Annotated in this window: 53 protein-coding genes, 4 tRNA genes and 1 pseudogene (1 of these 58 running past the window's edge); 49 read left to right on the top strand and 9 right to left on the bottom strand. The window is 59.0% G+C overall.

Annotated elements, in window-relative coordinates; translation table 11 throughout:
- From IV109_RS13465 to IV109_RS19115, 5 genes are all read left to right on the top strand, one after another.
- On the top strand, positions 1-58 hold the end of the coding sequence (locus IV109_RS13465) for a DMT family transporter (RefSeq protein ID WP_296697264.1). 845 nt of this gene lie to the left of the window's left edge; the window shows 58 of its 903 coding nt (coding positions 846-903); the start codon falls outside the window, past its left edge; the stop codon is at positions 56-58.
- Positions 58-654, top strand: coding sequence for a chorismate lyase (locus IV109_RS13460; protein WP_296697261.1), 597 nt, complete (start codon positions 58-60; stop codon positions 652-654). The genes IV109_RS13465 and IV109_RS13460 overlap by 1 nt, the downstream gene beginning before the upstream one ends.
- Positions 651-1070 carry an acyl-CoA thioesterase gene (locus IV109_RS13455; protein WP_296697259.1) on the top strand — a complete coding sequence of 140 codons (420 nt, stop codon included), beginning with the start codon at positions 651-653 and terminating at the stop codon, positions 1068-1070. The genes IV109_RS13460 and IV109_RS13455 overlap by 4 nt, the downstream gene beginning before the upstream one ends.
- A 399-nt stretch (positions 1071-1469) precedes the next feature.
- On the top strand, positions 1470-2195 hold the full coding sequence (locus IV109_RS13450; protein WP_296697257.1) for a hypothetical protein: 726 nt from the start codon (positions 1470-1472) through the stop codon (positions 2193-2195).
- 129 nt (positions 2196-2324) lie between these two features.
- Positions 2325-2768 (top strand): lysozyme inhibitor LprI family protein, encoded by a 444-nt coding sequence (locus tag IV109_RS19115; RefSeq protein WP_366834242.1) that lies wholly within the window; start codon positions 2325-2327, stop codon positions 2766-2768.
- A gap of 209 nt (positions 2769-2977) precedes the next feature.
- On the opposite strand, the gene IV109_RS13445 is transcribed toward IV109_RS19115, so the two are convergent.
- Entirely contained in the window at positions 2978-3550 is a 573-nt protein-coding gene (locus IV109_RS13445; protein ID WP_296697255.1) for a peroxidase-related enzyme, read from the bottom strand.
- A gap of 75 nt (positions 3551-3625) precedes the next feature.
- Between IV109_RS13445 and IV109_RS13440 the strand changes: the two genes are divergently transcribed.
- Both IV109_RS13440 and IV109_RS13435 read left to right on the top strand, forming a co-directional pair.
- Positions 3626-3997, top strand: coding sequence for a carboxymuconolactone decarboxylase family protein (locus IV109_RS13440; protein ID WP_296697253.1), 372 nt, complete (start codon positions 3626-3628; stop codon positions 3995-3997).
- 415 nt (positions 3998-4412) lie between these two features.
- Positions 4413-5231, top strand: a complete 819-nt coding sequence (locus IV109_RS13435; protein ID WP_296697251.1) for a THxN family PEP-CTERM protein — start codon at positions 4413-4415, stop codon at positions 5229-5231.
- On the opposite strand, the gene IV109_RS13430 is transcribed toward IV109_RS13435, so the two are convergent.
- On the bottom strand, positions 5155-6252 hold the full coding sequence (locus IV109_RS13430) for an alcohol dehydrogenase (protein ID WP_296697249.1): 1098 nt from the start codon (positions 6250-6252) through the stop codon (positions 5155-5157). The genes IV109_RS13435 and IV109_RS13430 overlap by 77 nt on opposite strands.
- Positions 6253-6394: 142 nt before the next feature.
- On the opposite strand from IV109_RS13430, the gene IV109_RS13425 reads away from it, so the two are divergent.
- From IV109_RS13425 to IV109_RS13385, 9 genes are all read left to right on the top strand, one after another.
- A complete protein-coding gene (locus IV109_RS13425; RefSeq protein ID WP_296697247.1) occupies positions 6395-6715 on the top strand; it encodes a 2Fe-2S iron-sulfur cluster-binding protein in 321 nt (106 codons plus the stop codon).
- 45 nt (positions 6716-6760) lie between these two features.
- Positions 6761-8032, top strand: a complete 1272-nt coding sequence (locus tag IV109_RS13420) for a cytochrome P450 (protein WP_296697246.1) — start codon at positions 6761-6763, stop codon at positions 8030-8032.
- A gap of 23 nt (positions 8033-8055) precedes the next feature.
- Entirely contained in the window at positions 8056-9543 is a 1488-nt protein-coding gene (locus IV109_RS13415; protein WP_296697244.1) for a sigma 54-interacting transcriptional regulator, read from the top strand.
- 158 nt (positions 9544-9701) lie between these two features.
- Positions 9702-10910 carry a substrate-binding domain-containing protein gene (locus IV109_RS13410; RefSeq protein ID WP_296697242.1) on the top strand — a complete coding sequence of 403 codons (1209 nt, stop codon included), beginning with the start codon at positions 9702-9704 and terminating at the stop codon, positions 10908-10910.
- A 108-nt stretch (positions 10911-11018) separates the two neighbouring features.
- The gene (locus IV109_RS13405; protein ID WP_296697239.1) at positions 11019-11795 is read left to right on the top strand and encodes an ABC transporter ATP-binding protein; all 777 of its coding nucleotides are present in this window, start codon (positions 11019-11021) and stop codon (positions 11793-11795) included.
- The gene (locus tag IV109_RS13400; RefSeq protein WP_296697237.1) at positions 11792-12517 is read left to right on the top strand and encodes an ABC transporter ATP-binding protein; all 726 of its coding nucleotides are present in this window, start codon (positions 11792-11794) and stop codon (positions 12515-12517) included. Before IV109_RS13405 ends, IV109_RS13400 begins: the two co-directional genes overlap by 4 nt.
- On the top strand, positions 12514-13509 hold the full coding sequence (locus IV109_RS13395) for a branched-chain amino acid ABC transporter permease (protein ID WP_296697234.1): 996 nt from the start codon (positions 12514-12516) through the stop codon (positions 13507-13509). Before IV109_RS13400 ends, IV109_RS13395 begins: the two co-directional genes overlap by 4 nt.
- A 44-nt stretch (positions 13510-13553) precedes the next feature.
- The gene (locus IV109_RS13390) at positions 13554-14630 is read left to right on the top strand and encodes a branched-chain amino acid ABC transporter permease (RefSeq protein WP_296697231.1); all 1077 of its coding nucleotides are present in this window, start codon (positions 13554-13556) and stop codon (positions 14628-14630) included.
- Complete coding sequence (locus IV109_RS13385) at positions 14627-15508, top strand: alpha/beta hydrolase (protein ID WP_296697229.1); 882 nt, start codon at positions 14627-14629, stop codon at positions 15506-15508. Before IV109_RS13390 ends, IV109_RS13385 begins: the two co-directional genes overlap by 4 nt.
- 82 nt (positions 15509-15590) lie before the next feature.
- Here IV109_RS13385 and IV109_RS13380 read toward each other — a convergent pair whose 3' ends face one another.
- A complete protein-coding gene (locus tag IV109_RS13380; protein WP_296697227.1) occupies positions 15591-17276 on the bottom strand; it encodes an FAD-binding oxidoreductase in 1686 nt (561 codons plus the stop codon).
- A gap of 123 nt (positions 17277-17399) precedes the next feature.
- Between IV109_RS13380 and IV109_RS13375 the strand changes: the two genes are divergently transcribed.
- Together IV109_RS13375 and IV109_RS13370 are read left to right on the top strand one after the other, a co-directional pair.
- Entirely contained in the window at positions 17400-17972 is a 573-nt protein-coding gene (locus tag IV109_RS13375; protein WP_296697225.1) for a restriction endonuclease, read from the top strand.
- 40 nt (positions 17973-18012) lie between these two features.
- Positions 18013-18420 (top strand): hypothetical protein, encoded by a 408-nt coding sequence (locus IV109_RS13370; protein WP_296697223.1) that lies wholly within the window; start codon positions 18013-18015, stop codon positions 18418-18420.
- Between the two features lie 29 nt (positions 18421-18449).
- Here IV109_RS13370 and IV109_RS13365 read toward each other — a convergent pair whose 3' ends face one another.
- Positions 18450-19052: a class I SAM-dependent methyltransferase gene (locus tag IV109_RS13365; RefSeq protein ID WP_296697222.1), complete on the bottom strand. Its 603-nt coding sequence runs from the start codon at positions 19050-19052 to the stop codon at positions 18450-18452.
- 93 nt (positions 19053-19145) lie between these two features.
- On the opposite strand from IV109_RS13365, the gene IV109_RS13360 reads away from it, so the two are divergent.
- Complete coding sequence (locus tag IV109_RS13360) at positions 19146-19496, top strand: DUF3147 family protein (protein WP_296697221.1); 351 nt, start codon at positions 19146-19148, stop codon at positions 19494-19496.
- A 29-nt stretch (positions 19497-19525) separates the two neighbouring features.
- Here the strand turns inward: IV109_RS13360 and hemH are convergent, their stop codons facing one another.
- A complete protein-coding gene (hemH, locus tag IV109_RS13355; protein ID WP_296697220.1) occupies positions 19526-20635 on the bottom strand; it encodes a ferrochelatase in 1110 nt (369 codons plus the stop codon).
- On the opposite strand from hemH, the gene IV109_RS13350 reads away from it, so the two are divergent.
- Positions 20634-21365: an HAD family hydrolase gene (locus tag IV109_RS13350; RefSeq protein ID WP_296697219.1), complete on the top strand. Its 732-nt coding sequence runs from the start codon at positions 20634-20636 to the stop codon at positions 21363-21365. The two genes, hemH and IV109_RS13350, sit on opposite strands and share 2 nt — an antisense overlap.
- A gap of 17 nt (positions 21366-21382) precedes the next feature.
- Here IV109_RS13350 and IV109_RS13345 read toward each other — a convergent pair whose 3' ends face one another.
- The 4 genes from IV109_RS13345 to hpnC all read right to left on the bottom strand — a co-directional run bounded on the left by IV109_RS13345 (position 21383) and on the right by hpnC (position 26918).
- Entirely contained in the window at positions 21383-23791 is a 2409-nt protein-coding gene (locus tag IV109_RS13345; protein ID WP_296697217.1) for a penicillin acylase family protein, read from the bottom strand.
- Positions 23788-25128, bottom strand: coding sequence for a hydroxysqualene dehydroxylase HpnE (gene hpnE, locus IV109_RS13340; RefSeq protein WP_296697215.1), 1341 nt, complete (start codon positions 25126-25128; stop codon positions 23788-23790). The genes IV109_RS13345 and hpnE overlap by 4 nt, the downstream gene beginning before the upstream one ends.
- 17 nt (positions 25129-25145) lie before the next feature.
- Entirely contained in the window at positions 25146-25985 is an 840-nt protein-coding gene (gene hpnD / locus IV109_RS13335; protein ID WP_296697214.1) for a presqualene diphosphate synthase HpnD, read from the bottom strand.
- A gap of 63 nt (positions 25986-26048) precedes the next feature.
- Positions 26049-26918: a squalene synthase HpnC gene (gene hpnC, locus IV109_RS13330; RefSeq protein ID WP_296697213.1), complete on the bottom strand. Its 870-nt coding sequence runs from the start codon at positions 26916-26918 to the stop codon at positions 26049-26051.
- Positions 26919-27003: 85 nt separating this feature from the next.
- Here hpnC and IV109_RS13325 point away from each other — a divergent pair, with 85 nt between their 5' ends.
- The 29 genes and pseudogenes from IV109_RS13325 to IV109_RS13190 all read left to right on the top strand — a co-directional run bounded on the left by IV109_RS13325 (position 27004) and on the right by IV109_RS13190 (position 56711).
- A complete protein-coding gene (locus IV109_RS13325) occupies positions 27004-28197 on the top strand; it encodes an efflux RND transporter periplasmic adaptor subunit (protein WP_296697212.1) in 1194 nt (397 codons plus the stop codon).
- A gap of 7 nt (positions 28198-28204) precedes the next feature.
- Positions 28205-31360, top strand: a complete 3156-nt coding sequence (locus IV109_RS13320) for an efflux RND transporter permease subunit (RefSeq protein ID WP_296697211.1) — start codon at positions 28205-28207, stop codon at positions 31358-31360.
- A gap of 57 nt (positions 31361-31417) precedes the next feature.
- Positions 31418-31504 (top strand) — tRNA-Leu (locus tag IV109_RS13315).
- 81 nt (positions 31505-31585) lie between these two features.
- Positions 31586-32896, top strand: a complete 1311-nt coding sequence (gene tig / locus IV109_RS13310; protein WP_296697209.1) for a trigger factor — start codon at positions 31586-31588, stop codon at positions 32894-32896.
- A gap of 121 nt (positions 32897-33017) precedes the next feature.
- The gene (clpP, locus tag IV109_RS13305; RefSeq protein WP_296697207.1) at positions 33018-33638 is read left to right on the top strand and encodes an ATP-dependent Clp endopeptidase proteolytic subunit ClpP; all 621 of its coding nucleotides are present in this window, start codon (positions 33018-33020) and stop codon (positions 33636-33638) included.
- Positions 33639-33776: 138 nt separating this feature from the next.
- On the top strand, positions 33777-35042 hold the full coding sequence (gene clpX, locus IV109_RS13300; protein ID WP_296697205.1) for an ATP-dependent Clp protease ATP-binding subunit ClpX: 1266 nt from the start codon (positions 33777-33779) through the stop codon (positions 35040-35042).
- Positions 35043-35165: 123 nt separating this feature from the next.
- A complete protein-coding gene (lon, locus tag IV109_RS13295) occupies positions 35166-37607 on the top strand; it encodes an endopeptidase La (RefSeq protein ID WP_296697202.1) in 2442 nt (813 codons plus the stop codon).
- A gap of 76 nt (positions 37608-37683) precedes the next feature.
- Positions 37684-37759: transfer RNA gene (locus IV109_RS13290), tRNA-Gly, on the top strand.
- Between the two features lie 46 nt (positions 37760-37805).
- Positions 37806-37879 (top strand) — tRNA-Cys (locus tag IV109_RS13285).
- Positions 37880-37961: 82 nt separating this feature from the next.
- Positions 37962-38054, top strand: a tRNA-Leu gene (locus IV109_RS13280).
- Positions 38055-38069: 15 nt separating this feature from the next.
- Positions 38070-38702 carry a DUF6806 family protein gene (locus IV109_RS13275; protein WP_296697201.1) on the top strand — a complete coding sequence of 211 codons (633 nt, stop codon included), beginning with the start codon at positions 38070-38072 and terminating at the stop codon, positions 38700-38702.
- 116 nt (positions 38703-38818) lie between these two features.
- The gene (locus IV109_RS13270) at positions 38819-40570 is read left to right on the top strand and encodes a GspE/PulE family protein (protein WP_296697200.1); all 1752 of its coding nucleotides are present in this window, start codon (positions 38819-38821) and stop codon (positions 40568-40570) included.
- A 6-nt stretch (positions 40571-40576) separates the two neighbouring features.
- Complete coding sequence (locus tag IV109_RS13265; RefSeq protein ID WP_296697199.1) at positions 40577-41818, top strand: type II secretion system F family protein; 1242 nt, start codon at positions 40577-40579, stop codon at positions 41816-41818.
- A gap of 8 nt (positions 41819-41826) precedes the next feature.
- Positions 41827-42327 (top strand): hypothetical protein, encoded by a 501-nt coding sequence (locus tag IV109_RS13260; RefSeq protein ID WP_296697197.1) that lies wholly within the window; start codon positions 41827-41829, stop codon positions 42325-42327.
- A gap of 193 nt (positions 42328-42520) precedes the next feature.
- Positions 42521-42904 (top strand): prepilin-type N-terminal cleavage/methylation domain-containing protein, encoded by a 384-nt coding sequence (locus IV109_RS13255; protein ID WP_296697196.1) that lies wholly within the window; start codon positions 42521-42523, stop codon positions 42902-42904.
- Between the two features lie 181 nt (positions 42905-43085).
- Entirely contained in the window at positions 43086-43559 is a 474-nt protein-coding gene (locus IV109_RS13250; RefSeq protein WP_296697194.1) for a GspH/FimT family pseudopilin, read from the top strand.
- Positions 43552-43995, top strand: a complete 444-nt coding sequence (locus tag IV109_RS13245; RefSeq protein WP_296697193.1) for a prepilin-type N-terminal cleavage/methylation domain-containing protein — start codon at positions 43552-43554, stop codon at positions 43993-43995. The genes IV109_RS13250 and IV109_RS13245 overlap by 8 nt, the downstream gene beginning before the upstream one ends.
- A gap of 2 nt (positions 43996-43997) precedes the next feature.
- Positions 43998-44078, top strand: a pseudogene (locus IV109_RS19110) (type II secretion system protein); the annotation flags it as partial.
- Between the two features lie 3 nt (positions 44079-44081).
- Positions 44082-44813 carry a hypothetical protein gene (locus IV109_RS13240; RefSeq protein ID WP_296697190.1) on the top strand — a complete coding sequence of 244 codons (732 nt, stop codon included), beginning with the start codon at positions 44082-44084 and terminating at the stop codon, positions 44811-44813.
- On the top strand, positions 44810-45202 hold the full coding sequence (locus tag IV109_RS13235; protein ID WP_296697187.1) for a hypothetical protein: 393 nt from the start codon (positions 44810-44812) through the stop codon (positions 45200-45202). The genes IV109_RS13240 and IV109_RS13235 overlap by 4 nt, the downstream gene beginning before the upstream one ends.
- Before the next feature lie 11 nt (positions 45203-45213).
- Positions 45214-49005 carry a DUF6701 domain-containing protein gene (locus tag IV109_RS13230; RefSeq protein WP_296697185.1) on the top strand — a complete coding sequence of 1264 codons (3792 nt, stop codon included), beginning with the start codon at positions 45214-45216 and terminating at the stop codon, positions 49003-49005.
- Positions 49006-49132: 127 nt separating this feature from the next.
- Entirely contained in the window at positions 49133-50233 is a 1101-nt protein-coding gene (locus IV109_RS13225; RefSeq protein WP_296697183.1) for a hypothetical protein, read from the top strand.
- Positions 50234-50268: 35 nt separating this feature from the next.
- Positions 50269-50970 carry a PilN domain-containing protein gene (locus tag IV109_RS13220; protein WP_296697181.1) on the top strand — a complete coding sequence of 234 codons (702 nt, stop codon included), beginning with the start codon at positions 50269-50271 and terminating at the stop codon, positions 50968-50970.
- Positions 50967-51614, top strand: a complete 648-nt coding sequence (locus IV109_RS13215; RefSeq protein WP_296697179.1) for a hypothetical protein — start codon at positions 50967-50969, stop codon at positions 51612-51614. The genes IV109_RS13220 and IV109_RS13215 overlap by 4 nt, the downstream gene beginning before the upstream one ends.
- A 14-nt stretch (positions 51615-51628) precedes the next feature.
- Positions 51629-52066 carry a hypothetical protein gene (locus IV109_RS13210; protein WP_296697176.1) on the top strand — a complete coding sequence of 146 codons (438 nt, stop codon included), beginning with the start codon at positions 51629-51631 and terminating at the stop codon, positions 52064-52066.
- 17 nt (positions 52067-52083) lie between these two features.
- Positions 52084-53868, top strand: a complete 1785-nt coding sequence (locus IV109_RS13205) for a pilus (MSHA type) biogenesis protein MshL (RefSeq protein WP_296697174.1) — start codon at positions 52084-52086, stop codon at positions 53866-53868.
- Between the two features lie 98 nt (positions 53869-53966).
- Positions 53967-54794: an AAA family ATPase gene (locus IV109_RS13200; protein ID WP_296697172.1), complete on the top strand. Its 828-nt coding sequence runs from the start codon at positions 53967-53969 to the stop codon at positions 54792-54794.
- Complete coding sequence (locus IV109_RS13195) at positions 54791-55864, top strand: tetratricopeptide repeat protein (RefSeq protein WP_296697170.1); 1074 nt, start codon at positions 54791-54793, stop codon at positions 55862-55864. The genes IV109_RS13200 and IV109_RS13195 overlap by 4 nt, the downstream gene beginning before the upstream one ends.
- 31 nt (positions 55865-55895) lie before the next feature.
- Positions 55896-56711 (top strand): DUF3391 domain-containing protein, encoded by an 816-nt coding sequence (locus tag IV109_RS13190; protein WP_366834241.1) that lies wholly within the window; start codon positions 55896-55898, stop codon positions 56709-56711.
- The last annotated feature ends 42 nt before the right edge of the window (positions 56712-56753 follow it).

Below are 56753 nucleotides of genomic sequence, written 5' to 3'. Positions count from 1 at the left end.
GCTCGCAGCCGTGTTGTTCACGCTGGGTATCCTGGCTTCCATCAGGGCACACCGCTGATGCAGTGGACGACGAACAGGATTCAGCCGCGCCAAGTGCGGCGCTGGGTGGCGGCCACAGGTTCGCTCAGTACACGGCTGGCTGGTGTAAGCCGCGCCTTCACCGTGCAGGTGCTCAGTCAAGGGCGTCAGGGGCTGGGTCCGGATGAGGCGCGCGCATTGGGCCTGCCGGGGCGCTGCTCGGGCTATGTGCGCGAGGTCCTGCTGCGCGTGGACCATTTACCCGTGGTGTTTGCGCGCAGCGTGACGCCCCATGCTGCATCACAGGGACCATGGCGCTCGATCCGGGGCCTGGGCACACGACCTCTGGCGGATGTGCTGTTCAAGCGGCGCGGCATCGTGCGCGCGCCGCTGGAGTTTGCCCGGTTCAAACCTGCCGGCCCTGAGCATCGGAATGTGATGCGGGCCTGGCAGCTGGCGGCGCGCGAGACGATGGCGATGCGAGCCGTGCCTGCGCGTCGTTCGGTGTTCACCCGCTGTGGTGCGCCCTTGCTGGTGATGGAGGTATTTCCCTCTGCACAGGCTCCTTGGCACTGGTCGGCAGGCGTGCGGAAACAGCGCAACGAGCGAAAATATTTTTCAAGGAAGAGAACATGAAGATCGAAATTCCCGAGATCAAGAAGCTGGTCTACGAGATGGTTATTCCCATCCGTTGGGGTGACATGGACGCCATGAACCATGTCAACAACACCATTTATTTTCGTTACCTGGAGACCTGCCGGATTGACTGGATGCGTTCGGCCGGCTGCGAGCCAGACCCGCAGGGCGAAGGACCGGTGATCGTCAACGCGTTCTGCAACTTTTACAAGCAGCTCGAATACCCCGGTGATGTGCGGGTCAAGATGTATGTGAGCGACCCGGGGCGCACGACTTTTGAAAGCTGGGGCACGATGGAGCGCACCGACCAGCCCGGCGTGATTTACGCTGCGGGGGGTGCCACCACCATCTGGGTGGATTTTCCCAAGCAAAAAGCCACGACGCTGCCCGACTGGATGCGGACGCTGGTGAGCTGAGCCATCACTTGGTGTTTGGGGCATTGGCCCCCGCCTCATGCTGTCAAATGCCCAGAAATCGGCGGGGACCAATACCCCAAACCCTGCGAGCCGCCTGGCGTAGATGTCGATTGAGAATTGGGCGCGGCGGGTGTCGCGTGTGCGGCGCAAGCGGTCGTTCGATCCGGATCGCTGGCAACTGAAAAAGCTCACCTTCAGCGTGGCTTGAAGGTCTTGGCTTTTCCGTAAAATGAGTGAAAAAATTGCCGAGTTTCTCGGGTCATTCAGGGGGAATAAATATGTCAAGTTCAGAAGCACGCAGGCCCCATAAGGGCTACGACGAAAGTGCTCACTCAAGTTCCGCTGCGGTGTATTGGGATACACCTCAGGGCGTACGGTCTACATCACGTTAAATTCAACATGATCACTACCGCTCGCAGCTTGGCCTCGGTCACATTGGCAGCGCTATGCACATGCGTCGTCGCTCAACCAGCCAAGCAAGGTCTTCCGGCCTTCCCCGGCCTCCGAACGCACGTAATTCAGGACAGGGTGAGCCAGATTCCGCAGCAGATCTCCTTTGACCCTCTGCTAACGAAGTTGCTGAACGAGCCGCTTGACGCCAAGTACAACACACAAGGCATTGATGGCATTGATATGACCCGAGTCCTGGTAACTCGGTTGAACCGAATATCCCAGACTCGTCACTACGTTTACTTTGATCCGGGTGCAAGCAACGATCCGGCGTTCGTGCTTGCCGAAGAGGCAAGCACGAAGCCGATTGGGACTATTGATGCCGATCAGCTTGTGCTACCTGGGAACGGATTCATCTACGCCATCGGCAGAACAAACAAGCTACATCTGGAGCGGCGCAAGTTTGCCGTGCAGGATGGCAAGCTGGAAGAAGTCAAGCAGCCATTCCAGTTCGTTGGCCTTGAGTCAAGAGCGAACGTCGCCATCACGATTACGACATCAAAAGACGGTACGGAGAGCGTCGCGTTTATTCCGAAGGGTGAGCGTCTCTTTGTCGTTCTGAGCGATGACCAATACCTTCTTATTAGGACGAACTTTGGCTTGGTTGGATGGTTCAAGACGTCCGGTAATCGCGAGTCTCCAGAAATCGACGGCATCTACTTCGATGGCGACTGAATCTAACCCTTCGTTTAACCGGACATACTCCGGCGTTCCTTCGCCGGGCGTCATTTCATTTTGCCCGGCTACGTCACTCTGTCGTATTCCGGTTAACTCAAACTGTTAAACGGTATATCGTGTAGTCCCATGCAACATAGAAATCTGCTTTTGATTGCGCTAGTCTGCATTTGCAGTGGAGTGCTGGCTGCGGATGATCGGGGTGTAGGAGGCTGGTACCTTCCTGGTACAAAGTCGGAGGCGGATTTGGGAATCGGGCCCAACCTAACAAAGTGTTTGGCTACGCTCGAAGGTGGATCAGTAGCGGGTAGGAGGCAGTGTCTTGGAGCAGAGAATCAGCGACAAGATAAACGCATGAATATCGCGTACAAGAAGGCCTTGACGCGACTTGGCCCTGAGCGGCAGGAGTTACTGAGGCAGAGCCAACGAGCGTGGTTGAAATTTGTTAGCAGCCAGTGCGAACTGGTGGCTGGGCCACCTACTGGGGGCACCGACTGGACTGACGAGCTCGTTGTCTGCGATCTTCATTGGCGCGCCTATCGTGCCATGTTCCTTGAATCGCTCGATGAGTAGCGTGGCGCTTAACGAGTCGGCCCACGCGGATACACAACATCAGGTTGCCGCTTCGCGGGACGGGTTGCGTGCCCGTCAGCGCCAACGTAACGACTGTTTTGGAGCGCGACCGAAGTCCGCTATGGGCCTGTTGCGCTCGTACGTTTTTTACGTTGACACCGGATTGATGCTGCCTAAATTGAAATTGTTTGCCGCTTCAAGTGCGCGAATCACTTGGCTTTGGCAACACGTCCCATCAGGTAAAACTCCGGGTTGGGCAACATATTGCTGAACGAGGCCATGCGGTTGGAGAGACCGAAGAAAGCGGTGATGGCGGCAATGTCCCAGGCGTCTTCGTCAGTAAAGCCGTGCGCCTGCAGTGCGGTGAAGTCGTCGTCTCCAATCTCGTCGGACTTCAGGCACACCTTCATTGCGAAATCCAGCATGGCTTTTTGACGCGGTGTGATGTCGGCCTTGCGATAGTTCACCGAGACCTGGTCGGCGACCAGTGGCTTTTTCTCGTAAATGCGCAGAATCGCGCCGTGGGCCACGACGCAATACAGGCACTTGTTGGCGGCGCTGGTGGTGGTGACGATCATCTCGCGGTCGCCTTTGCTCAGACCGGAGTCCTCTTTAAGCATCAGCGCATCGTGGTAGGCAAAGAAGGCGCGCCATTCGGCCGGTCGGCGCGCCAGCGCCAGAAACACGGTGGGCACGAAGCCGGCTTTTTCCTGCACCTCCAGCACCTTGGCGCGGATGTCATCGGGCAAGTCTTTGAGTTCGGGAAGGGGGTAGCGGGCCATGGTGTTTCCTCGTGTTGGTTTCTGGCATTATCCTGTCCCATTTTCCGACCCGCAATTTTTCAGGAGCGACACAGCATGGATTCACAGTACGACAAAGGCCTGGCCACACGCAAGCAGGTGATGGGTGAAGCTTTTGTGGCCAAGGCCCTGGGCAATATGACCGACTTCACAAAACCGATTCAGGAGCACATCACCCGCAACGCCTGGGGCGATGTGTGGCAGCGCCCCGGGCTGGACCTGAAAACCCGCAGCTTGATCACCGTGGCCATGCTGACGGCCTTGGGGAAGCAGAACGAACTCAAGGGCCATGTGCGCGGTGCCCTGAACAACGGTGCGACAGTGGCCGAGATTCAGGAAGTGCTGCTGCACGCCACCGTGTACTGTGGCGTGCCCACGGCGGTGGAGGCGTTTCGCAGTGCTGCAGAAGTGGTGGAGGGCGCAGCTTGAAGTTGCGCTCGGCGCAGGGTGGCTGTCTCAGTTCTGTGACGGCCATTGAGCGTCAGCATTTTCCTGCTGGAGTATCAAAAATTGACGGACGTGTGGATCACGCAACAGCGAGCAGCGGCCCGTCAAAGCCAATATCCATGCGGGTTTGCCTGTTGTGAACCATGTTGAGGGGGCTAATCTGAGCAGTCAGAAAAGCGAAGACGATGAACTCCGTTTGACCTTCAAGGCGCCCATCTTTTGTCGGTGCTTCTGACACGATCGGTGTCCCGCCCTCGCTAAATAAGGGAGGTGATGGCGCAGGTGTTTGATTTACGTGGTGATTTGATGCTCTGGATATATGTGGCATGCCTTATGCATATCTGATTGCTCCTGGCTTGCGAACGGGCGGGCCTGAAACTGCAAAGGAGTAAAAATCATGAAGCTTGCAAAAAGAGCGTTTCTTGCCCTGGGGTTTGGTTTGGCCTTGCAGGTCACCGCCCACGCCGCCATCGTCAGCCAGTGGAACTACACGACGACCAGTATTTGGACCTCCGCCTCACCGGGTGTCACGGTTACGCCCACGGTGTTGAGTTGGGGGACTGACATTGGCAATGGACAGAGCACTCTGACCATTGCCAATCCGGCTCCCGGCGTGGTCACTACTCAGCAGGATGGTTTGCCCTTGAACCTGGCCTATGCGCAGCCGGGCAGCACCATCACCCATGACAACAATGCCATCACGGACAGTCCCATGACAGGCGCCACGCTCAACTCCCAACTGGTTCTGAACGCCTTGCCTGGGCCGGGGGCCAACACGGGCCCAACGCCGATCAATCTGAATATCCGGTTCCTGGAGACAGTGAATGCCTTGCCTTGTCCGGCCACAAGTCCCGCGGGAAATCCGTGCAATGATATTTTTGTGTTGACCACACCTTTGCAGAACCAGACCTTCCAGTGGGATACCGATGGTTTGGGTGGCGATGCGCCAGTCACGTATTTCGTCAACATCTTCCCGTTGGGTGGACTGGGTCCTTTGCAGGATGGGGCCTGCGACGCCGTATTTGGTGACATCCTCCATCGCGGCTGCATTGGCTTCACCACGCCGGAGAACGCCGCTACGCCTTTGCCATTTGCCTTTATCGTTTCTACGACACCTTTCAGCGTTCCTGAGCCCGATGCTATTGCGCTGACTGGTCTGGCACTGATGGCGCTGGCGTTGGTTCGCCGCCGGTATCCAGCACGATCCGCCCGATGACGCGACCGGCTTCCAGGTCTTGCAGGCTTTGCTCCGCTTGTGCCAGGGGGCGGGTCTGCACGGACGGGAGAGTGAGCACACCGCTGCGTACCAATTCAACCAGTTCCCGTATTTGCGCGGTGCAGCCCACGGCTGACCCCATCAATGAAATCTCACGCATGGCCAGGGCAACGAGAGGTACAGTGGCAGCACCACCAAACAGGCCAACAGATACAAAGCGCCCTCCTTTTTGCAGAGACGGCAGGGCCAGGGCCGAGGTGGCGGGTGAGCCGACAAAGTCAATCATGGCGTACAAGCCGACCTTCGAGATTTCCAACAGCTGAGCTGGACCCTGCTTCTTCAGGTTCAGGACATGCTGCACGCCAGCGGCTTGCGCCGCTTCAAGTTTGGTGTCATCGATATCGCAGGCAATGATGTGCTGATGTCCAAGTGCCTTGAGGATGGCAATAGCAATCAGACCCAGACCGCCGCAACCGAGCACTGCCACCCACTGGTCAGCTTGCGGAGGGCCTATTTTCTGGATGGCCGAATAGGCCGTGACACCCGCGCAGGCCAGCATGGCAGCTTGCGCTGGATCGATGCCTTCAATGTCTACCAGATACCGTGCGTGAGGCACCATCAAATGGGTGGCGAAGCCTCCCGGTCGCGCCATTCCCATGGCCGCCATGGCGGGGCAAAGATTGTCCTGACCTCTTAGACAAGCAGGGCATTTTCCGCAACCGATCCACGGATTGACAAGATAGGTTTTGCCAACATGCACACCAGCAACTTCGGAGCCGACCGCCTCGACGATTCCCACGGGTTCGTGCCCCAGCGTGACTGGCAACCTGACGCCGCGCTCCGCCAGCACGCTTTTGACACCGCCTCCCATGTCGAAGTAGCCTTGCCGAATGTGCACGTCGGAGTGACACACGCCGCAGTAAGTCAGCCGAAGCCGTATTTCAAACGGCCCTGGCTCAGGAGTCTCCCGCATGGCGAATTGCAGTGGCTTGCCCCATTCGACGACGTCATAGCTTTGCATAGATTGAACTCCGGGTCGTCAGGTTTGTAGTGGGGGCCGTGCAGTTGCAAATGAACCAGTTTCACAGCCGGGTTAATGCCGTTGCCATATTGGCCGAGCTGCGATAGATTGTCAAACTCATTACAACCAGGGAGCTCAGCGCATGCCGACTGTCACATTCATTGCGTTTGATGGGAAAGTCCATTCGGTAGAAGTGCCTGCCGGCACAACGCTGATGCGGGCGGCGACTGACAACGGGGTCACCGGCATTGATGGAGATTGTGGGGGCAATTGTGCTTGCGCAACCTGTCATGTGTTTGTCGGGTCGGCGTGGGCCGAGCGGGTTGGCACACGCACACCCGCCGAAGATGAGATGCTCAACTTCGCATCCGAATTGCGCGATAGCTCCAGGCTGGCGTGCCAAATTACGCTGACCGATGCCCTGGATGGCCTCGTGGTCAACCTTCCCGAAGGGCAGCACTGAGTCTGTCGTGTCTTACACATTTGCTAGTCAACCAGGAGATACGCCATGAGTGCCGTGGTCACCCCGGATTCCGTTGCCCAGGCGCGTGCGCGCATCGATGCCATGCCGCTGGATCAGATCGATCCTGCCGATACACAGGGCTTTGTTGACGATACCGTGGGCTACAAGTTTGAGCGTTTGCGCCGTGAAGACCCGGTGCACCGTTCGCACAGCCCTGTGCCCGGCATGGGTGACTATTGGTCGGTGACGCGCTACGAAGACATCATGGCCGTGGATACCAACCACGCCGTGTTCTCCTCCGATTGGTCCAGAGGCGGCATTACATTGATGGACTTTCCACCGGGTGAGCAGCAGTTGCAGATGTTCATTGCCATGGACCCGCCCAAGCATGATGAGCAGCGCAAGGCGATAGGCACCATCGTCGCACCGGCCAATTTGAACAACTGGCACGACCTGATTCGGGAGCGCACATGCAAAGTGCTTGACAGCCTGCCGCGCAATGAGACCTTCGACTGGGTCGACAAGGTCTCCATTGAACTGACCACCTACATGCTGGCGACCTTGTTCGATTTCCCACTTGAAGACCGTCGGCTACTGACGCACTGGTCTGACATGGCAACGTCCAACAAGCTCACCAATCCTGATGCGCCGGAACCAGAGGTGCGCATGGCAGAGCTGAAGAAAATGCTGGGCTATTTCACACGCCTGTGGAATGAGCGCGTCAACGAACCCCCGCGAACCGACCTGGTGTCGATGCTGGCGCATGGCGCGCAAACCCGCAACATGGGCCCCCTGGAGTTCATGGGAAATCTGGTCCTCCTGATTGTGGGGGGCAACGACACCACACGCAATTCGATGACCGGGGGATTACTGGCCTTGCATGACCATCCCCAGGAAATGGCCAAGCTGCGGGCCAACCCTGCGCTGATTGACAGCATGGTGCCCGAGATCATCCGCTGGCAAACACCGCTGGCCTATATGCGGCGCACTGCCACGGCCGATGCGGAGCTGGGCGGCAAGCAAATCAAGAAGGGCGACAAGCTGGCCATGTGGTACTTGTCGGGTAATCGAGATGAATCAGCGATTGCCGAGCCAACCCGCTTCATCATCGACCGTGCCAAGCCGCGCCAGCATCTGTCGTTTGGTTTTGGTATTCACCGTTGCGTTGGCAATCGTCTTGCTGAGCTGCAGCTCAAAATTTTGTGGGAAGAAATACTGCGACGCTTCCCCGTGATTGAAGTGGTTGGCCAGCCGGCCCGCGTTCGCTCCGCATTTGTCAGGGGCTTCACCAGTCTGCCGGTACGCATCCCGGGGTAGTTGTCGCGCGTTAACATCCGCGCATGGACAAGACTGACTCATTACCGCGCGATGCACAGAGCATTCTGGAGCTTGCGGCGCGCTCCATGTTTGACCTTTTTGCCAACGCCAGCGAAGGCATGATGCTGGTGGACCGGCAGGCCCGCGTGGTCTGGATCAATGAGCAGTACAAACGTTTTTTACCGGCCCTGGGCTTCCAGCGGGTGGAGGATTTTGTGGGACACCCGGTAGACAGCGTGGTGCAAAACACCCAGATGCACCATGTGCTGGAGACCGGCAAGCCGATACTGATTGATCTGCTGACCAACCAGGCCGGCACTTTTGTGGTGAGCCGTATTCCCTTGCGCGACAGCCAGGGGGAAGTGATTGGCGCTTTGGGTATCGTCTTGTTTGACCATCCCGAGACCAGCCTGCAGCCCCTGATTGGCAAGTTTTCTTTGCTGCAGCGTGATCTGGACGATGCCCGGCGCGAACTTGCCAGCCATCGCAGTGGGCAGTTGCAGGGCCAGCGTCAGTCCAAGTACACCTTTGCCAGTTTCGTGGGAGCCAGTGCCGCGGCGGTAGAGGTCAAGCGGCAAGCGCGCCGGGCCGCACAATCGTCCAGCCCGGTGCTCTTGCTGGGGGAAACCGGCACGGGCAAGGAGTTGCTGGCCCATGCCATCCATGCTTCATCCGCGCGGGACAGCAAACCCTTCATCAGCCTGAACATTGCGGCCGTGCCCGACACGCTGCTGGAGGCTGAATTTTTCGGGGTTGCACCGGGGGCTTATACCGGTGCCGACCGCAAGGGGCGTGATGGCAAGTTCCGCCTGGCCGATGGCGGCACGCTGTTTCTGGACGAGATCGGCGATATGCCGCTGGCCTTGCAGTCCAAGCTGCTGCGTGCGCTGCAGGAAGGCGAGATCGAGCCGCTGGGCTCCAACAAGCTGATTCCTTTTGATGCCCGGGTGATTGCCGCCACCTCGCGCGATCTGGCCCGTCTGGTGCGCGAAGGCAACTTTCGGGAAGACTTGTTTTACCGTCTCAATGTGTTGCCGATCAGGGTGCCGCCCCTGCGTGAGCGGCGCGAAGACATTCCCGCGCTGGTGGAGGTGCTGGGTGAGGACATGGCGCTGCGCAGCGGTGCACAGCCGCCCGAGCTCAGCGCCGGGGCACTGGCGCTGCTCTCGGCACAGGTGTGGCGCGGCAACATCCGCGAGCTGCGCAACGTGCTGGAGCAGGCCACCATGCGCAGTGATTCGCATCGCATCGGTGCCTCGCAGCTGGAAGCTGTGTTGCGCGATGCCGGCATTGCCAACCCGGCGCCGGCGCCCGCAGCAGCCACATCCAGCGGGGCCGGTATGGCCGCTGCGCCAAGCTTGCGTCCGCTGGCTGAGCAGGTGGCCGCGCTGGAGCGCCAGGCCATCGCTGCAGCCATGGAGGCCAGCCGTGGCAACAAGGTTGCCGCCGCCAAAATGTTGGGAATTTCCCGCGCCACGCTCTACGGACGGCTTGATGATAATGCCCAATAAAAATACATATTGTTCAATATTTAGTCATATTGAGTTGTCTGGTATTTAGACATTTTCAGTCAATGGTGTAGTTTTTCTCAATTAAATCAAGAGGTTACGGTTTGGCACGCTTGATGCAATATCAATCATTGATCTGATAACCACAACAGGAGATAGACATGCATCGTCGCACTTGGGTCGCACAGGCCACTTTGGCTGCTACCGCACTCGCTTGCACCTTGGCCGCCCCGCTGGCATTTGGTCAGTCCAAGGAAATCAAGATTGCCCACATTTACAGCAAGACCGGTCCGCTGGAGGCTTATGCCAAACAGACGCAGATCGGTTTCATGATGGGCCTGGACTACGCCACTGGCGGCACCATGATGGTCGCAGGCAAGAAGCTGGTGGTGATTGAGAAGGATGACCAGGGCAAGCCCGACATTGGCAAGAGCTTGCTGGCCGCTGCTTACGGCGATGACAAGGTGGATCTGGCCGTGGGCCCCACCGCTTCGCCAGTCGCGCTGGCGATGTTGCCCGTGGCCGAGGAATACAAAAAAATCCTGCTGGTAGAGCCCGCCGTGGCCGATTCGATCACCGGTGACAAGTGGAACAAGTACATCTTCCGCACCGGCCGCAATTCCAGCCAGGATGCAGCCGCCAATGCGGCTGCGTTTGACAAACCGGGCAACGTGGTTGCCGTGCTGGCCAACGACAATGCTTTCGGCCGCGACGGTGTCAAGGCCGCCAAGGAATTCATCAAGCACGCCAAGATCGTCCACGAAGAGTATTTGCCCGTGGGCACCACCGACTTCACCGCCGGTTTGCAGCGCATTGTGGACAAGCTCAAGGACCAGCCGGGCAAGAAGTACATCTCGGTGGGTTGGTCTGGCGCCCCCACACCTTTTAGTAAAATCGCTGACCTCGAGCTGAAAAAGCGCTATGGCATCGAGCTGGCCACCGGTGGCAACATCCTGCCCGCGATGGTGGCTTACAAGCAGTTCCCCGGCATGGAAGGCGCGCTGTACTACTACTTCGGCATTCCGAAGAACCCGATCAACGAAGCCATGGTGGCTCGCCACTACAGCCAGTACAAGGCGCCACCAGATTTCTTCACGGCTGGTGGTTTTTCGGCGGCCATGGCTGTGGTGACCGCGCTCAACAAAACCAAGGGCGACACCAACACCAACAAGCTGATCGAGACCATGGAAGGCATGAGCTTTGATACGCCCAAGGGCAAGATGACCTTCCGCAAGGAAGATCACCAGGCGATGCAAAGCATGTACCACTTCAAGATCAAGAACGACCCGGCCTTTGCCTGGGGCGTGCCTGAACTCGTGCGCGAGATCAAGCCTGAAGAGATGAATATTCCGATTCGCAACAAGCGCTAATTGATGAGGTAGCCCGGCGACTGCGCAGGCCGATAGCGGCTTTGCGCAGTGCGCCTTGATGGACGACTGTTCGCTACGCCGCTCCCACCACCAAGGGAGCTTTAAAACATGCTTGAAACCAAAGAACTCACGGTCCGCTTTGGCGGCCACGTGGCGGTGAATGCTGTCAGCTGCGCTTTCCAGCCCGGCACGCTGACCGCCATCGTCGGCCCCAATGGCGCGGGCAAGACCACGTACTTCAACCTGATTTCGGGCCAGATCAAGGCCACCGAGGGGGACGTGTTTCTCAACGGCCAGAGCCTGGCCGGCTTGAGCCCATCGGCCAGAACGCGCGCCGGGCTGGGGCGTGCGTTCCAGTTGACCAACCTGTTTCCCAACTTGTCGGTGCTGGAGAACGTGCGCCTGGCGGTGCAGGCCACGCGCGCTGGCTCGCACTTTCGCGGCCTCAACCTGTGGAGCATCTGGAGCGACCACAAGGCCTTGACCGGGCGCGCCGAAGAAGTCCTGGAGGCCGTGGCCATGAAGGACAAGCGACACATGGCGGTGGCCAGTCTGCCGCATGGCGATCAGCGCAAGCTTGAAGTGGCCCTGCTCATGGCACTGGAGTCAGAGGTGTTCATGTTCGATGAGCCCACCGCCGGCATGAGTGCCGATGAAGCGCCCGTGATCCTGAACCTGATTCGCCAACTCAAGGACGACAAGCGCAAGACCATTCTGTTGGTGGAGCACAAGATGGATGTTGTGCGTGAGTTGGCCGACCGCATCATCGTGCTGCACAACGGCGCTCTGGTGGCCGATGGCGACCCGGCCACGGTGATTGCCTCCCCCGTGGTGCAGGAGGCCTATCTGGGGCTCGCCCCAGTCAATGCCGGGGAGGGCGTATGAACGACCTGCTATTGAAACTTGAAGGGGTGCACACCCACATTGGCGCCTATCACATCCTGCATGGTGTGGACCTTGCCGTGCCGCGCGGTCAACTGACCATGCTGCTGGGGCGCAATGGCGCCGGCAAAACCACCACGCTGCGCACCATCATGGGCTTGTGGCATGCCAGCCAGGGTTCGGTGAGCTTCGGGCAGCGTGCCATCACCGCCTTGAGCACGCCCGAGATCGCTTCCCTCAACATTGCCTACGTGCCGGAGAACATGGGCATTTTTTCAGACCTCACGGTGAAGGAAAACATGCTGCTGGCCGCGCGCCAGGCCAAGCATGCAGGCCAGATGGACGAGGCCCGCCTGCAGTGGATTTTTTCCCTGTTTCCGGCGGTGGAAAAGTTCTGGAATTACCCGGCAGGCAAGCTCTCGGGCGGGCAAAAGCAAATGCTTGCGGTGGCCCGCGCCATTGTGGAGCCGCGTGAGTTGCTGATCGTGGATGAGCCCAGCAAGGGCCTGGCGCCCGCCATCATCAACAACATGATCGACGCCTTCGCCCAGCTCAAGGCCACCGGCACCACGATTTTGCTGGTGGAGCAAAACTTCAGTTTTGCCAAACGCCTGGGCGACCACGTGGCGGTCATGGACAACGGACGCGTGGTGCACGCGGGCAGCATGCAGGCGCTGGCCGCAGACGAACAACTACAACAGTCATTGCTGGGACTGGCCCTATGAAATCATCGCTTAAACAGATCGACTTTGACTGGAAGCCGCTGGCGCTGGTGCCCCTGCTGGCACTGCTGGTGTTTCCCTTCATCGGATCGCCCTCGACCTGGCTGACGCTCACCGTGGCCGGCTTGGCCATGGGCATGATCATCTTCATCATCGCCTCTGGTCTCACGCTGGTGTTTGGCCTGATGGACGTATTGAACTTTGGCCATGGCGTCTTCATTGCCCTGGGTGCGTTCGTGGCCACGACGGTGCTTGGCCTCATGGGCGACTGGACCGGATCGCCTGAGCTGTGGCGCAACCTGGTGGCCCTGTTCCCGGCCATGCTGGTGGCCATGCTGGTGGCGGGTGCGCTTGGGCTGGCGTTTGAGCGCTTCATTGTGCGCCCGGTCTACGGCCAGCACCTGAAGCAAATCCTGATCACCATGGGCGGCATGATCATTGGCGAGGAACTCATCAAGGTGATCTGGGGTCCTGCCCAGATTGCCTTGCCCTTGCCCGAGGCCCTGCGCGGTGCGGTGTTGCTGGGTGATGCCGCCATTGAAAAATACCGGCTGCTGGCGATGGTGGTGGGCGGCCTGGTGTTTGCGGCCCTGGCCTGGACCTTGAGCCGCACCAAGATCGGTTTGCTGATTCGCGCTGGCGTGCAGGACCGCGAGATGGTGGAGTCGCTGGGTTACCGCATCAAACGCCTGTTCGTGGGCGTGTTCGTGGTGGGCAGCGCGCTGGCTGGTCTGGGTGGCGTGATGTGGGGGCTGTACCAGCAAAGCGTGACCCCGCAAATCGGCGCACAGGTGAATGTGCTGATCTTCATCGTGATCATCATCGGCGGTCTGGGCTCCACGGGCGGCGCCCTGATTGGCGCACTGCTGGTGGGCCTGATGGCGAACTACACCGGCTTTCTCTTGCCCAAGCTGGCCTTGTTTTCCAACATCCTGTTGATGGTGATGATTCTGCTCTGGCGTCCGCAGGGCGTATATCCCGTGGCTAACCGATGAACAACCCCCGGCGGGTTAAAGAGTCGCTTTCTTGAGGTTTATGTATGTTGCAACGACTTCTTTCCAATGACTTTCCCCGCAGCCGTGTGCTGGCGGTCTTGCTGGTGTTGCTGCTGGTGGCACTGGCCGGCGCACCGTTTATCTTTCCCGGTGTCAAGGCGCTGAATGTGGCGGCCAAAGTGCTGGTGTTCATTGTGCTGGTGGCCAGCTTTGACTTGCTGCTGGGTTATACCGGCATCGTCAGCTTTGCGCACACCATGTTCTTTGGCATTGGCGCCTACGGCATTGCGGTGGCAACCACCCGCCTGGGCCCCACCTGGGAGGCCCTGGCGGTGGGGCTGCTGTCTTCCCTGGCGCTCTCGTTTGTGCTGGCCTTGCTGGTGGGGCTGTTCTCGCTGCGCGTGCGGGCCATCTTCTTTGCCATGATCACGCTGGCGGTCGCCTCTGCCTTCCTGACCCTGGCTTCGCAGCTTTCGGACATCACCGGTGGTGAAGACGGGTTGAGCTTCAAGGTGCCCGAGATTTTGTCGCCCAGCCATGAATTCGCTGCAGAACCTTTTCTGGGGGTTTCGCTGGACGGACGCCTGCTCTGCTACTACGTGTTGTTTGCCAGCGCCCTGGGCCTGCTGCTGGCCATGCTGCGCATCGTGAATTCGCCGTTCGGACGCGTCTTGCAGGCGATCCGCGAGAACGAGTTTCGTGCCGAGGCGATTGGCTACCGCGTGGTGGTGTACCGCACCACCTCCGCTATTTTGTCGGCATTGTTTGCCTGCCTGGCTGGTGCCATGCTGGCGCTCTGGCTGCGTTACAACGGGCCGGACACCTCGCTGTCCTTCGAGATCATGATGGATGTGTTGCTGATCGTGGTGATTGGCGGCATGGGCACCATCTATGGTGCGGCCATTGGGGCGGCGCTTTTCATGGTGGCACAAAGTTACCTGCAGGATCTGTTGCGTCTGGGCAGCGAAGCCGCTTCCTCCTTGCCCTGGCTGTCGGCCTTGCTCTCGCCTGACCGCTGGTTGCTTTGGCTGGGGGTGCTGTTTGTGTTGTCGGTGTATTACTTTCCCACCGGTGTTGTCGGGCGCTTGCGCGCCAGCAGTGCGGCAGGAGCCCAGTCATGAGCCTCCATCCAACTTGCTCTTCCCGCTACCTCACCTGCGCTGGCTACGAAATTCATGTCACCGAGTGGGGCGCGCAGCATGAGCGCACCGTGATCGCCTGGCACGGCCTGGCCCGCACCGGGCGTGACATGGATGAGCTGGCCGAGCACCTGAGTGCGCGCGGCTACCGGGTGATCTGTCCCGACACCATCGGGCGCGGCCTGAGCCAATGGAGCGCACGACCTGAACAGGAATACTGCCTGGCGTTTTATGCCCGGATTGCGGTTGATTTGTTTGACCAGCTGCAGATTGACACAGCGCATTGGGTGGGCACTTCGATGGGAGGCGCAATTGGCACCGTGTGCGCGGCCGGCCTGTTGTACCCCGGCATGAAGCAGCGCATCCAGAGCCTGACCCTGAACGACAACGCACCGCAACTGGCGCAAGCCGCCATTGAGCGCATCCGCGCCTATGCCGGCAACCCGCCAGCGTTTCATACGGTGCGGGAGCTGGAGGCCTTCTTTCGCCAGGTGTACAAACCCTACGGTGCCCTGACCGATGCGCAGTGGCGGCGTTTGACCGAGACTTCCACCCGCCGCCTGCCCGATGGCCGCGTCACCCCGCATTACGACCCGGCCATGGTGCAGCAGTTCATCAGTCAACCGGATGACTACCTGATCTGGGAACACTACGATGCAATCACGATTCCCGTGTTTTGCCTGCGCGGGGTCGATTCAGATCTGGTGCTGCGCGAGACCACGGACGAGATGATGCGCCGCGGCCCCGGCGCTGGCGGACTTGCCAGCGTGGTGGAGATCAAGGGCTGTGGCCATGCGCCTGCGCTGAATGTGCCCGAGCAGCTGGACCTGGTGAGCGGGTTCATTGAGGCCGCAAACTGAATCAGAATGCTATTTAATCTATAGCATTATTGATAGGTTATACGGTGGCATCGGGCTCTTTTCGTCCCTGTATGCCCAGCGCTCACGCGAGTACGCCGCTTTGCCCTTGTGGCGAGCTGTTCGTGTTGTACAGCACCCCGGGGTTCAGGATGCCGCGCGGATCAACCGCCGCCTTGGCCCCCGCCAGCATCTGGCGGAACAGCACGGGCACTTCGCGGTCGTAGCCGCTACGGTGGTCGCGCCCCACCGCGTGATGGTGCGTGACCGTGCCGCCATGCCCCACCACTGCCGCATTGGCCGCCAGCTTGATGTCGCGCCAGGCCGCCAGCGCACTGGCCACATCGCCAGTTGCCGAGCCCTTGGTGGCGATGGTGAAGTAGGGTGCTGCGCCATCCGGGTAGGCGTGTGTGATGCGACAGGAAATAACAGTCTTCTGTCCGGTGGCGCGTTGAATCACTGTCTCCACCTCCTGCTTGACCTGCCGGTAAAAACTCTCAAACCGGTCCCAGGTGATGGCCGTCTCGAAGGTGTCCATGATGATGCCCAGGCCTACTGCCGGGTCTCGCCAGTAGGGCATGCGAATGAAGGCATTGCGCCACACGCCTGCCGCACCGCGCCGATGCTCGTCGCTGCCTTCGGATGCCATGGAGCGCTCCACTGCCTTGGCGTCGTATTCACCGCCATGATCGTGCACCAGCTCAAGTGCGCGCGCCATCCAGGTTGGCAGCGCGTGGTCGGCCGACTCAAAGCCCAGCACCAACACCGCAAAGCGGCCATCACCCACGCCGGAGAAAATGGTTTCCATCGGGTCCAGCAAACGACAGTTGCTCGGATTCAGGCCCGACTGCGCCAGTGCCCGCACACAGCGTGCTGCAGCGAAGTAGTCGGTGAAGCGAATGGAGGCCGAGGCGCGAAAGCGCGGCTTGTCCTGCAAGCGCATCCAGGCCTCGGTGATGACACCCAGCGTGCCCTCGCTGCCGAGCACCAGCCGATCAGGCGCGGGGCCCGCCCCCGAACCGGGCAGGCGCTGCGTTTGCATCACGCCGTTGGGGGTCACCATGCGCGTGGACTCAACAAAGTCGTCAATGTGGGTGTGCTGCGTGGCGTAGTGGCCGCCGGCGCGGGTGGCAATCCAGCCGCCCAGGGTAGAGAACTCAAAGCTCTGCGGATAGTGGCGCAGCGTCAGATCGTGCGCACGCAGTTGCGATTCAATGTCCGGCCCGAACGCGCCCGCCTGAATGCGTGCGGCACGGCTCACCTTGTCAATCTCCAGCACCCGGCCCAGTCGCTCCATGTCCAGCGAAATCGTTCCGGCAAAGCCATCGCCAACCGCTGGCTCGACACCGCCGCAAACGCTGGTGCCTCCGCCAAACGGAATCACAGCGACATTGCTCCGTGCCGCCCAGTCCAGAACGTCAACGACGGCTTGTTCGTCATCGGGGTAAGCCACCCAGTCCGGCGGGTTGGGTACGCTGCGCAGCCACATGCGGGCGCAGTCGGCGTAGCTTTTGCCGTAGGCATGGTTGAGTCGATCGACCGGCGATTGCGAGAAGCTGGAGGCCAGCGCGGCCGGCGGCGCTACACGCGGTGCGCGCAGGGTGTATTCGGATGCATCCGGCGCTGCCAGGGCCACATAGTTGCCGCCCAGTTGCTCCACCGTGAATTTCACCGCAGCCTGTTCCTGGATATCCAGCGTGGCGTCTGCTGCACCCCAACCCCAGAAGCGTCGCGCCGGGCGACGGGAAAGACTGCTCGGTGTGGTGTTCATTGGCTTCTCCATCCTTCAATCAAAATGCTCGACATGGGCCGGGTGTTGGGTGCAGGGCATCTTAGCGTGCCGGCACTGCGTACACTTCGTCATCGCGCAAAGTCGCAGATCAACAGGCAAGCCATGAAATTCAAGATGTCCGAAAAATCGTTATTCGCAATCCTGCTGCGTTCACCGTGGTGGATCAGCTTTGCACTGATGGCTGCGTTCTCCCTGGCGTCAGTCGTTTTGCTGCCAAAGCAGTATGTGGCCGTCGGGATGATGGGCGGCTTTCCGTTTTTGGTGATCGGTGTCATCGCCGCCTGGCGTCAGCGCAATGCGCCCGATCCTGCCCGCGTCGCGGAGTTGCTTAGCCGCGTAGCGGGCATGTCCTGGTCCGATTTTTCAGGCAAGCTGGAGCGGGCCTTTCAGCGCCAGGGATTTGCCGTGACGCGCCTGAAGGGGGCCGGCGCTGACTTCCAGTTGGAAAAAAGCGGACGCGTCACGGTGGTGAGCTGCAAGCGCTGGAAAGCCGCGACCCATGGCGTGGATGCGCTGCGCGATCTTGTGGTGCAAAAGCAGGCGCTGGGTGCCGATCAGTTGATCTACATTGGCCTGGGCCAGGTCACCGATCAGGCACGCCGTTTCGCCAACAGCGAAGGCATGGTTTTGATGTCCGAGGGGGAGTTGGCGCAGCTTTTGTCGGAGACTGCCTAGGGCCGGACAGCATTCACGATAGATGCCGCAAGGAAGAGCTGTGCTGTTACTCAAATCGCTTTTGGCCTGGTTAGTCATCTTGGTCCTCGCTGTAGCCAACGGAGCTTTGCGCGAAGCCGTTCTGGTTCCTTCCTTTGGCAGAGCCAGCGGCCTCGTCCTGAGCGGTGTGCTGCTTTCTCTGCTTGTGGCACTTGTGGCCCACGCCTTTGTGCGTTTCACGAAGAACGTCACTGCATCGCAGGGCCTTCTTGTTGGCGTTTTCTGGTTGTGCCTGACGCTGGCTTTCGAGTTCAGCTTCGGGCGCTATGTCCAGCACAAGTCCTGGGCCGAGCTACTTGATGCGTATACCTTCAAAGACGGAAACCTCTGGCCTGTCGTCCTTCTTGTCACGCTTCTGGCACCCTGTTTCGCAGCCCTGGCCCAGGCAAAATCGAGGCATGAGCCATAGCTGCGGGCTATTGCTGTCGTTGGAGTCGATTAAATGCCTGGCCTGCGGGCGATGACGGTCGAGAAGCGCTTCAAGGTGGCTTGCGGCGCTTCGAAATCAGTGAACTCAGAATGCTCAATGTCCCATCCTTTGAACCGGCGCAGCATTTCAAACGGCTCGAAGAGACAGTGACTGGATGGATCGAACATGTCCATGTAAGTCGTTCCCTCGACGAGAACATTGATGATGACAAGGCCCCCGGGGCGAACGTGAGACTGCAGCTGCGACAGCACCTTGAATGCGCTTGTGCAGTCAAAGAACATGAGCAGTCCTATACAGACAATGCAGTCGTAATCACCTGTGATCGAATAATCGCGCAAGTCGGCAACGGATGCTGAAATTTGCAGGTTGTCAGCCGCAGCCCGCAGTTTGATGTGTTCGATGGCGGCAGGACTGGCATCTATCGCGCGAACCTGGCAGCCCCTCAGGGCCGCGGCGAATGCCAGATTTCCCAAGCCGCAGCCAAAGTCAAGTACTTCGCCGCGCAGGTAGGGCAGGGCAAGGTCCTCAAACGGATTCAACTTGTTGGCGTCGTCGCTCAACTGACGTTTGAACTGCTCGTCAAAGAAGGCAATGCTCTTGTTGCTGGTCATGATTGGAAAAGTTTACACCCCGCATTTGGGCAAAGCTCGACATTCTGCTTGGGATACGCTGCCGTTGCCGCTTGGCAGCGCTACCATTCGCCCATGACCTGGTTAATTACAAAGTACCTCGTGACCGCCGGTCTGGTGGTTGCCATCTCCGAATTTGCCAAGCGCAGCGACAAGCTGGGCGGTTTGATTGCCGCATTGCCCTTGGTGGCAATCCTGACACTGGTTTGGCTGTACGTGGATGGTCAGCCAGAGGCAAAAATTGCCAATTACGCCTGGTATACCTTTTGGTACGTTGTGCCGACGCTCCCCATGTTTTTGGTTTTCCCCCTGTTGCTTCCACGCTTGGGGTTCTGGTTGACTTTGGCCGCATGCGTGGTTCTGACCCTGGCTTGCTTCGCCGTCTTTGCCTACGTGGTCAGGCTGTTTGGCGTTGACCTGCTCTGACAATCAACTGTTTGCAGCCGACGTGCCGCCTATTGCTTCGCCCCCAACTGCAGCGCCGCCGTCCTGGACGCTGCCAAGGCCTGCAGGTCGGCATCGGCCTGGGTAGGCCAGCCGGCCAGATGCCGCTGGGTTAACTCGCACAGGGCCGTGATCCACCCGATGTCATCGTTCAGGCAGGGGATGTAGTGGTAGTCCTTGCCGCCCGCGGTCAGGAACGCTGCGCGGCCCTCCATGGCGATTTCTTCCAGCGTTTCCAGGCAGTCGCTGGTGAAGCCGGGGCATACCACATCGACGCGCTTCACGCCCGCTTTGCCCATGGCGATCAGTGTGGGTTCGGTGTAGGGCTCCAGCCATTTGGCGCGGCCCAGGCGGGATTGAAACGTCACCTTGAACTGCTCCTTGCCCAAGCCCAGTTCTTCGGCCAGCAGGCGGGCGGTCTTGTGGCATTCGCAGTGGTAGGGGTCGCCCAGATGCAAGGTGCGCTCGGGCACACCATGAAAGCTCATCACCAGCTGGTCGGGGCGGCCGTTGGCCTTCCAGTACAGGCTGATGCTTTGGGCCAGCGCCTTGATGTAGCCGGGGTCGTCGTGGTAGCGGTTCACAAAGCGCAGCTCGGGCAGGTTGCGTACCTTGCCGGCCCAGGCGTACACCGCGTCAAAAAGGCTGGCGGTGGTGGTGGCCGAATATTGCGGGTAGGCCGGCAGGATCAGTACGCGCGTCACGCCCTCTGCCTTCAGTGCATCGAGTTGGGAGGGGATGGAGGTGCTGCCGTAGCGCATGGCGTAGCGCACCTGCACCCTGTGTCCGCGCTGGCCCAGCCAGCCTTGCAGCAGCTTGGCCTGCTTCTCGGTCCAGACCTTGAGCGGCGAGCCCTCTTTTGTCCAGATGCTGGCGTACTTGGCGGCCGACTTGGCGGGCCGCACGCGCAGGATGATGCCGTGCAGAATCAGCAGCCACAGCAGGCGCGGGATTTCCACCACACGCGGGTCGCTCAGAAACTTGGCCAGGAAGCGCCGCACATCGGCTGGTGTGGGCGTGTCGGGCGTGCCCAGGTTGCAGTACAGCACGGCGGTGCGCGGTACCTGACCATGGGTGAAGGAGGGTTCTTTGGCGAACTTGCCGCTTGAAAATTGGGTCATGCGGTATTCTCCCGCACCTATGCTGGATATTTCAAAAATCAGGGCAATAACCCTCGATCTGGACGACACGCTGTGGCCCATTTGGCCCACGATCGAGCGCGCGGAGAAGGCCCTGGCCACCTGGCTGGGGCAGCAGGCGCCAGGCGCCGCTGCAGTTTTTGCCGACCCCCGGGCGCGCCATGCGGTGCGTGAGCAGGTGGTTCGCACGCAGCCTGGCATCGGCCACGACTTGAGTGCGCTTCGGCGCGAGTCCATCCGCCTGGCGCTGCACCATGCCAGCGAGGACACTGACCTGGCAGAGCCCGCCTTTGAGGTTTTTTTTGCCGAGCGCATGCGCGTGGACTTGTTCGACGATGCCCGCCCCGCGCTGGAGTTTCTGGCGGCGCGCTTTCCGATCGTGGCACTGTCCAACGGCAATGCCGATGTGGGTCGGGTTGGTCTGGGTGAATTTTTCACAGCGGCGGTGAATGCACGCGAATTCGGCGTGGGCAAGCCCGATCCGCGAATCTTTCATGCTGCGGCCATGGCGGCGGGCGTCACGTCCGATGCGGTGTTGCACATTGGCGACGATGCCGCGCTGGATGTGCTGGGTGCTTTGAGTGCCGGCATGCAAACCGTGTGGGTCAACCGCAGCGAACACCTGTGGACGCATGAACAGCATCCGCACGAAACAGTCGCCACTTTGAGCGAGCTTTGCGACCTGTGGTCTGCCAATTCCCCGCAGGCCTGACGGCCCGGCGCTGATTTCTAGCGCTGCGGTGCGGGGCGAAGCACCAGGGTGCTGCGGGTGTGGGCCGTGATATCTGCGTCTGCCAGATGCGCCGGAAAATAGCCGCCCACCATGAAGGCCTTGGCCTGGTCCTGGTAATGCGCATCAAACAGCACGCCGCTTTGGCCCACCGGGTTGATGCCCAGGGCCTTGGCCGGATCTGCAAAATCAATGAGCCTGCGAGTTGACGGACCAAAGCGAACCGCCCAGGGCGCGGGGCCGATGGAGCCAGAGAAGTGGTTGGGTGTTTCACGCCCGCCCGGTGCAGGAAACGGCCCGACGTTGAACAGCAGGTCCAGTGGTTTTTGCCTGCCCAAAGGATGTCCGTGCGTCAGCGTGTGGGCCTTGCCCCAGCCCCAGCCAGCAGGGTCTTTGCCCATGGTGGCTTGCAGGTGGTTGATGGTGGCACGCCATACGGCCACCAGCGTGTCGGTGCGGGTCTCCACCGCGGGGGTGTTCTTGTTGTCCCACCAGGGTGACGCGGCGTCGGCGGCCAGCCGGGGCAGGGCATAGTCCAGCGCGAAAGTGCCCAGCAGGTTGTTGAACTGTGCTTCGCCCATTTTGTCGGCCATGGTGCCACGGGCCAATTCGTACAGGAACTGGTTGAACACGGTGGGTGTCACGCTGTAGAGGTCATGGTTGCCGTTCCATGCGGCCAGACTCTCCAGCAGCAGGCGCTCCTTCGGATCATTGACCCGGCTCAGCAGGATCGGAATCAAAGGCTTGAGCACGCGCGGGCCGTAGGCGTTCTGGCTGTCAAGCTGGAGCGACTGGCTGTTGGTCAGGTTCCACAAGGTGTTGGGATCGCGCAGGCGCTCGTCCAGCCGCTGCACGCGGTCTGGCATGCTGTAGTAGCCTGGCACCGGCACGCCGCTTTTTGGCCTGGGTTGATGGTTGGCCGAGACGATATAGCCGCGCTGGGGGTTCTCTTCCTGCGGGTTGTCGCTGAAGCGGTAAAAACCCAGCTTGTCCGCTTCAGCCGTGCCGCCATCCAGAATGAATGCGGGGTTGACGCCGTCCGGGCGTATGGGCAGTTTGCCGGCAGCCCACCAGCCGATGTTGCCCGCTGCGTTGGCCCACATCACGTTCAGGCCAGGCGCATGGACCTTGCTCAGGGCGTTGCGCGCCTTCTCCAGCGTGTCGGCGCGGTTGAGTTCGTAAAACGCTTCCAGCACCGGGTTTTCTGTTTCCAGAAATGCCCACCACATGGCCACGGGTGTGGTGCCATAGCTGCCTGGAAAAGCATCGGTGATGATCGGTCCGTGCGGTGAGCGGCGCAGTGTCAGCTGGATCGGTGCTGCGCCCTTGACCTTGATGATTTCCTCGCGACTTTGCATGTCCACCCATTGCCCCTGGTACCAGACCTGATTGGGGTTGGCGGGGTTGACCCTCTCGGCGATCAGGTCCAGGTCGTCGTTCTGGAACATGGTCAGGCTCCAGCCAAATTGCAGGTTGTGGCCCAGCAGGGCTGTGGGGTGCAGCGCCAGGTGGTGGCCGTACAGTTCAAAGCCGGGTGCGGACAGATGCGCCTCGTACCAGACCGAAGGCGCTGCAAAGTCGATATGTGGATCGCCCGCCAGCAGTGGCTTGCCGCTGGCGGTTCGGCTTCCCGCAACGGCCCAGGCATTGCTGCCTTGCAATTGCGGCAGGCCGGCCAGTCGCAGCGCCTCGCGGCCAAGCTGGGCCAGCTGATCGAGCTTGTGCCAGTCCTTCGCGTTCAGTGCCGTGGTGCCGGGACTGATGACGCCCTGCGGGTTCCATTCAAGGTCAAACACTTTCAGGTAATCGGCCCCCAGCTTGTCGCGCACATGGGTCAGGGCCGGTTCGGTGCGAAACGCCGCCGCAAAGCTATATGCCAGGTAGCCGGACAGCGCCACGGTGTCCTGTGCCGTGAAGGGTCGCTTGGGAATGCCCAGCAGGTCAAATTCCATGGGGGCAGGGTGCGTGGCCTGGTATTGGTTGATCCCGTCCAGGTAGGCCGCATGGGCCTTGGCTGGAGCGCTGTCCTTGTCCATTTTGGCGATGGTGGTTTGCGCATGCTCCCGAAGGCCCAGCGTGCGGAACAGGCGGTCCACCTCGACCAGCTTGGGGCCCAGAATTTCAGCGAGCTCACCCTGCGCCAGACGCCGCATGATCTCCATCTGGAACAGCCGGTCCTGCGCATGCACATAGCCCAGCGCACGGTACAAGTCCAGTTCGTTCTCAGCGCGGATGTGCGGCACGCCGCGCTCGTCATACCGCACGCTGACCGGTGCGCTGAGTTGTGCCATTGACAGCGTGCCCGAGCGTTGCGGCAGCTTGGTGCGCAGGTACCAGGTGGCGCCCGCCAGGGCCACCAGCGTCACCAGCACAAGCAGAAGGGCGATGGCTTTCAGAACCTTTTTCATGGACGGGATTCCCGGTGGGCTGTGTCATTCGGGGTCGGATGGGCTGCATCGTCGCGCAGCGCCTGGATCACGGCCACAGCGCTACGCACCGCGCCTTCCAGGGTTGCGGGGTAGGGGCCGCTCACGTAGTCGCCACAGGCCATCAGCCCTGGCACGAGGCACTGGGCGGGCCGTTGAAGGTCGGGCGTGCAGGCGAAGGTGGCACGCTTTTCCACAATTGTTTGCACGGCCTGTAGTCCAAGACCGAGTTGCTGTTCTGCCTGCAGCAGCACCTGGGCCTGCAGCGCCTCGCGATCTCCGGTGCTGGCGCTCACCACAAACGCGAGCAGGCCTGGTGGACCGCCAAGCTGACCGCGGTCAAACACAAACTGGGCCGGAGCAGAGGCGGTGCTACGCAAGCTCAGCATGGGGTGGGGTAGCGTGGCACCTGCGCCCCAGGCATAGACCGTGGTGATGGCTTCAAACTGCAAGGCGCTGGCGCAAGCGGTCCATTGCCAAATGCTGTCCGCTATTGAATCAGTAGCTGACTGCGCTGTATTTTCAAGGACCCGGGCTGCGTCGGACGCTGAATTGGCGAAAATTACCGCGTCAAAGTGCTCGCTTTCAATCTGCCACCCTTGGCCCTGCTGCGTGACGGTCTCCACCCTGCTGGCCAGGCGTACCTGACCACCACGCTGTCCTAGCCAGTCGCTGGCGGCCTGGGGAAATAACGCCGAGAGATTGACCTGCGGCAGCAACAGGTTGGAGCCCCCCTGAATACCAAACAACGCATCTTTCATCACCCGCAAAAAGACCTGTGCACTGGCGCGTTGTGCCGGCGTGTTGAGGGCCGATACACACAGAGGTTCAATCAGTTCAGCCATCACCCGCGGGCTCAAGGTGCTGCAAAGCTCAGCCACCGATGCGCTCGCAGCACACTGAAAGCCCTGCATTTGCCAGCCGGTCGCCGTGCGCAGCAAAGACCATTTGTCCGCTACCGACCAGCCGCGTGCACGGGCAATGCCGGCCAGCGCGTCCAGCGGTGTTGGCCAGGCTGGAAAACGCAAGCCCATTCCGTCTGCAAACACCAGGGCCATCGGCAGGCGCAGCAAGGCGTCTGTTGCCTGAACACCCACCCGCTCCATCAGACGCAGCGTTTCGGAATAGGCACCAATCAGAATGTGCTGACCATTGTCCAGGGTCACGGGGGTTCCGTCCGGCAAGGTGCCATTCAAGGCCCTGGCCCTCCCGCCTATTGCGCGGGATGCTTCAAAAACAATAGCGGTATGACCGGCTTGCGTTGCCTCCACAGCCGCAGCCATGCCGGCCCAGCCCGCACCGATGATGGCGATCTTCATCTGGGTGTGGCAGTCATCTAGATCCGACCCAGGGCCTGCACCTTCCACGCCAGCCAAAGCTTGCGCAGGGGCGTGAGGCTCACACGCTGGTGGAGTACCTGGAAGTTGTCACGCTCAATCTCGGTGAGCAGGGCGCGGTAGATGCTGGCCATCATCAGGCCCGGCTTCTGGGCCCGCCGATCCGCTGCGGGCAGCAGTGCCAAAGCCTCGTCATAAAGACCCTGGGCACGCTGCGCCTGAAACTTCATGAGTGCGGTGAAACGGTCCGAATAGGTTTGCTTCAGAATTTCGTGGGCTTTCACATCGAACTGCTGCAACTCGTTGACGGGCAGGTAGATGCGCCCGCGCAAGGCGTCCTCGCCCACATCGCGGATGATGTTGGTGAGTTGCAGGGCTTGCCCCAGCTTGTGAGCATAAAGCGTTGTTTGTGCCTGCGTCTGGCCGAAAATGTTGGCGGCAACTTCACCCACAATGCCCGCAACAAGATGGCAGTAGCGCTGCAGGCCGGGGTAGTCGAGGTAGCGGGTCTGCGCCAGGTCCATCTGGCAGCCTTCGATCACCGCCTGCAGGTGGCGCTGTTCAATCCTGTAATCCGCTGCCAGGGGCATGAGGGCTTTCATGACGGGGTGGCTGGGCTGACCCGCAAATGATTGACTCACCTCGGATTGCCACCAGGCCAGCTTGGTGCCGGCCACGCCAGCGTCCACCGTATCGTCCACCACGTCATCCACCTCGCGGCAAAACGCATAGAAGGCCGTAATTGCCGCGCGGCGGGGCTTGGGCAGGAAAAGAAAAGCGTAATAAAAGCTGCTGCCCGAGGCGGCGGCTTTTTGCTGGACGTAGTCTTGTGGCGTCATGAATGGTTCGGGTTGATGCGCCTAGTTTATCCAGCAGGCATGACGCCTGTGGCGTACTGGCAATCAGCCCATGCGCCAGGCTCGCCACAGCAGAACCGGCGCGTCCAGCCAGCCCATCTTGGGGCGTGTGCGCCAGGTGGCAAAGTCCATGGCTTCGATCTTGTCCAGGATGCGCAGGCCGCCTTGCACCACCAGGCGCAACTCCCAGCCGGCACGGCCTGGAATGCGGCACGCCAGTGGGGCGCCTTTTAGCATCATTTCCCTCGCCGATGCTGCATAGTGTGCTACTAATTGTGCAGCATATGGCGAGTCGCTTTCGACTTGTAAATCGGCATCCTGCACCCCAAAGCGTTGCATGGTCTGCGCACTGGTGTACCAGCGAGCCCGGGGTACGTCCACACTGATGTCTTGCCAGAAATTAATGAGCTGGAGAGCGGTGCAAATATGGTCACTTTGCTGCAGGGAGGTATCGTCATGGATGCCATACAGATGCAACAGCAGGCGCCCCACCGGATTGGCAGACAGGCGGCAATAGTCCTGCAACTCCCTGTCGTCCTGGTAGCGGCGGCCCGATTCGGTGTAGCGGACGTCCTGCTCAAATGCCTGCAATAGTTGCTCAAGAAGGACGATTGGCAGCTGAAAATCGCGCAAAATGCGGCCGAGGGGCACAAAAACGTGAGGCCAACGCTCGCTGGGGGCATGGGCTTGGGCAATGGCCGTCAGGTCGGCCTGGTAGGCAGCCAGATCGCCCAGACGGATTGCCGCTGGAGCATCGCCCTCGTCGGCCAGATCATCGGCGGTGCGGGCAAACCAGTAAATAGCGGCGATGGCGGGGCGCAGGCGGGGCGGGCACAACCATGAGGCAACAGGAAAGTTCTCATAGTGATTCACCGGCGCGGCGCTTTCGAGGGGTTTGGTCACGGCAGGGCTCATGGTTTGACAAGCAAGAAGAATTAACTTAAATTACTAACCGTTCGGTCATTAAATGAGTTCGGCGCTCTTGGAAATAAAAACAGTCATGTATAAAAAGTCATTTTCTGTCCGTTTTCTGCCCTTGGCAGCGGCGATTGTCCTGGTTGCCTGCTCCAAGCCCGCCCCGGTGGAAGAGCCGGTGCGCGCCGTCAAGGTGCTGACGGTGGGCATGGGGAGTATGCAGTCTGGCGCTGAGTTTGCCGGTGAAGTGCGCGCCCGCGTCGAGTCCCGTCTCGGATTTCGGGTTGGCGGCAAGATCACCCAGCGCCCGGTCGAGGTAGGGCAGCGGGTCAAGGCGGGGCAGTTGCTGGCCCAGTTGGACCCTCAGGATTTCAGGCTGGCAGCCGAGGCTGCCAAGGCCCAGGTGGCACAGGCCGCCACCAACCGCAACCTGGCCGCCGCTGACTACAAGCGTTTCAAGGAACTGAAAGACCAGAATTTCATCAGTGGCGCCGAGGTGGAGCGGCGCGAAGCCACCCTCAATGCCGCCCAAGCCCAGCTTGAGCAGGCGCAAGCGCAGCTCTCCGGTCAGCGCAATCAGGCGGCTTACACCAATTTGCTGGCCGATGTGTCCGGCGTTGTCACGGCCGTGGAGGCCGAACGCGGGCAGGTGGTGGCCGCCGGAACACCGGTGGTTCGCATTGCGCAGGATGGCCCGCGCGACATCGTTTTCTCGGTGCCCGAAGACCGGGTGTCCATGATCAAGGAAGGCTCTGGCGTTGACGTTCGGGCCTGGTCCGCTGGCGAAAACCTCAAGGGCATGGTGCGCGAAGTGGCCGCCAGTGCAGACCCGGTGACCCGGACTTACCAGGTCAAGGTGTCGCTGGATGTGGCCAACCCCAAGGATGCGCCCCCCCTGGGCTCCACTGTTTATGTATCACCGCAGGCCTTTGCCCGCAGCGGTGTCGCCGTCATCAAACTGCCTACCAGTGCCTTCAAGCAGGATGGCAAGACTTCTGCTGTATGGGTTCTGGACCCTGCCACCATGACCGTGCGGTCGCAGCCGGTGGAGATTGCCACCGCAGATGGCAACGATGTGGTGGTATCGGCCGGACTGACACCCGGCATGCTGGTGGTGTCGGCCGGTGTGCATGTATTGACACCGGGCCAAAAGGTCAGTATCTACAAGGAAAAGGAAGGCGATAAAGTGGCTGTGTCCCCCGCAACGGCCGCGTCTTCTGCTACAGGTTCTGTAGCGACTGGGACTGTCGTCCAGGCCCCTGCTTCCGCTGCCAAGTGAGCCTGCTATGACCCAGTTGCAACCCAAAGCGGGCTTCAATCTTTCCAAGTGGGCGCTTGACCATCCAGCGTTGACCCGCTATCTGCTGGTCGTCCTGATGGCGCTCGGCTTCGCTGCCTATTTTCAGTTGGGCCAGGACGAAGATCCGCCTTTTGCCTTTCGTGTGATGGTGATACGTACCATGTGGCCCGGTGCCACGGCGCAACAGGTGGCCGATCAGGTCACCGACAAGATCGAGCGCACGCTGCAGGAAGTGCCCTACGCCGACAAGATCCGCAGTTTCTCCAAGCCGGGCGAATCCACGGTCATCTTCCAGCTCAAGGACAGTTCCAAGGCGGCAGATGTTCCCACGATCTGGTACACGGTGCGGAAAAAGATCGGAGACATGCGCTACTCGCTTCCAGGCGGTGTGCTGGGGCCATTTTTCAATGATGATTTCGGCGACGTGTATGGCGTTATCTACGCGCTGGAGTCCGATGGTTTCTCCAACGAAGAAGTGAAAACCATGGCGGACAGCGTCCGCCAGGAGTTGCTGCGTGTGCAGGATGTCAACAAGGTGGACCTCTTTGGCGTGCAGGACGAAAAGCTCTACATCGAGATTTCCCAGAAGCGGCTGGCCCAGCTGGGTCTGGACTTGAACCAGGTGCTGGCACAACTGGGGCAACAAAATGCGGTGGAAGGCGCCGGCACCATGCAAACGCCGTTGGACGTCTTGCAGGTTCGGGTAGGAGGCCAGTTCGAAACCATTGACCAGCTCAAGAGCATGCCGATTCGCGGCAGCACGGGCAATCAGTTGCGCCTGGATGATATTGCCGATATCAAACGTGGCTATGTGGACCCGCCGCAGGTCAAGGTGCGACACCATGGACAGCAAGTCATTGCGCTGGGGGTGTCCATGGCCAAAGGCGGCGACATTCTGGCATTGGGCAAAGCGCTCAAGGTTGCAACGACGCGCATCGATGCCACGCTGCCGGTTGGCGTCAAGCTGACCCAGATTCAGGATCAACCCGTGGCGGTGGCCAAGTCGGTGAACGAATTTGTGAAGGTGCTGATTGAGGCGATTGTCATCGTGCTGGTGGTGAGCTTCGTCAGCCTGGGCTTTCATCGCCGCCCCGGCGTTACGCGTTTTTACAACCGCTATTACATCGACATGCGTCCCGGTCTGGTGGTGGGCATCACCATTCCGCTGGTTTTGGCGGTGACTTTTCTGGGCATGTACTACTGGGGCATTGGCTTGCACAAAATTTCGCTGGGTTCGCTCATCATTTCCCTGGGTTTGCTGGTGGATGACGCCATCATTGCCGTGGAAATGATGGTGCGCAAGATGGAGGAGGGCTACGACAAGGTTCGCGCCGCCACCTTCGCCTACGAAATCACCGCCATGCCGATGCTGACCGGTACTTTGATCACAGCCGCAGGTTTCTTGCCCATCGGCATCGCCAAGTCGGTGACGGGTGAGTACACCTTTGCCATCTTCGCGGTCACGGTTCTTGCGCTGGTGTTGAGCTGGCTGGTGTCCGTGTACTTCGTGCCCTATCTGGGCACGCTGCTGCTCAAGCGCCCGGCCCATCTGGCAGTGGCGGGCCAATCGCCCCACGAAAGTTTTGACAGCGGTTTCTACAAGGCTTTTCGCAAGGCCGTGAACTGGTGCGTTGAATACCGCTGGACCACCATCGGCCTGATGCTGCTCACGTTTGCCCTGGGTATCGTTGGCATGGGGCGGGTGCAGCAGCAGTTTTTCCCCGACTCCAGCCGGCCCGAGATATTGCTGGACGTCTGGTTTCCGGAAGGTACCTCTTTCGCTGCCAACGAGGCCACCACCAAGCGCGTCGAAAAGCGCTTGATGGATGAAGCGGGTGTGGTCTCCGTCAGTACCTGGGTCGGCTCGGGCGTGCCGCGCTTCTATTTGCCTCTGGATGTGGTTTTTCCGCAGTCCAACGTGTCCCAATTCATCCTGATGCCGCAGGATCTGAAGGTGCGCGAGGCACTGCGCATCAAATTGCCCGCCTTGCTGGCCCAGGAATTCCCGGAGGTGCGGGGTCGGGTCAAGGTCTTGCCCAATGGCCCACCCGTGCCTTATCCGGTACAGTTTCGTGTGGTGGGTTCTGAGCCCAAGGTCCTGCGTGAACGCGCCGACGAGGTCAAGGCCATCCTGCAGGCCAACGCCAACATGCGCGGCGTCAATGACAACTGGAATGAGTTCGTCAAGGTCTTGCGGCTGGAGGTCGATCAATCCAAGGCGCGTGCTCTGGGTGTCACCAGTCAGTCGATTGCCCAAGCCTCCAAGACGATCCTGGCCGGCACCACGGTGGGCCAGTTCCGCGAAGGCGACAAGCTGATTGACATTGTGTTGCGTCAGCCACTGGACGAGCGCAACGCCATCACCGACATCGCGAATGCCTACCTGCCTACTGCATCGGGACGCACCATTCCCCTGATGCAGATCGCCAAACCGACCTTCTCCTGGGAGCCCGGTGTGCTGTGGCGCGAGAACCGCGACTACGCCATCACGGTGCAGGGTGACGTGGTCGAAGGCCTTCAAGGCGCCACTGTGACAGCCGAACTGACGCCAGCGCTTCGTGCTCTGGAGTCCAAATGGCTGCAACAAGGCCATGCCGGTTACCGGATTCAGGTGGCGGGTGCCGTGGAGGAGAGCAGCAAGGGCTCGGCCTCCATTGCCGCAGGGGTTCCCATCATGCTGTTCATTACCTTTACCTTGCTGATGTTGCAGTTGCATAGCTTCAGCCGGGCCATGCTGGTATTCCTGACGGGACCTATGGGTATTGCCGGTGTCGCAGGTGCCTTGTTGCTCCTGAATCGTCCCTTTGGCTTTGTAGCCTTGCTTGGCGTGATTGCCTTGATGGGCATGATCCAGCGCAATTCGGTCATCCTCATTGACCAGATTGAGCAGGACCGCGCCAGTGGCGTGCCCGCATGGGATGCCATTGTGGAGTCCACCGTGCGGCGTTTGCGTCCCATTGTGCTGACTGCTGCCGCTGCCGTGCTGGCGATGATCCCCCTGTCGCGCTCGGTATTCTGGGGCCCCATGGCGGTGGCGATCATGGGCGGGCTCATTGTCGCGACGGTGCTGACGCTTCTCGCCTTGCCTGCCATGTACGCCGCCTTGTACCGGGTCAAGCGGGAGCCTGTCGCAGCAGGTTAAAATAGAAAGTTGACCTATTTCACGGGGATGGTCGTGCAGACCGTCCCCTTTGTTTTTGCGCGGGTGGCGAAATTGGTAGACGCACCAGGTTTAGGTCCTGACGTCCGCAAGGATGTGGGGGTTCGAGTCCCCCCCCGCGCACCACGTTAGCGTATTTGCAGAAGAGTTTGCAGCCGCATGGCGGTACACGCTGTATGCATTTGTTTGATATTTAGGAGAATTACCATGGCTGTTACTGTTGAAACTCTCGAAAAGCTGGAACGCAAAATCACACTGACACTGCCCGTCGGCGTCATCCAGGCTGAAGTTGAAGCGCGTCTGAAAAAGATCGCACGCACCACCAAAATGGATGGCTTTCGCCCAGGCAAAGTGCCGATGAACGTGGTTTCCCAGCGTTACGGCTACTCGGTTCACTACGAAGTCATGAACGACAAGGTGGGTGAGGCGTTTTCCAATGCTGCCAACGAAGCCAAGTTGCGCGTGGCGGGCCAGCCACGTATCACCGAAAAGGAAGCATCGCCTGAAGGCGAAATGGCTTTCGACGCTATTTTCGAAGTCTTCCCCGAAGTCAAGATCGCCGATTTGGCTACGGCCGAAGTCGAAAAAGTCAAAGCTGAGGTGGATGACAGCGCCATCGACAAGACCCTGGACATTCTTCGCAAGCAGCGTCGCACCTTTGCACAGCGCGCGCAGGACGCCGCCGCACAGGACGGCGACCGCGTGACAGTTGATTTCGAAGGCAAGATCGACGGTGAAGTCTTTGAAGGCGGCAAAGCCGAAGACTTTCAGTTCATCCTCGGCGATGGCCAGATGCTCAAGGAGTTTGAAGACGCAACCCGTGGCATGAAGTCCGGCGAAAGCAAGACTTTCCAGCTGGCCTTCCCCGCTGAATACCATGGCAAGGATGTCGCCGGCAAGACCGCTGACTTCATGGTCACGCTCAAGAAAGTTGAAGCAGCCCATTTGCCCGAAGTGAATGAAGCTCTGGCCAAGTCGCTGGGCATTGCCGAAGCCACGGTCGAAGGCCTGCGCGCCGACATCAAGAAGAACCTGGAGCGCGAAGTCAAGTTCCGCCTGCTGGCTCGCAACAAAGCCGCCGTCATGGATGCGCTGGTTGCCAAGGCCGAGCTCGACCTGCCCAACACCAGCGTGCAAGCGGAAATCAGCCGCCTGCTCGAAGGTGCCCGTGCGGACCTCAAGCAGCGCGGTGTCAAGGATGCTGACAAGGCCCCAATCCCTGACGATGTGTTCCGTCCTCAGGCCGAGCGCCGCGTGCGCCTGGGCCTGGTGGTGGCTGAGCTGGTCCGATCCAACGCCCTGCAAGCCAAGACCGAGCAAATCAAGGCGCATATTGAAGAGCTGGCTGCCAGCTACGAAAAGCCCGCCGACGTGATGCGCTGGTATTACAGCGACAACAACCGCCTGGCCGAAGTCGAGGCAATGGTGATTGAGAACAATGTGACCGACTTCGTGCTGTCCAAGGCCAAAATCAGCGAAAAGAGCATTTCCTTTGATGAACTGATGGCTCAAAACTGATGAAAATGCCGCGTCAAGCGGTTTGGATGGGGCTTGGGCCGGGCTTGTAGTCTGGCGCTGTAGCCCCATTTCATTTGTGGCTCACATTTTTCGGTACAGTACCGGCATACCAGGAGATAACATGAACGTGCGATTTGGTGCAATGGATACACAAGCCCTGGGCATGGTGCCCATGGTGATTGAGCAATCGGGTCGCGGTGAGCGCTCTTATGACATCTACTCGCGTCTGCTCAAAGAGCGCGTGATTTTTTTGGTGGGGCCGGTCAACGATTACGTCGCCAACCTCGTCGTGGCGCAGTTGCTGTTTCTGGAGAGTGAAAATCCTGACAAGGACATTTCGTTCTACATCAACTCACCCGGCGGTTCCGTCAGTGCGGGCATGGCGATCTATGACACCATGAATTTCATCAAACCGGAGGTTTCCACGCTGTGTACCGGCATGGCCGCCAGCATGGGTGCTTTTTTGCTGGCAGCAGGTGCCAAGGGCAAGCGGTTCTCGCTGCCCAACTCCAAAGTGATGATTCACCAGCCTTCGGGCGGCAGTCAGGGGCAGGCCACCGAGATCGAGATTCAGGCCCGCGAGATTCTCAAGACGCGTGAACAGCTCAACAAGATTCTTGCAGAGCGTACTGGCCAGCCGCTGGAGCGTATTGAGCGCGACACCGAGCGCGACTATTACATGTCCGCCGAAGAGTGCAAGGAATATGGTCTGATCGATCAGGTCATTTCGAAGCGGGCATGACACATTAGCGATGCGCGGCGCCTTCATGGCGTTGCGTGAATCGTGGCGGCGTTGTCGCGATGGCGGGTTTTCTGCTGCGCACGACGCCGTTTTTAATTGGGTATCATTCGGTAATTTTCCGAAAAGGGCATAGTTCACATGGCCGAAAAAAAAGGCACTTCCGGCGAGAAGACTCTCTATTGCTCTTTCTGTGGCAAAAGCCAGCATGAAGTCAAAAAACTGATTGCCGGCCCGTCGGTGTTCGTCTGCGACGAATGCATTGACCTTTGCAACGAGATCATTCGCGACGAATTGCCTGCCAGCACCGAGGCACGCAACCCCAATGGCGAGCTGCCAACACCTGCGGAAATCAAGGCCAACCTGGACAACTATGTCATTGGTCAGGAACCCGCCAAGCGCACGCTGGCCGTCGCCGTGTACAACCACTATAAGCGCTTGCGGCACAAGGAAAAAGCCAAGAAAGACGATGTCGAGCTGGCGAAAAGCAATATTTTGCTGATTGGCCCCACCGGCTCTGGCAAGACCTTGCTGGCCCAGACTTTGGCACGCATGCTGGATGTGCCCTTTGTGATGGCCGACGCCACCACCCTGACCGAAGCCGGCTATGTCGGCGAAGATGTTGAGAACATCGTCTTGAAGCTCTTGCAAAGCTGCAATTACGAAGTCGAACGCGCCCAGCGTGGCATTGTTTACATCGATGAAATTGACAAGATTTCCCGCAAGTCCGATAACCCCTCCATCACGCGTGATGTGTCGGGTGAGGGTGTGCAACAGGCGCTGCTCAAGCTGATTGAAGGCACCATGGCCAGCGTACCGCCGCAGGGTGGTCGCAAGCATCCGAACCAGGATTTTGTCCAGGTGGACACCACGAACATCTTGTTCATTTGTGGCGGTGCGTTTTCCGGCCTCGAAAAAGTCATTGACAACCGCACCGCGTCGTCCGGAATCGGGTTCGGCGCCTCGGTCAAGAGCAAAGAGCAACGCAGTCTCACCGAAGTCTTCAAGGATGTCGAGCCAGAGGATTTGATCAAGTTCGGATTGATTCCCGAGCTGGTGGGGCGCATGCCCGTGGTGGCAACACTGGCCGAGTTGAGCGAAGACGCGCTGGTGCAGATTCTGACGGAACCCAAGAACGCGCTCGTCAAGCAATACGCCAAGCTTCTGGCCATGGAGGGCGTTGATCTGGAGATCCGGCCTTCGGCCCTGAAAGCCATTGCGAAGAAGGCCTTGGCACGCAAGACGGGGGCTCGTGGCCTGCGCTCGATCCTGGAGCAGTCCCTGATCGACACCATGTACGAGTTGCCCAACGTTTCCAACGTGGACAAGGTTGTTGTGGATGAATCCACCATCGAAGAAAACAAACCCCCCTTGCTGGTATACCGCGAGGCTGCCAAGAAGGCCTGATTTGTGCCGTCTTTGTGGCCAATTACTCAAATTTGACGTTCACGTACCCGGTCAATAATCGTTTGCGGGTTGAAAATCCGCACTTCTGATCCATATTTAACAGGTAACGTAAAGGTTTTCCCCATGTCTGGTCATACCCCACTACCTGCTACCCCTATTGATTTGCCATTGCTCCCGCTTCGGGACGTGGTTGTGTTTCCGCACATGGTGATTCCGCTCTTTGTGGGTCGACCCAAGAGCATCAAGGCGCTGGAAGCGGCGATGGAATCCGAGCGCCGCATCATGCTCGTGGCACAAAAAGCCGCCGCCAAGGATGATCCGCTGGTATCCGACATGTTTGATGTCGGTTGTGTCTCCACCATCCTGCAAATGCTGAAGTTGCCGGATGGCACGGTGAAAGTCCTGGTTGAAGGCCAGCAGCGGGCACGCGTCAACAAGATCGAAGAAGGTGAACTGCATTTCTCGGCCAACGTCACGCCCGTGGAGTCGGTTGCAGAGCCGGAATCCAAGCCCCGCGGAAAGACCAGCGAGATTGAGGCTTTGCGTCGTGCCGTCATGCAGCAGTTTGACCAGTACGTGAAGCTCAACAAAAAGATTCCCCCGGAGATTTTGACTTCCATCTCCAGCATCGACGATGCGGGTCGTCTGGCCGACACCATTGCTGCCCATTTGCCGCTGAAACTCGACAACAAGCAGGCCGTGCTGGACCTCACCTCGATTAAAGACCGTCTTGAGAATCTGTTCGAACAGATCGAGCGCGAGGTAGATATCCTGAACGTGGACAAGAAAATCCGCGGTCGCGTTAAACGCCAGATGGAGAAAAACCAGCGCGATTTTTACCTCAACGAGCAGGTCAAAGCCATCCAGAAGGAGTTGGGCGAAGGCGAAGAGGGCGCGGACATCGACGAGATCGAGAAAAAGATCAAAGCGGCAAAAATGCCGAAGGATGCGCTCAAGAAGGCCGAGGGTGAGCTTAAAAAGCTGAAGCTCATGTCACCGATGTCTGCCGAAGCGACCGTGGTGCGCAATTACATTGATGTCCTTACGGGTCTGCCGTGGGCTGGCAAGACGAAGATCAAGCACAACCTGGGCAATGCTGAGGCGGTGCTGAATGAGGACCACTACGGTCTTGACAAGGTCAAGGATCGTATTCTGGAATATCTCGCGGTGCAGCAGCGTGTCGACAAAGTCAAGGCTCCCATCCTGTGTCTGGTGGGTCCACCCGGTGTAGGCAAGACCTCCTTGGGCCAGTCCATTGCCAAGGCGACGGGGCGAAAGTACGTGCGCATGGCCTTGGGCGGGATGCGTGACGAGGCAGAAATTCGTGGCCATCGCCGCACCTACATTGGTGCCATGCCTGGCAAGGTTCTACAAAGCCTGTCCAAGGTGGGTACGCGCAATCCGCTGTTCTTGCTGGATGAAATTGACAAGCTGGGAACCGACTTCCGGGGTGATCCGTCGAGTGCGCTGCTGGAGGTTTTGGATCCTGAGCAAAACCACAAGTTTGGCGATCACTATGTCGAAGTCGACTTTGACCTGAGCGACGTGATGTTCGTGGCCACCTCGAACTCCATGAATATTCCACCGGCTTTGCTGGACCGCATGGAAGTCATTCGCCTGTCGGGTTACACCGAAGACGAGAAGACCAGTATTGCACTCAAGTACCTGTTGCCCAAGCAACTGGCCAACAATGGTGTCAAGGTAGAAGAGTTGCTGGTGGGTGAAGATGCCGTGCGGGACATCGTTCGTTACTACACCCGTGAGGCCGGTGTTCGTTCCCTGGAACGTGAGCTCTCCAAAATCTGCCGCAAAGTGGTCAAAGGCCTGCAGCTCAAGAAGATGGTGCCGCAGGTTAAGGTCAATGCCGATAACCTCAACGACTTTCTGGGCGTGCGCAAGTACACCTATGGCCGTGCTGAACAGCAAAACCAGGTGGGTCAGGTGGTCGGTTTGGCATGGACCGAGGTGGGTGGTGACCTGCTGACGATTGAAGCCGCCATGATGCCTGGCAAGGGCGTGATCACGCGCACGGGCTCCTTGGGCGATGTCATGAAAGAGTCCGTGGAAGCGGCCCGTACCGTGGTGCGCAGTCGCTCGCGCCGCTTGGGTATCAAGGACGAATTCTTTGAGAAGAAGGATATTCACATCCACGTACCCGATGGCGCCACGCCCAAGGATGGCCCCAGCGCGGGTGCAGCCATGACGACCGCTTTTGTCTCTGCCATGACGGGCATTCCGGTGCGCGGTGATGTCGCCATGACGGGGGAGATCACCCTGCGCGGGGAAGTCACTGCGATTGGCGGTTTGAAGGAAAAGCTGCTGGCCGCATTGCGCGGCGGCATCAAGACGGTGCTGATTCCCGAAGAAAATGCCAAGGATTTGCAGGACATTCCCGAGAATGTGAAAAACGGCCTGGAGATCGTGCCGGTGCGCTGGATTGACAAGGTGCTGGAAATCGCCCTGGAGAGAATGCCCACGTCCTTGCCTGAAGACGAGCCGGTGACGGGGGCTGCGACGGATGTGGCCGTACCGGCGGCGGAGTTGACGGGTTCGGTCAAGCATTGAGTTGAATTGCTGCGCAACTTTTTTCCAAAGGCTTGCAAAGAGCCTGAAATTTGCGCTATAATTTGAGGCTTGAAACGCGGGAATAGCTCAGTTGGTAGAGCGCAACCTTGCCAAGGTTGAGGTCGAGAGTTCGAGACTCTTTTCCCGCTCCAGATTCCAAAAGGGAAGCTCAGGCTTCCCTTTTTTGTCAAAAAAATTGGCGCGATAGCAAATCGGTTATGCAACGGATTGCAAATCCGTCTAGCCCAGTTCGACTCTGGGTCGCGCCTCCAGAGATATACGGCTAATTTCTGGTCACGAAGGCCTCGTCAGTCGAACTGTACGAGGCCTTTTTGTTTCACAATAGGCAGCCGTGCCCGAGTGGTGAAATAGGTAGACACATCGGACTTAAAATCCGCCGCTTCGTGAATAACGGGCGTACCGGTTCGATTCCGGTCTCGGGCACCACTACACTCATCATCCATGCCACGTTACAACGCCCCTTTTGAGATCCATGTCCATGGCCAAGTGGCTCTGCGCGCAGACGTTGTGTTTGCGCAGCTTGAAGATGCCCTGAAGCCTTTGTGGAAGTACGCCGGTGCACGCTCTTTGGCGGACGCCGCCGGCAGTTCCTATGAGGATGAGCCGGGTATCAAGTTCGATCCTCAGGATCACATGTTGCAGATGTGCTGGACCGTCGCCGGTGATGACGATTTCCGTCAGGTGCTTGATGAGGTCTGTATGAACCTCAACGAAGTGGCGCAGGCCGGTGCTGCGATTGAGGTCACGTTCTACGACGCCGATTTTGATGATGAAGACGAAGAGTCAGACGCCGAGTCGCGCGACGACTTCGTCATGCTCTTTGTGGGGCCGGACCCCGCAGCCATCATGCAGGTGCAGCGCGACCTGCTGGTGCAGGATGTCGTCAACATGATGGAGCGGCATTTCGACGGGGCCGAACTCGGCGGTGTCGTGGCCGAAATTGATAAATTGTTTGGCCAGCGATTTGACGATCTGGTCAACTCACTGCAACTCGGCAAGCCACCACGTGGCTCGGGTGGCGGCCATGGCGGCGTGGGCCATGGTGGAGGGCGCAAACCGCGCCATTTGCACTGATCCTTTGCTTCAAACCGCGTGGCTGCAGACATTTCTGAGTCAATTGCGGGCTTTCCCCTCGTCATCCATGCGTGGCGTGCTATCATTTTTGAAGTTTTTAGCTAAAGGAATGGCGCATGAATACGGCAGCAGTCTCTCCCGCCCCATCTGGCCCTTCCCCCGCACCGGGTCGGCCTGAGAAGCTGCGCCTCGGAGACGTCCTGGTTCAGCAGCGGCTGATATCGCAGGAACAGCTCCAGCAAACTCTTGAACTGCAGCGCCAAACGGGCAAAAAAGTAGGTCGCCTGCTGATCGAATCCGGTGTGATTACCGAAGAGTTGCTGGCCAATGGTTTGGCCCGGCAATTGCGCATTCCTTTTGTCAATCTCAAGACGTTTCCTTTCCGCGCTGATGTGGTCAAGCTCTTGCCGGAGTCTGCAGCCCGGCGATTTCGCGCGCTGGTGCTGGAAGACAAGGGCGATATTTTGTTGGTGGCCCTCGCTGATCCGCTGGACTTGTTTGCATATGACGAGTTAACCCGGCTGCTCAAACGCAACATTGGCATTGCTGCCGTGCCCGAGAGTCAGCTGGCACTGGCCTTTGACCGGCTCTATCGCCGTACCGAGGAGATCAGCGGCTTGGCGCGGGCGCTGGAGAAAGACCTGGGCGACGCGGTCGACTTCGGTGAGTTGACCGCAACCGTGGGTCTGGAAGGTGCGCCGGTGGTTCGGTTGCTGCAGTCCATGTTTGAAGATGCCATGCAGGTGGGCGCTTCGGATGTGCACATCGAGCCGCAGGAGGCTGGGCTGCAAATTCGGGTGCGGGTCGATGGTGTCTTGCAGACGCAAACGCAGGCCGACAAGCGCATTGGCGGGGCATTGGCCCAGCGTCTCAAGCTGATGGCCGGTCTGGATATTTCCGAAAAGCGATTGCCGCAAGACGGCCGTTTCAGTGTGCGTCTCAAAGACAACACCATTGATGTGCGCCTGTCCACCTTGCCCACCACGTATGGCGAGTCGGCGGTGATGCGTTTGCTCAATCAGGGGGCGGGTATGCGGCGCCTGGACACCATTGGCATGCCCGATGCCATGCTCAAGCGTTTTCGCGAGGTATTGAATCGCAGTGCCGGCCTGGTGCTGGTGACGGGTCCCACGGGCTCCGGCAAGACGACCACCCTGTACGCGGCCCTGGCTGAGATCAATGCGGCCGAACTCAAGGTCATTACCGTGGAAGACCCGGTGGAATACCGTCTGCCTGGCATTACCCAGGTCCAGGTCAACGACAAGATCGAGCTGACCTTTGCCCGCGTGTTGCGGTCGTGTTTGCGCCAGGACCCGGATGTGATTCTGGTTGGCGAAATGCGGGACGCCGAAACGGCTGAAATCGGCTTGCGGGCAGCGATTACCGGGCACCTGGTGCTATCGACCCTGCACACGCGGGATGCCATCAGTACGCCGTTTCGCCTGCTGGACATGGGGGTGCCGCCTTTCATGGTGGCAACGTCATTGCAGGCGGTCATTGCCCAGCGTCTGGTGCGTCTGAATTGTCAGGAGTGTGCCGCACCGCATGCGCCCACCGCGCAGGAGCAGTCCTGGCTCACCACCATGATCGAAGCCGGAGAGCCGATACAACCCAAGCGTGGGCGCGGTTGCTCTGCCTGCAATGGCACCGGTTATTCCGGACGGCAGGGCGTCTATGAATTGCTTGAAATGGACGCCGTTTTGACCCAGGCTGCGTCGCGTTCTGATCCCGCTACATTCATGACCCTGGCGCGTGAGCGCATGAAAGGCCATACGCTGGCCCACCATGCCCTGGAGCTTGTACGCCAGGGCCGAACCTCGCTGGCTGAGGCGCTTCGCATTGGCTTCGATGTGGACGAACAGGAATAAACCCAGATGGCTGTTTTTGACTGGCGTGGACGCAATGCGCGTGGCGAAGCGGTGCAGGGACAACTTGAAGCCCTGAGCGAAAACGGCGTGGCCGACCAGCTCCTGTCGATTGGCGTGGCACCGGTTCACATTGCGCTGGCTGTTGCCACGGCGCAGGTCGACAGTGTCGACAACTGGTTTACCCGTTTCAATCGCAAGCCCGTGGTGGTGGAGGACATTCTGGTGTTTTCCCGGCAGATGTACACCCTCAACAAAGCCGGTGTTCCTATTCTGCGGGCGTTTGCCGGACTTCAGGCCTCGGCCACCAAGCCTGCGATGGTGGACTTGCTCAAAGACATACGCGCAAGTCTGGACCAGGGGCGCGAGTTGTCTGCGGCTATGGCGCGACACGTGGATATTTTTGGTGCCTTCTATATCTCCATGATGCGGGTCGGGGAAATGACCGGCAAGCTGACTGAAGTTTTTCTGCGTCTGAACGAGCACATGGAGTTTGAACGCGATGTGCGAGAGCGTATCAAGCAGGCCATGCGCTATCCCATTTTTGTGATGATCGCCATGGCCATTGCCATCGTCATTCTCAACATCTTTGTCATTCCGGTGTTCGCCAAAGTCTTCGCTGGCTTCAATGCAGAGTTGCCGCTCATCACTCGGGGTTTGCTGGGATTTTCAAGCTGGATGCTGGCCTGGTGGCCTTTGTTGCTGATGGTGCTTGTGGGGGCGGTCATGATGGTGCGCGGCTATTTGCGTACGCCGGAGGGGCGTTATCGCTGGGATGCCCGCAAACTCAAGTTGCCCATCGTTGGCGATATTGTCCTGAAGGCCACGCTGGCACGGTTTGCGCGCAGTTTCGCCTTGTCGAGCCAAAGCGGGGTGCCTTTGGTGCAAGCCCTCACCGTGGTGGCGCAAACTGTGGACAACGCCTTCATTGGCAGTCGCATCGAGCAGATGCGCGATGGCATCGAGCGCGGCGAGAGCATTTCCCGCTGTGCGGCTGCAAGCGGCGTGTTCACCCCCGTGGTACTTCAAATGATCTCGGTCGGAGAAGAAACCGGCGAACTCGATTCGCTGCTGTTCGAAATAGCCGATATGTACGAGCGTGAGACTGATTACAGCATCAAGGGCTTGTCGGCCGCCATTGAACCCATTCTGCTGGCGGTCATTGCCGTGCTGGTGTTGCTGCTGGCCCTGGGTGTGTTCCTGCCCCTGTGGAACATGGGGCAGGCGGCCATGGGCAAAGGTGGCGCTTAGCCGTGGTCATGGAACGGTCAGCCCCTGTGCAAGCGTCGCTCTGGAGTGCGCGCATGGTGGAGTGGTCGCTGATGGCCGGGGTCATTCTGGTGTTGGCCTTGGTATTCGCTCGCAAGGTGCAGGTGGTGCAAGGGCAGAGCGAGCTGGCGGCGGTTCAGTCCACCCTGGGGGCGCTGCGTACGGCCCTGATTTTTGAGCATCTGCAAAAAAGCACCTTGGGGCAAGGACCCTCCGTGGTGGGGACGCAACGCAATCCCTTTGAATTGCTGGGTCGACTGCCTGCGAATTACCGTGGTGAAATCTCCCGCGCCAGTGCATCGTCCGCGCCGCCCGGCAGTTGGTTGTTTGACAGGGACTGCGTCTGCGTGGGTTATGTGCCCTTGTACCCGAAATGGTTCGACAGCCCCAGTGGCAATACCGTCGCCTGGTACCGTGTGAGTGGCACGTCAGGGCCTTTGCAGTTGCTTGCAGAAGAAGCCTATGTCTGGCAGGACCAGGCATTGAATTGACCCGGGATCTGACTGTCCTGTATAGAAGGAAAGTGAAAAATATTTGAATAATTTCAGGGACTTAGCATTCAAACTTCGTGTACAACAATAAAGTGATGCACTAGAATTTGATGTACAAAGGCATTAACGGACGACGTTGGGGTCTGAATGAGTTTTCAGACGGATTCAATTTAATTTTTATAAGGTGGACAACATGAGACAAGTGCAACGCGGTTTTACTTTGATTGAACTGGTGATGGTTATCGTGATTTTGGGCGTTCTGGCTGCGGTGGCGCTGCCAAAATTTGTGGATTTGAAGAGCGAGGCACTGGCTGCTGCGCTAAAGGGCGTTACGGGTGGAATTGACTCTGCCAGCGCTGTTAACTACGCGGCGCGGAGTGTTTCTACAACGAAAGGTGCCGCCACACAAGGTTTGACCTGCCAAACGGCTGCAGTAGCCATTTTGCAAAGTGCAGCCGTTCCAGCCGGGTTCTCGATGGACAATACAACGGCGTTGATAGCTGGCAACAATACATGTGTTGTGACGCAAACAGACGGTGGTGCAACGGCAAACTCGGTCATTATTGGTATTCTGTGAGCCGCGCTGCTAGAAATTAATAGCTGCTTGACAGATCAAGCACCAATTGGCGTATGGGCATTCGTAGAAGGCGGTAGGGATTTTCCCACCGCCTTTTTCGCTATTTATTGCCTTCACTGAAGGGCGTTTCATGAGTGGCGTCTTCAATATTTGAAAATGGTTTTGAAACACATTGATGGGTATGTCTCGAAACATTTTTGCAAGTGTTACATCGGCTGAGTGCCGTAGGGTACGCGGCTTTACGTTGATCGAGTTGATCATGGTCATCGTCATGCTGGGTGTGCTCGCTGTATTTGCAATGCCACGCATTCTCAACACCGGCGACTTCAGCGCACGGGGCTTTCATGACGAGACCCTGTCTTTGCTGCGTTATGCCCAAAAGACCGCTATCGCTCAGCGTCGCACTGTTTGTGTGTCCCTGAATGCCAACGGGGTGGCATTGACCATGGATACAAATTCGCCCCCCGATGGTGCCTGTGACGCCTCGCCAACTTTGCCAGCCACACCCAAAGGCGGCTCCGGGTTGGCGGGGTCCGTTGCGGGTTTTCAGTTCACGCCTTTGGGCAGCACCAATCAGCCGGCAGCCATCACCATCACGATTGCCAATAGCCGCAGCATCAGGGTGGAGGCCGACACGGGCTATGTCCATGAGTAAGCGACATCAAGCGGGTTTCACCCTGATCGAACTGATCATCTTCATCGTGGTGGTCAGTGCCGGGTTGGCTGGAATCCTGTCGGTGATGAACACTACGGTCAAGTCCAGTGCGGACCCGATGGTGCGCAAGCAGGCGGCAGCGGCGGCGGAGTCGATTCTGGAAGAAATCATGCTCAAAGCTTATGTCGATCCGGACGGCACCTCGGGCGAATCCACGCGGGACGTGATGGACGACGTGGATGATTTCAAAGGTTTGAGTGCAAGCCAGATCAATGTCCTGTTTGCCGATTTGTTGCTGCAAGTGCCGGGTTACACGATTGCCATCACGGTGGGGGCTGAGGCACCTCTGAACGGGGTGAACATGAAAAAAGTTACCGTCACAGTGAGTCGGGGCAGCGAAAGCATATCGCTGTCCGGCTACCGGGCGAACTACTGATCATGCATAGCAAGCTCCGCCAGCACGGATTCACGCTCATTGAGTTGGTCATGGTTATCGTCATCATGGGCGTCATCGGAGGCATCGTGGCGGTCTTCATGAAAAGCCCGATCGATGCCTACTTTGACAGTGCCCGCCGCGCGGCACTCACCGATGTGGCCGACACCACGGTGCGTCGCATGGCTCGTGACATTCGCAAGGCGTTGCCTAACAGCATTCGTCAGTTGAACAGCCAGTGCATCGAATTTATTCCCACCAAAACAGGAGGACGGTATCGTGCCGAGGAAACAGTGGCGGGTGATAACACCAGCCTGAATTTCAGTGCAGCAGACACGACGTTCAATATGCTGGGAGATAACGGTACTCTTGCGGCTGATCAGCAAATTGCGGCGGGTGACTTGATTGCTGTTTACAACCTCGGCATTGCCGGCTCAGACGCCTACGCGGGTGACAACACGTCGGTGGTGTCCAGCGTGGTGAATGGCACCGAAACTGTGATCACCATCGCGAGCAAGAAATTTCCGCTCGCATCCGGTAGCAACCGTTTTCATGTTGTTCCTGGCAATGAGAAAGTTGTTGCCTATATGTGTGACGGCAGTGGCAATCTTTTGCGCAATGCAAATTACGCGTACACCGCTTCCAGCACCTGTCCAACGGCAGGGGCTACCGTGATGGCAAACAAGATTGCTGCCTGCAATTTTGTTTACAACGGCTCTGATTTGCAGCGCAATGCTCTGGTGCAGTTGGGGATCACCTTCACTGAAAAGGGTGAGTCTGTGAACCTTTACCACGAAGTTCATGTGAATAACACGCCATGAATCACATCCGAAGCATTCAACAGGGCTTTGCCGCCATTGCCGCCATCTTTCTGGTGGTGGTGTTGGCTGCTTTGGGCGGTTTTATGCTCACGTTTTCGAATACCCAGCAGCTGACTTCGGCGCAGGATATTCTGGGTTCCCGTTCTTACTGGGCGGCTCGTGCCGGGCTGGAGTGGGGTATCGCAGGCGTGACGGCGACATGCCCGGTGGCCTCTACTTCATTTGCCGTGGATGCCTTTGCGGTTACCGTGACGTGCACCTTACAGACCTACACCGACGCGGGGCAGCCCGTGAATATTTTTCAGCTCACCTCGGTGGCCCGTTCCAGCGGTGCTGCGGGGTCTGTGGGCTTTGTTGAGCGCAGTCTTTCTGCGACCCTGGAGAGGTGAGCGCGAGACCTATGGAAAAACTGGTTGACCATTTTTTGCGGGCCAGCAGGGAAAACCTTGCACCATGGTTCATCCTGCTGTGCGGCTTGCTGGCAGTTCCCAGTGCGCAGGCGGCCTGCTCCAGCTACCAGGGTAAAGTGGTTTTCAATGAGGTGTATGACCCGACCAGCGGCACCACTTCAGTGGAGCTCAAAGTGCTGGACCCCAGCGTGGTTGCGGCCAGCAGCACGTTCGCTGGCTGGAGCGTCAATGTGTATAAGAAAACGGGTGCTGGCGCCGTCAGCGCCAGCACGGCAAATTTCGGTACCGCCTTCACCACGGCAGCCCAAAATTCCTGTGGACAGCAATCGGCTTGGGTCAGGGTTCCGGACAGTGCTTTGGGCGGCATGATCGCTGGATCCAATCCCAATAGCAATTTGAATTTTGTTTTGTCCGAAAACGGAAAAATTGTGGATGTCTTGCGATTGGGCTCGGCCACTACGCTCTACACCGTGGGCACCAGTTTTGCAGCATGCCCCGGCATCGAGGGGGTGCTGCCCAGTAGCCGGTACGACGCTGCGTGGGGTATCAACGGCAACAAGGACTGGTACCGAACACTGGATGGCACGGGTACCTGGGGCGGCCAGGCAACCGCCTCCGGTGGGGACAGCATCTGTGGCAGCAACGATGGGGGCAGCACATTCGCTGTGTCGAAGGTGGCAAGTGTCACCAGTGTGCCTGTCAACACGAATTTCAGCTTTACGCTGTATGCCCAAAATGGGGCGGGCGGATCAGCTCTCACGGGTGTTCAGGTTACTGATGATCTGACGGCGGCGGGACTCAACTTTGTGTCCTGCACCACAGCCAGCGGCAGTTGCACATATTCCGGCGGCGTCGTGACCTGGAGCGTAGGCGCTGTGGCCGCAAACACCACTAAAACAGCTATCTTGACTGTTACTGCCAGCAGCGCTGGCGCCAAGACCAACACCATCAACTCCAACGTGGGAACGCCCGCCGCAACTGCCTCGGCCACGGTACAAGCCTACGCCCCTCTGGCCGATTGGCACATGGATGAATCGCTGTGGAACGGCACGGTGGGTGAGGTGAAAGACAGCAGTGGCAATGGGTACCACGGGCGGGCCAGAATTGCGGCCGGTTCGTCGACGGTGGCGACCACGGCTTCAGGGTCACCGGCCTACACCAGTGGCAGCCAAAACACCTGCAACTATGGTCAGTTTGATCGCACCACCGCGCCAACACGCACCTACAGCTATGTGGAGCTCTCCGGCATTCCAACGCTGCCTTCGAGTTTCACGTTTGCTGCCTGGATTCGCTCCACCAATGCCACGGCTCAGCACCAGCGGATTTTGGTCCGTGACGATGGTGACAATGGTTGGGGACTGAGCCTTGCAGATGGCACGGGGCAGGGGAAACTGCGCTTTTTTAATCGCAACATCACCAATTCGGGGGCGGTGACAGGGCAGGGCTCCAACCCCGGCGCTGGCGTGTTTGCTCTGGATACCGATGCGGTCATTACCAGCAACAACTGGTTTTTCATTGCAGCGTCGATCAATACGACGGGCAAGATCATCACCCTGTATGTGTACAACGCTGCCGGTACTTTGCTGGCGACCACCAGCTCGGCGTTCGCTGGTACCTGGGCAGACGGGACGGGTCTGGCTGCCATTGGGGGGGAAACGTCCGCTTCCTCCGAGGGGCGACAAACTTCCTGGCACTTTCTCGGAAATATCGACGAGGTGCAGATCTACTCAGGCGTGCTGTCGCAAACCGATCTTGATGTGCTGCGTACGCGCGCCAGAAATTGTGGTGTTGTCGGGCCGGAGCATATTGAACTGGTGCATAACGGGGCTGCGCTCAACTGCACACCCAAAGCCGTGACGGTGCTTGCCTGCACCGGTAGCGCTTCGTGCAATGGCGTGCCGGCCAGTCAATATACGGGGGGCAGCTTCACTTTCACGCCAACACCGATTTCGGGCGCCCAGTGGTGTTCGGATGCCTTGTGTGCATCGCCCATTTCAGGTGCGGTCACTCTTTCCAACAACGCCACCATTTACCTGCGCGAGCCCACGGCGCGCACTGACACGCTGGGTGGCTCCACCTCAAGTGCCAGCAATGCCACGGTGCAGTGCACCAACGCTGCCACATCGGCCTTCAATGCCACTACCGCCTGCGAGGTGGCATTTGCCAGCTCGGGGTTCCTGATGAATGCAGCCAACCACTATGCCTGCAGCCCCCAGATCATGACCTTGCAGGCCGTGAAATCCAGTGCCACCGGTACCAGTTGTATTCCTGCGTTCGCAGGGGTCAATCGGGACGTGAAGCTTTATTTGAGTTACACCAACCCCGCGACGGGCACCCAAACGGCATCCCTGAATTACGTGACCAGCAGCGGCGGCGCAAGCTCTGCGGTGGCGTCGTTATCCACCTCTTCCGGCAGTCCCAGTACGCTGGGGGGGCTGTATTTTGATGGTACAGGTACTGCCACCATCAGCAACTTCAGCTATCCTGACGCGGGTCAGGTGATGCTGAACCCCAGCTACACCGGCAGTGCAGGTACAGGCGATGCAGGCTTGTCTTTGGTGGCGATCAGCGGCAATAGTTTCATTGCGGCGCCCAAGTCCTTTGTGTTCAGCGCTATTCCGACGGCGCCGCTGACAGCGGGTGACCCCTTCAACGTCACGGTAACGGCCTACAACGCCTGTTCAACCCCGGCGCCGACCCCCAACTTTGGCCAGGAGACGACGGCGGCCACGGTGAGCTTGACCTCATCCAACCCGATTCCCGCAATGGGCAATGCCACGGCCATCAGTCAAACCCTGGCCGGGTTTGCCAATGGCGCGGCAAGCATCAATCTGACCTGGGCAGAGGTGGGGACAGTAGATCTGGTCGCCACGAGTTCGAATTACCTGGGTTCTGCGCTCAATACCAGCAGCACCCAGTCGGCTGTGGGGCGGTTCAAGCCAGCCTACCTGGATACCAAAGTAACGCAGGGGTGCAGCACCTTCACGTATTCGGGGCAGCCGTTCACGGCTGAGGTTACTGCCATGGCAAGGGGGGGAACAATCACCGCCAATTACGCTGGCGCCACTTGGGCCAAGCTGGTGACCCTGAGCGATGCCAATGGGGGCAGTGGCACCTTCAGCAACAACACGATTGCTGCGACGGCATTCAGTGCCGGCGTTGGCAGCAACAACACCGTCAGCTACAAATTCGCCAGTTCCCTGACGGCGCCTGCCAGCATCGGTTTGCGGGCAACGGATACCGACAGTGTCAGCTCGACAGGCCATGTCGAGGGAAGTACCAACCTGCGTAGCGGTCGTCTTCGCTTGTTCAATACATATGGCTCGGAGCGCATGGATTTGTCGATGCCATTGGAGCTGCAGTATTACAACGGTTCGTCGTTTGTGCGCAATACGGCCGATACCTGTACCAGCCTGGGTGTGGCCAATGTGAATCTCGTCAACTACCAGGGCGGGATCACCGCGACCAACATGGGCTTGTCCCATGTGACGGCGGTGGCGCCTTTTGCTGCAGGCCTGGGCAGTGTGACTTTGTCCAAGCCGTCGCCCGCGTCAACCTTGCTCGGCAGCCTGGACCTCATCCTTAACTTGGGGAGCATGGGCGCACCGGTGACCTGTCCAACAGCCACCCCCGTGAATCCGTTGGGATCGTCGACGTCTGCAGCGAAACCCTATCTAAGTGGAAATTGGTGCGGTGCAGCAGCCTATGATCGCGATCCATCGGCGCGGGCTACATTCGGTGTCTACAAAAGTCCACTGATTTACCGGCGCGAAAACTATTGATATGCAAGCATGTCATGATGACGTCATTAGCTACTAAAATGAGAGCAAGAATTTTTGTCTACATACCATCCATGACTAAAGCCCCGTCCGGCATTTGCGCTTGTCTACTCTGTTTGGATCTTTGACCATGCGCTGGCCGTGGAAGCGTCAAGGCTCTGGTGATCAACTGGTGGTGTCCTGGTCTGGGCAGGTGCTCGCCTATGTTCTGGCGCGCAAACGCTCCGATGGGGTGCATGAAGTGCTGAAATCAGGCGTGGAACGCCAGGGTGCCGACGGCTTGGAAGGCTTTGTGCATCGGCTGCAGGATTTGGGTCTGAAGGGGCATGAAACCCGAGTCATGTTGTGGCCCGAGCAATACCAGGTGCTCCAGATCGACGCGCCGGCAGTGGCACCCGAAGAGTTGCGCTCGGCTGCCCGCTATCAGATCCGGGAAATGCTGGAGTCGCATGTGGACGACGTCACGCTGGACGTGATGCGGGTGGGGGATGGTCAGCAAAAAGGCGCGGGATTGCTTTTTGTGGTGGCAGCCACCAATGCAGTGGTGCGCGAGGCGCTTGATCTTGCCGGTGCGATGCAGTGGACGGTGTCGGTGATCGATATTCAGGAAACTGCACAGCGAAATCTGCAAAGTGCATTGGTCGACAGTGAGGGTCATGCGGATCGCGCCAACGCAGCCCTGGTGTTGGTCGATGGTCATCAGGCCGTGCTGACCATCAGCGCCAATGAGGAGTTGTTTTACACCCGTCGTTTTGAATTGCCGGAAGGCTTTTTGGCTGGCGCTTGGGGGCCTGGCAGCGACGCGTCTGCCGGTTCAGGGAGTGCGGCCAGTGCCTACAGCCCTGTGGATGAATACGTACCTGATTACAACGTCGGTGGTGTTTCGTACGGCAACGACTACACCGATACCCGTGCCATCACGCCTGCATCGAGTGCAGGCAGCTATGGTGGGGAAGATGACAAGGCGCAGCGCTTTGTCGTGGAGGTGCAGCGTTCCCTGGATGTGTGGAGTCGCTCCTGGTCGAGCATGCCATTGGACACGTTGCGTGTGTATGCGGGCTCGCGCAGTGGTGAGCTTGCCAACTGGCTCACCGGGCAGTTGGGGCAGACGGTTTTGCCGATGAACGTCAATGCGATGTTTCCCGGCTTTGATGGAATGACCGAGGGTGGGCAATCGATGTGTCTGCCTCTGCTGGGCGAGTTGCTTCGGACTGAAGACCGCAAGCTCTGAATTCATAATACGATCACGCGACGCTTACTGCCACCATGCCCCAGCAAATCAATCTCTGCACCCCGATTCTGTTGACGCAAAAGCGTTACTTCTCGGCTCAAAACATGGTGCAGGCCCTGGCTGTGTTTGTTGTTTTGGGAGGTGGCTTGTGCGCTTACTGGATATGGAGTTTGAACACTGCAAGCGAAGGCTTTAAAAAAGCACTGGCCACGCAGGGAACCGAGCTTGAAGGTCTGCAAGCCGCCATACGACAGGGCAAGGCGGGCCTGGGTCCGGCTGAATCGGCGGTGATGCAAGAGCTTCAGGCACGCCGTGCGGAGTTGATTCAGCGGGAAAAACTCTATGAAGAGTTGCAGCGTGGTTTGTTTCGACCTGGTTGGGGGCACTCGGCACGCTTGCAGCTCGTGGCGCAAAGCATTCCGGCACAGGTATGGGTGACCGGAGTCAGGACCGATGCGAATCAACTGGATGTCAGTGGTTTTACCCTTGAGCCCGCAGCGCTGAATGACTGGGTTCGCAAGCTGGGGGCAAGTCCTTTGTTGATGGGGCAAAAATTGGCAACCGTCAAAGTTGAGCATGCCAGCGTGGCAATGGCCAAGGTGGGGGGCGTTGCAGCGGTGCCTGCTCTGCCAGCAGTGTCGTCTGCTGCTGCAACACCAGCGGCCCGGCCGATGTGGTCCTTCAGTCTGGTGAGTGCGTTGGCCAATCTTTCCAACGGTTCTGGAGTCAAGCCATGAAAGCCTGGTGGACCAAGCTGGCAGCGCGCATTGATGCCTTGACTCTGCGTGAGCGCGTTTTCCTGTTTTTGTCGCTGATTGCTGCGTCGTTCGCTCTGGCCGATGTTTTGTGGCTGTCACCCGCGCAAGTGGCGCACAAGCAGTTGACGCAACGTTTCCACAAGCAGGGTACCGAATTGCAGCGTGCAAGAGACGAGTTGAAGGCGATCGGTTCGCCGGCGAATGGGGCGCAAGTGCAACGGGCGGAAATCATGACAGTGAAAGCCCGCATTGCCTCAATGAACCAAAATATCACGGATGTGTTGCCTGCTGCAGCTGATTCAACGCCCTTGGCGCAAGCGCTGGCGCATTTTTTACGCCGTCATGAGGGGCTGACGCTGGTGCGTACCGCTACACTGCCCGCCGAAACGGCGTTGGCTAAAGCAGGGAAAGCAGGCGATGCCAGTGCGGTAGCCTTGCCCGTTGGCATGACACGCCAGGGTGTGGAGTTGACTGTCACGGGTCCTTATCCCGAGTTGATGCGGTATGTTCAAACTCTTGAAAACTCACTTCCCCATGTGCGTTGGGGCGTCATGGAACTGAAGAGCGAAAAACTGCCTCCCGAGCTGACGCTGCAGTTGTTTTTGATCGGAGTGCAGCCATGATGCGTGGCGATTCAATGGCATTGAAAAAGGTTCTGACGCTGGCTGTGGGGCTTGGTCTTTCCTGCCTGGCCCAGTTCGGGTCTGCCTCGGCACAGAGTTTGCGCGACCCCACTTTGCCCCCGCTGGAATCAGGCCTTGTCGATCCAGCGACGCGTCCGGTTGTCCTGGGTGCGGAGCCCGGTGCCATGAGCATCATTGTGCGTGGTGGGCGGCCGTACCTGGTGGTGGGAACACGGCTCTTCTCCCAGGGCCAAAAATTGGGTCAGGCGCGCATTGAGCGTATCAGCGAAACCGAGGTCTGGTTGCGCGAAGATGGCGTGTTGCGCAAAGTTGCCCAGTTTCCCGGCATCGAGCGTCACGCGGCAAAGGCTGACTGCGCTGCCAACTCATCCAAATCACCGTCCCGGGTTGCCCCTTGCAGCAGCGTCCAACCAAGCGGTCTATCTCAATGATTCGAAAAGCCCACACCATGACAGATATTTTTGAAGCCACTCAGACCGGATTCTCCGTGCGGACGCGGTGGTTTGCCGTGTCCGGTCTGAGTCTTGCGATGGGCGTTGGTTTGCTCGGAGGCTGTGCGTCGGACCGGCCCCTGCGAACACCTGATGTGAGTGCAGCGATTCGCGCCGAGTTGCCACCAGACAGGGCTTCAAAGCCGGTCGCAGTGCCACCGCGTATCAGTGCGGCATTGGCCGAACCAGCGCCGCCCACAGTGCCCTTGCTTCCAGAACCCAAAATTGATTTACTGGTCAACAATGCCCAGGCCCGTGAGGTATTTTTGGCAATTGTGGCGGACACCCGTTACAGCATGTTGATGCACCCCGATGTGGGCGGCAAGTTGTCCGTGACGCTTCGTGGAGTGACCGTGACCGAAGCCCTGGAGGCTATTCGCGATGTGTATGGCTACGACTTCAAGATGGATGGTCGTCGCATCACGATTTATGCGCCGACACTGCAGACACGAATCTTCACCGTCAACTACCCGAATTCTCAGCGTTTGGGTAGCAGTGAATTGCGCGTTGCATCCGGTGCGGCTTTGCAAACCAGCACCTCCGGGGGTACGGCGTCCGGTACGGCCACTCCACGATCCAATGCCGCCCAGCAGCCTGAGAACAGTCGCGTATCGACCACCTCCAAAACCGATTTCTGGTCGGAGCTCAGTGGTGCTGTGCGGGGCTTGGTGGGTAGCGGCGAAGGCCGCAGTGTCATTGCCAGCCCACAGGCGGGCATCATGGCGGTGCGAGCCATGCCCGATGAGCTGCGGCAGGTGGACAAGTTTCTCAAAGCAGCGCAGATTGCCGTTGAGCGGCAGGTGATGCTGGAAGCCAAGATCGTTGAGGTGGAGTTGCGCGACGGCTACCAGAGTGGTGTGAACTGGGCAGCTTTTGGTACCGAGGGTTCATCCACGGTGCTTGCCGGCGTGCTGGGCAGTGGCGTTTCAACCACCAACTCTCTCCTTCAGAACGGCAGCACCGTGATATCCGGCGCGGTGCCGGTGCCTTCGGTTGCGACAGGGGGTGGTTTGTTTGGCCTGGCCCTGGCGACGAGCCGTTTTGCCGCAGTGCTGGGTTTCCTGGAGACGCAAGGCGATGTCCAGACGCTTTCCAGTCCACGTGTGGCTACGCTCAACAACCAGAAGGCTGTACTGAAAGTCGGTACCGATGAATTTTTTGTGACCAATGTTTCAGGCGGAACGATCTCCAGCGGCAACAACAGCCTCGCCGGCAGCACAACGTTGCCGACAGTCACTTTGACGCCGTTTTTCTCGGGCATCTCGCTCGATGTCACGCCTCAGATCGATGACGGCACGAGCGTGACCTTGCACGTCCATCCCTCGGTGACAACCGTGACGGAAAAAAACAAACAAGTGGATTTGGGCAGTATCGGCAATTACCGCTTGCCCCTGGCGTCCAGTAGCGTGAATGAAACAGACACGCTGGTACGCATTCAGGACGGCAGCATTGTGGCGATTGGCGGGTTGATGCAAATGGAGTCCAGTCGGAGTGCTTCCGGGCTTCCTGGCTCATCCAATATTCCCATTTTTTCTTCACTGTTTGGCAACCGTGCCAACACCGGGCGCAAGAAGGAAGTGGTGGTGCTGATCAAGCCAACCATTATCCGCACCCTGCAGGATTGGGAATCCCAGACCCGGCGTACGCGGTTGGCGCTGGACGATATGGATGCAGCGCGGGCCCGCGTGATCCGCATTGATGGCTCGGTGGATGACAGCAAGCCCAAAAGCCCTGTGAAGTGATGTATTCGAGGCATTTCTCTCTGCGTGAGGCGCCGTTCTCGATCACACCAGACACTGCTTTTTTTTACCCCCATGAAGGCGCACAAGCGGCGCTCAATATGCTGTTGGTCGCACTGCGCAGTGGAGAAGGGTTTCTGAAAATTGTGGGTGAGGTTGGCTGTGGCAAGACTGTCTTATGCCGCCAGTTGCTCAAGATGTTGCAGGGCGAATATGTGACTGCCTACATTCCAAATCCCGACATGGGACCCGATGATTTGCTGATGGCGCTGGTTCACGAGTTGGATGTGCAGGTGGAGACCCCCGTGAATCGCCACAAGCTGCTCACTGCCTTGCAGGACTGTCTGCTGCGCCATGCGCAGGAGGGTCGACCGGTGGTGGTGTGCATTGACGAGGCACAGGCTATTCCCGTGCGTACGGTGGAGAGCTTGCGATTGCTCTCCAACCTGGAGACGGAAAAGCGCAAGTTGCTGCAACTGGTGTTGTTGGGCCAGCCCGAGTTGGATGAAAAGTTGTCACGTCCTGAAATTCGCCAACTTTTGCAGCGCATTACTTTCAGCGAATATCTCGGACCCATGCTGAGCCACCGCGTCCCCGCGTATCTGGAGCATCGTTTGACCATGGCTGCGCTGAGCGATGCTACCGATATCAAGGTGTTTGAAGTCGATGCCGCGCGTGCCATTGCTCACTTTAGTGGTGGCGTACCGCGTCTGGTGAATGTGCTGGCACACAAATGTCTGATGCTCGCTTACGGTGAAAACGAACACCGCGTCAATGTGCTGCATGTTCGCGCCGCTGCCAAGGACACGCCGGGGGTACGCCCACCCCAACCGTGGTGGCGGCGCTGGCGAGGCCCGTGGGGCCGTGAGCAAGCGGTGGGGAGTTCGACCAGACAGTTAGGGAATAACCCACCCGGAGGCGTTCTGTGAGTGTGATCAATAAAATGTTGCGTGACCTGGACAGCCGCCAAGCGGCTGGAACCATGCCGGTTCAGCATCGGGAGCCGCGCACAGGTATTGTGCGTGGCACGTCGAGTGTGAATGAGCCGCACAAGGCTGCACGTCGCTCTTCGCGTGCCGTGGTGGTGCTCTTGGCTTGCATTGCTCTCTTGGGTAGTGGTGCCGCCGGGTGGTGGCACCTGGGGGAAAGTCGGTCGTTTCAAGCCACTACCGTGTCGGTCGCGCCATTGCCCATGGTTGCCAGTCCTGCTGCTGTGACGCTTGTTGCGCCGGCGCCGGCGCCGGCACCTGCAGCATCGACTGCACGCGATGGGCGAGAGGTGGACAGGGTGGTTGGAACCAATGCCGTGCCAGCTGATGTGTCATTGAAGATGGATGCTCAATTGAAGGGCGCACCGAACCTGGATCCTCCCGCCAGGCCAGTTGCTGTGACGACTCTGCGATCTGTGCCGGAAAAGCCATCAACCGAGCGGCCGGTTGTGTTGCCTTCCAACACCGCAATGGCGGCCGTTCCTCAAGATCCGGTACGTCAATCGCCCGCTATGGAGGCTCTGGGACAAGCCCAGAGTCTTTGGAATGCTGGTTCGCATGAGGCTGCGCTGGAACTGTTGCGTGAGGCGCTGGCTGCTGTCGAACGGGTTCATCTTGCGACCCCGTCCGCAGGTAACAATGCGGTGCTAGCCGCTTTGGCGCGGGAATTGGCACGAATGGAATTGGCCGAGGGGCGTGTGAGTCCGGCGCTGGAAATGCTGACGCGTCTTGAGCCAGCTTTGACTGGCTTTGCAGATGTCTGGGCGATTCGAGGCAATGCCGCGCAACGTCTGGGGCGTCATCAGGAGTCCGCTTCGGCGTATCTGATGGCGCTGAGACTGCGTCCGGATGAGCCTCGCTGGATGCTGGGTGCAGCGGTGTCGCTGGCTGCGCAGGGCAATACAACGGGTGCCGCTGAGTGGGCGGAGAGGGCACGAGCAGGTGGTGTACTCAGCCGGGAAGTCGCAGCATATCTCAAGCAACTCGGTGTTCCCTTGCGGGATCGATGAGGGCTATACTTTCCAAAACTATCGTTTTCCAATGCTCAAAAGAATCAGTGTTCAGCAACTCACTTTGGGGATGCATCTCAAGGAGTTTTGCGGTTCCTGGATGGAGCATCCGTTTTGGCGGACTGGTTTTGTTCTGACCAATCCTAAAGATCTTGAGGCCGTGATGGCCAGCAGCATCAAGGAAGTCTGGATCGACTCTGATAAGGGATTGGATGTTGCGGCGGGAGCCCCGGCAGTGTCCGAGGCGGAGTCTGAGGCCCAGGTCGAGGCTGAGCTGAAACAGGTGTCAGATGGGCAGCGCCAGATTGCGCCAATTCCCGCTGCGCTGGAGCTTCAGCGCGCCGCCAAGATTTGCCTGCACGGCAAACAGGCGGTGGTTTCGATGTTTGAAGAAGCCCGCATGGGAAAGGCCGTGGACGGCGGAGGGGCCAGGCTGCTGGTCGAGGAAATTTCGGACTCGGTTTCCCGCAATCCCGGTGCACTCATCAGTCTGGCACGTCTCAAAACAGCGGACGATTACACCTACATGCATTCGGTAGCGGTTTGCGCCATGATGGTGGCACTGGCCAAGCAGTTGGGTCTGGATGAGGCTCAGACGCGGTCTGCAGGGCTGGCGGGCTTGCTGCATGATCTGGGCAAGGCAGTCATGCCAGCGGAGGTGCTGAACAAGCCTGGAAAGCTCACCGATGCCGAGTTCGCCATCATCAAGAGTCATCCGGTCGAGGGGCACAAAATGTTGATGGTAGGTGTCAACGTGGACCCTATGGTGCTGGACGTTTGCCTGCATCACCATGAAAAAGTCGATGGTTCAGGTTACCCCAAAGGCTTGAAGGGCGTAAGCGCCTGACCAATACCGTACTTGACGGCGTGCGATCTTTGCGTCAGATGT

The sequence above is a fragment of the Rhodoferax sp. genome, from assembly GCF_018780565.1.
Taxonomy (GTDB): Bacteria; Pseudomonadota; Gammaproteobacteria; order Burkholderiales; family Burkholderiaceae_C; genus Rhodoferax.
The sequence above is the reverse complement of the archived record's forward strand: the minus strand, read 5'-3'. Positions and strand labels throughout refer to the sequence as shown.

Bases quoted from the DNA above. Each gene is read 5' to 3' on its own strand.
- IV109_RS13460 (WP_296697261.1), top strand. From the start codon at position 58: ATGCAGTGGACGACGAACAGGATTCAGCCGCGCCAAGTGCGGCGCTGG.
- IV109_RS13455 (WP_296697259.1), top strand. From the start codon at position 651: ATGAAGATCGAAATTCCCGAGATCAAGAAGCTGGTCTACGAGATGGTT.
- IV109_RS13450 (WP_296697257.1), top strand. From the start codon at position 1,470: ATGATCACTACCGCTCGCAGCTTGGCCTCGGTCACATTGGCAGCGCTA.
- IV109_RS19115 (WP_366834242.1), top strand. From the start codon at position 2,325: ATGCAACATAGAAATCTGCTTTTGATTGCGCTAGTCTGCATTTGCAGT.
- IV109_RS13445 (WP_296697255.1), bottom strand. From the start codon at position 3,550: ATGGCCCGCTACCCCCTTCCCGAACTCAAAGACTTGCCCGATGACATC.
- IV109_RS13440 (WP_296697253.1), top strand. From the start codon at position 3,626: ATGGATTCACAGTACGACAAAGGCCTGGCCACACGCAAGCAGGTGATG.
- IV109_RS13435 (WP_296697251.1), top strand. From the start codon at position 4,413: ATGAAGCTTGCAAAAAGAGCGTTTCTTGCCCTGGGGTTTGGTTTGGCC.
- IV109_RS13430 (WP_296697249.1), bottom strand. From the start codon at position 6,252: ATGCAAAGCTATGACGTCGTCGAATGGGGCAAGCCACTGCAATTCGCC.
- IV109_RS13425 (WP_296697247.1), top strand. From the start codon at position 6,395: ATGCCGACTGTCACATTCATTGCGTTTGATGGGAAAGTCCATTCGGTA.
- IV109_RS13420 (WP_296697246.1), top strand. From the start codon at position 6,761: ATGAGTGCCGTGGTCACCCCGGATTCCGTTGCCCAGGCGCGTGCGCGC.
- IV109_RS13415 (WP_296697244.1), top strand. From the start codon at position 8,056: ATGGACAAGACTGACTCATTACCGCGCGATGCACAGAGCATTCTGGAG.
- IV109_RS13410 (WP_296697242.1), top strand. From the start codon at position 9,702: ATGCATCGTCGCACTTGGGTCGCACAGGCCACTTTGGCTGCTACCGCA.
- IV109_RS13405 (WP_296697239.1), top strand. From the start codon at position 11,019: ATGCTTGAAACCAAAGAACTCACGGTCCGCTTTGGCGGCCACGTGGCG.
- IV109_RS13400 (WP_296697237.1), top strand. From the start codon at position 11,792: ATGAACGACCTGCTATTGAAACTTGAAGGGGTGCACACCCACATTGGC.
- IV109_RS13395 (WP_296697234.1), top strand. From the start codon at position 12,514: ATGAAATCATCGCTTAAACAGATCGACTTTGACTGGAAGCCGCTGGCG.
- IV109_RS13390 (WP_296697231.1), top strand. From the start codon at position 13,554: ATGTTGCAACGACTTCTTTCCAATGACTTTCCCCGCAGCCGTGTGCTG.
- IV109_RS13385 (WP_296697229.1), top strand. From the start codon at position 14,627: ATGAGCCTCCATCCAACTTGCTCTTCCCGCTACCTCACCTGCGCTGGC.
- IV109_RS13380 (WP_296697227.1), bottom strand. From the start codon at position 17,276: ATGAACACCACACCGAGCAGTCTTTCCCGTCGCCCGGCGCGACGCTTC.
- IV109_RS13375 (WP_296697225.1), top strand. From the start codon at position 17,400: ATGAAATTCAAGATGTCCGAAAAATCGTTATTCGCAATCCTGCTGCGT.
- IV109_RS13365 (WP_296697222.1), bottom strand. From the start codon at position 19,052: ATGACCAGCAACAAGAGCATTGCCTTCTTTGACGAGCAGTTCAAACGT.
- IV109_RS13360 (WP_296697221.1), top strand. From the start codon at position 19,146: ATGACCTGGTTAATTACAAAGTACCTCGTGACCGCCGGTCTGGTGGTT.
- IV109_RS13350 (WP_296697219.1), top strand. From the start codon at position 20,634: ATGCGGTATTCTCCCGCACCTATGCTGGATATTTCAAAAATCAGGGCA.
- hemH (WP_296697220.1), bottom strand. From the start codon at position 20,635: ATGACCCAATTTTCAAGCGGCAAGTTCGCCAAAGAACCCTCCTTCACC.
- IV109_RS13345 (WP_296697217.1), bottom strand. From the start codon at position 23,791: ATGAAAAAGGTTCTGAAAGCCATCGCCCTTCTGCTTGTGCTGGTGACG.
- hpnE (WP_296697215.1), bottom strand. From the start codon at position 25,128: ATGAAGATCGCCATCATCGGTGCGGGCTGGGCCGGCATGGCTGCGGCT.
- hpnD (WP_296697214.1), bottom strand. From the start codon at position 25,985: ATGACGCCACAAGACTACGTCCAGCAAAAAGCCGCCGCCTCGGGCAGC.
- hpnC (WP_296697213.1), bottom strand. From the start codon at position 26,918: ATGAGCCCTGCCGTGACCAAACCCCTCGAAAGCGCCGCGCCGGTGAAT.
- IV109_RS13325 (WP_296697212.1), top strand. From the start codon at position 27,004: ATGTATAAAAAGTCATTTTCTGTCCGTTTTCTGCCCTTGGCAGCGGCG.
- IV109_RS13320 (WP_296697211.1), top strand. From the start codon at position 28,205: ATGACCCAGTTGCAACCCAAAGCGGGCTTCAATCTTTCCAAGTGGGCG.
- tig (WP_296697209.1), top strand. From the start codon at position 31,586: ATGGCTGTTACTGTTGAAACTCTCGAAAAGCTGGAACGCAAAATCACA.
- clpP (WP_296697207.1), top strand. From the start codon at position 33,018: ATGAACGTGCGATTTGGTGCAATGGATACACAAGCCCTGGGCATGGTG.
- clpX (WP_296697205.1), top strand. From the start codon at position 33,777: ATGGCCGAAAAAAAAGGCACTTCCGGCGAGAAGACTCTCTATTGCTCT.
- lon (WP_296697202.1), top strand. From the start codon at position 35,166: ATGTCTGGTCATACCCCACTACCTGCTACCCCTATTGATTTGCCATTG.
- IV109_RS13275 (WP_296697201.1), top strand. From the start codon at position 38,070: ATGCCACGTTACAACGCCCCTTTTGAGATCCATGTCCATGGCCAAGTG.
- IV109_RS13270 (WP_296697200.1), top strand. From the start codon at position 38,819: ATGAATACGGCAGCAGTCTCTCCCGCCCCATCTGGCCCTTCCCCCGCA.
- IV109_RS13265 (WP_296697199.1), top strand. From the start codon at position 40,577: ATGGCTGTTTTTGACTGGCGTGGACGCAATGCGCGTGGCGAAGCGGTG.
- IV109_RS13260 (WP_296697197.1), top strand. From the start codon at position 41,827: ATGGAACGGTCAGCCCCTGTGCAAGCGTCGCTCTGGAGTGCGCGCATG.
- IV109_RS13255 (WP_296697196.1), top strand. From the start codon at position 42,521: ATGAGACAAGTGCAACGCGGTTTTACTTTGATTGAACTGGTGATGGTT.
- IV109_RS13250 (WP_296697194.1), top strand. From the start codon at position 43,086: ATGTCTCGAAACATTTTTGCAAGTGTTACATCGGCTGAGTGCCGTAGG.
- IV109_RS13245 (WP_296697193.1), top strand. From the start codon at position 43,552: ATGAGTAAGCGACATCAAGCGGGTTTCACCCTGATCGAACTGATCATC.
- IV109_RS13235 (WP_296697187.1), top strand. From the start codon at position 44,810: ATGAATCACATCCGAAGCATTCAACAGGGCTTTGCCGCCATTGCCGCC.
- IV109_RS13230 (WP_296697185.1), top strand. From the start codon at position 45,214: ATGGAAAAACTGGTTGACCATTTTTTGCGGGCCAGCAGGGAAAACCTT.
- IV109_RS13225 (WP_296697183.1), top strand. From the start codon at position 49,133: ATGCGCTGGCCGTGGAAGCGTCAAGGCTCTGGTGATCAACTGGTGGTG.
- IV109_RS13220 (WP_296697181.1), top strand. From the start codon at position 50,269: ATGCCCCAGCAAATCAATCTCTGCACCCCGATTCTGTTGACGCAAAAG.
- IV109_RS13215 (WP_296697179.1), top strand. From the start codon at position 50,967: ATGAAAGCCTGGTGGACCAAGCTGGCAGCGCGCATTGATGCCTTGACT.
- IV109_RS13210 (WP_296697176.1), top strand. From the start codon at position 51,629: ATGGCATTGAAAAAGGTTCTGACGCTGGCTGTGGGGCTTGGTCTTTCC.
- IV109_RS13205 (WP_296697174.1), top strand. From the start codon at position 52,084: ATGACAGATATTTTTGAAGCCACTCAGACCGGATTCTCCGTGCGGACG.
- IV109_RS13200 (WP_296697172.1), top strand. From the start codon at position 53,967: ATGCTGTTGGTCGCACTGCGCAGTGGAGAAGGGTTTCTGAAAATTGTG.
- IV109_RS13190 (WP_366834241.1), top strand. From the start codon at position 55,896: ATGCTCAAAAGAATCAGTGTTCAGCAACTCACTTTGGGGATGCATCTC.